The 57671-nt window shown below is 45.8% G+C and carries 55 protein-coding genes (2 of these 55 cut by a window edge); 49 read left to right on the top strand and 6 right to left on the bottom strand.

The genetic code is table 11. The annotated features are described in order from the left end of the window. The 38 genes from AB4185_RS07400 to AB4185_RS07215 all read left to right on the top strand — a co-directional run. Window positions 1-184, top strand: partial view of a sigma-54 dependent transcriptional regulator gene (locus tag AB4185_RS07400; RefSeq protein WP_017060685.1) — the end only. Its footprint begins 1226 nt before the window's first position; the window shows 184 of its 1410 coding nt (coding positions 1227-1410); its start codon lies off the left edge, out of view; it ends in the stop codon at window positions 182-184. Window positions 185-316: 132 nt separating this feature from the next. Further along, window positions 317-628: a flagellar hook-basal body complex protein FliE gene (fliE, locus tag AB4185_RS07395; RefSeq protein WP_372135256.1), complete on the top strand. Its 312-nt coding sequence runs from the start codon at window positions 317-319 to the stop codon at window positions 626-628. A gap of 16 nt (window positions 629-644) precedes the next feature. Continuing rightward, window positions 645-2387 carry a flagellar basal-body MS-ring/collar protein FliF gene (gene fliF, locus AB4185_RS07390; protein WP_229647688.1) on the top strand — a complete coding sequence of 581 codons (1743 nt, stop codon included), beginning with the start codon at window positions 645-647 and terminating at the stop codon, window positions 2385-2387. Continuing rightward, window positions 2380-3441, top strand: coding sequence for a flagellar motor switch protein FliG (fliG, locus tag AB4185_RS07385; protein WP_017060682.1), 1062 nt, complete (start codon window positions 2380-2382; stop codon window positions 3439-3441). Before fliF ends, fliG begins: the two co-directional genes overlap by 8 nt. 124 nt (window positions 3442-3565) lie before the next feature. Next, window positions 3566-4366 (top strand): flagellar assembly protein FliH, encoded by an 801-nt coding sequence (gene fliH / locus AB4185_RS07380; protein WP_017060681.1) that lies wholly within the window; start codon window positions 3566-3568, stop codon window positions 4364-4366. After that, the gene (gene fliI, locus AB4185_RS07375; RefSeq protein ID WP_017060680.1) at window positions 4366-5685 is read left to right on the top strand and encodes a flagellar protein export ATPase FliI; all 1320 of its coding nucleotides are present in this window, start codon (window positions 4366-4368) and stop codon (window positions 5683-5685) included. Before fliH ends, fliI begins: the two co-directional genes overlap by 1 nt. Window positions 5686-5704: 19 nt before the next feature. Beyond that, window positions 5705-6142: a flagellar export protein FliJ gene (gene fliJ, locus AB4185_RS07370; RefSeq protein ID WP_017060679.1), complete on the top strand. Its 438-nt coding sequence runs from the start codon at window positions 5705-5707 to the stop codon at window positions 6140-6142. A gap of 182 nt (window positions 6143-6324) precedes the next feature. Next, window positions 6325-8454 (top strand): flagellar hook-length control protein FliK, encoded by a 2130-nt coding sequence (locus AB4185_RS07365; protein WP_372135254.1) that lies wholly within the window; start codon window positions 6325-6327, stop codon window positions 8452-8454. 90 nt (window positions 8455-8544) lie between these two features. Beyond that, window positions 8545-9033 carry a flagellar basal body-associated protein FliL gene (gene fliL / locus AB4185_RS07360; protein ID WP_017064118.1) on the top strand — a complete coding sequence of 163 codons (489 nt, stop codon included), beginning with the start codon at window positions 8545-8547 and terminating at the stop codon, window positions 9031-9033. 7 nt (window positions 9034-9040) lie between these two features. Further along, on the top strand, window positions 9041-10087 hold the full coding sequence (gene fliM / locus AB4185_RS07355; protein WP_017060676.1) for a flagellar motor switch protein FliM: 1047 nt from the start codon (window positions 9041-9043) through the stop codon (window positions 10085-10087). 29 nt (window positions 10088-10116) lie between these two features. Then, the gene (gene fliN, locus AB4185_RS07350) at window positions 10117-10527 is read left to right on the top strand and encodes a flagellar motor switch protein FliN (protein ID WP_004739851.1); all 411 of its coding nucleotides are present in this window, start codon (window positions 10117-10119) and stop codon (window positions 10525-10527) included. Then, window positions 10527-10967: a flagellar biosynthetic protein FliO gene (fliO, locus tag AB4185_RS07345; RefSeq protein WP_017060675.1), complete on the top strand. Its 441-nt coding sequence runs from the start codon at window positions 10527-10529 to the stop codon at window positions 10965-10967. Before fliN ends, fliO begins: the two co-directional genes overlap by 1 nt. Next, window positions 10954-11883, top strand: a complete 930-nt coding sequence (gene fliP, locus AB4185_RS07340; protein ID WP_017064117.1) for a flagellar type III secretion system pore protein FliP — start codon at window positions 10954-10956, stop codon at window positions 11881-11883. The genes fliO and fliP overlap by 14 nt, the downstream gene beginning before the upstream one ends. Window positions 11884-11894: 11 nt before the next feature. Further along, a complete protein-coding gene (gene fliQ / locus AB4185_RS07335; RefSeq protein WP_029235191.1) occupies window positions 11895-12164 on the top strand; it encodes a flagellar biosynthesis protein FliQ in 270 nt (89 codons plus the stop codon). A gap of 6 nt (window positions 12165-12170) precedes the next feature. Beyond that, window positions 12171-12953: a flagellar biosynthetic protein FliR gene (fliR, locus tag AB4185_RS07330; RefSeq protein WP_372135251.1), complete on the top strand. Its 783-nt coding sequence runs from the start codon at window positions 12171-12173 to the stop codon at window positions 12951-12953. 9 nt (window positions 12954-12962) lie between these two features. After that, the gene (gene flhB, locus AB4185_RS07325; protein WP_017060671.1) at window positions 12963-14093 is read left to right on the top strand and encodes a flagellar biosynthesis protein FlhB; all 1131 of its coding nucleotides are present in this window, start codon (window positions 12963-12965) and stop codon (window positions 14091-14093) included. Window positions 14094-14304: 211 nt separating this feature from the next. After that, window positions 14305-16404 carry a flagellar biosynthesis protein FlhA gene (gene flhA / locus AB4185_RS07320; RefSeq protein ID WP_017064115.1) on the top strand — a complete coding sequence of 700 codons (2100 nt, stop codon included), beginning with the start codon at window positions 14305-14307 and terminating at the stop codon, window positions 16402-16404. A gap of 27 nt (window positions 16405-16431) precedes the next feature. Then, window positions 16432-17994 (top strand): flagellar biosynthesis protein FlhF, encoded by a 1563-nt coding sequence (gene flhF / locus AB4185_RS07315; protein ID WP_029235190.1) that lies wholly within the window; start codon window positions 16432-16434, stop codon window positions 17992-17994. Between the two features lie 13 nt (window positions 17995-18007). Next, on the top strand, window positions 18008-18895 hold the full coding sequence (locus AB4185_RS07310; protein ID WP_017060668.1) for a MinD/ParA family protein: 888 nt from the start codon (window positions 18008-18010) through the stop codon (window positions 18893-18895). After that, window positions 18888-19622: an RNA polymerase sigma factor FliA gene (locus AB4185_RS07305; RefSeq protein ID WP_017060667.1), complete on the top strand. Its 735-nt coding sequence runs from the start codon at window positions 18888-18890 to the stop codon at window positions 19620-19622. Before AB4185_RS07310 ends, AB4185_RS07305 begins: the two co-directional genes overlap by 8 nt. A gap of 42 nt (window positions 19623-19664) precedes the next feature. After that, window positions 19665-20033: a chemotaxis response regulator CheY gene (gene cheY, locus AB4185_RS07300; protein WP_016767062.1), complete on the top strand. Its 369-nt coding sequence runs from the start codon at window positions 19665-19667 to the stop codon at window positions 20031-20033. A gap of 105 nt (window positions 20034-20138) precedes the next feature. Next, entirely contained in the window at window positions 20139-20870 is a 732-nt protein-coding gene (locus tag AB4185_RS07295; RefSeq protein WP_017064113.1) for a protein phosphatase CheZ, read from the top strand. A gap of 9 nt (window positions 20871-20879) precedes the next feature. Continuing rightward, the gene (locus AB4185_RS07290; protein WP_017064112.1) at window positions 20880-23072 is read left to right on the top strand and encodes a chemotaxis protein CheA; all 2193 of its coding nucleotides are present in this window, start codon (window positions 20880-20882) and stop codon (window positions 23070-23072) included. 13 nt (window positions 23073-23085) lie between these two features. Then, entirely contained in the window at window positions 23086-24210 is a 1125-nt protein-coding gene (locus AB4185_RS07285; RefSeq protein WP_372135249.1) for a chemotaxis response regulator protein-glutamate methylesterase, read from the top strand. Window positions 24211-24220: 10 nt separating this feature from the next. Continuing rightward, complete coding sequence (locus tag AB4185_RS07280) at window positions 24221-25003, top strand: ParA family protein (protein WP_017071206.1); 783 nt, start codon at window positions 24221-24223, stop codon at window positions 25001-25003. Then, window positions 24990-26072: a chemotaxis protein CheW gene (locus tag AB4185_RS07275; RefSeq protein WP_372135247.1), complete on the top strand. Its 1083-nt coding sequence runs from the start codon at window positions 24990-24992 to the stop codon at window positions 26070-26072. The genes AB4185_RS07280 and AB4185_RS07275 overlap by 14 nt, the downstream gene beginning before the upstream one ends. A 72-nt stretch (window positions 26073-26144) precedes the next feature. Further along, window positions 26145-26639 carry a chemotaxis protein CheW gene (locus AB4185_RS07270; protein WP_017064109.1) on the top strand — a complete coding sequence of 165 codons (495 nt, stop codon included), beginning with the start codon at window positions 26145-26147 and terminating at the stop codon, window positions 26637-26639. Continuing rightward, on the top strand, window positions 26639-27151 hold the full coding sequence (locus AB4185_RS07265; protein WP_372135245.1) for a DUF2802 domain-containing protein: 513 nt from the start codon (window positions 26639-26641) through the stop codon (window positions 27149-27151). The genes AB4185_RS07270 and AB4185_RS07265 overlap by 1 nt, the downstream gene beginning before the upstream one ends. A 278-nt stretch (window positions 27152-27429) precedes the next feature. After that, window positions 27430-28047, top strand: a complete 618-nt coding sequence (gene ccmA, locus AB4185_RS07260) for a cytochrome c biogenesis heme-transporting ATPase CcmA (protein WP_017060659.1) — start codon at window positions 27430-27432, stop codon at window positions 28045-28047. A gap of 1 nt (window position 28048) precedes the next feature. After that, on the top strand, window positions 28049-28717 hold the full coding sequence (gene ccmB / locus AB4185_RS07255) for a heme exporter protein CcmB (RefSeq protein WP_017060658.1): 669 nt from the start codon (window positions 28049-28051) through the stop codon (window positions 28715-28717). 148 nt (window positions 28718-28865) lie between these two features. After that, complete coding sequence (locus AB4185_RS07250; RefSeq protein ID WP_017068974.1) at window positions 28866-29606, top strand: heme ABC transporter permease; 741 nt, start codon at window positions 28866-28868, stop codon at window positions 29604-29606. A 14-nt stretch (window positions 29607-29620) separates the two neighbouring features. Beyond that, window positions 29621-29827, top strand: coding sequence for a heme exporter protein CcmD (gene ccmD / locus AB4185_RS07245; protein WP_017060656.1), 207 nt, complete (start codon window positions 29621-29623; stop codon window positions 29825-29827). Beyond that, entirely contained in the window at window positions 29824-30306 is a 483-nt protein-coding gene (gene ccmE, locus AB4185_RS07240; protein WP_017064106.1) for a cytochrome c maturation protein CcmE, read from the top strand. The genes ccmD and ccmE overlap by 4 nt, the downstream gene beginning before the upstream one ends. Then, on the top strand, window positions 30303-32273 hold the full coding sequence (locus AB4185_RS07235; protein ID WP_136979573.1) for a heme lyase CcmF/NrfE family subunit: 1971 nt from the start codon (window positions 30303-30305) through the stop codon (window positions 32271-32273). Before ccmE ends, AB4185_RS07235 begins: the two co-directional genes overlap by 4 nt. A 5-nt stretch (window positions 32274-32278) precedes the next feature. After that, window positions 32279-32830, top strand: a complete 552-nt coding sequence (locus AB4185_RS07230) for a DsbE family thiol:disulfide interchange protein (protein ID WP_017060653.1) — start codon at window positions 32279-32281, stop codon at window positions 32828-32830. Continuing rightward, window positions 32827-33318 (top strand): cytochrome c-type biogenesis protein, encoded by a 492-nt coding sequence (locus AB4185_RS07225; protein WP_065583667.1) that lies wholly within the window; start codon window positions 32827-32829, stop codon window positions 33316-33318. Before AB4185_RS07230 ends, AB4185_RS07225 begins: the two co-directional genes overlap by 4 nt. Continuing rightward, on the top strand, window positions 33318-34538 hold the full coding sequence (gene ccmI / locus AB4185_RS07220; protein WP_372135243.1) for a c-type cytochrome biogenesis protein CcmI: 1221 nt from the start codon (window positions 33318-33320) through the stop codon (window positions 34536-34538). Before AB4185_RS07225 ends, ccmI begins: the two co-directional genes overlap by 1 nt. Window positions 34539-34662: 124 nt before the next feature. After that, entirely contained in the window at window positions 34663-35448 is a 786-nt protein-coding gene (locus AB4185_RS07215; RefSeq protein ID WP_372135241.1) for a VacJ family lipoprotein, read from the top strand. A 95-nt stretch (window positions 35449-35543) separates the two neighbouring features. On the opposite strand, the gene AB4185_RS07210 is transcribed toward AB4185_RS07215, so the two are convergent. From AB4185_RS07210 to AB4185_RS07195, 4 genes are all read right to left on the bottom strand, one after another. Then, the gene (locus AB4185_RS07210) at window positions 35544-36866 is read right to left on the bottom strand and encodes an outer membrane protein transport protein (RefSeq protein ID WP_372135239.1); all 1323 of its coding nucleotides are present in this window, start codon (window positions 36864-36866) and stop codon (window positions 35544-35546) included. A gap of 295 nt (window positions 36867-37161) precedes the next feature. Continuing rightward, the gene (locus tag AB4185_RS07205) at window positions 37162-38457 is read right to left on the bottom strand and encodes an outer membrane protein transport protein (RefSeq protein ID WP_017060648.1); all 1296 of its coding nucleotides are present in this window, start codon (window positions 38455-38457) and stop codon (window positions 37162-37164) included. Between the two features lie 297 nt (window positions 38458-38754). After that, window positions 38755-39483, bottom strand: coding sequence for a DUF3379 domain-containing protein (locus AB4185_RS07200; RefSeq protein ID WP_017060647.1), 729 nt, complete (start codon window positions 39481-39483; stop codon window positions 38755-38757). Further along, a complete protein-coding gene (locus AB4185_RS07195) occupies window positions 39476-40024 on the bottom strand; it encodes a sigma-70 family RNA polymerase sigma factor (RefSeq protein WP_017060646.1) in 549 nt (182 codons plus the stop codon). Before AB4185_RS07195 ends, AB4185_RS07200 begins: the two co-directional genes overlap by 8 nt. A gap of 552 nt (window positions 40025-40576) precedes the next feature. Between AB4185_RS07195 and fadI the strand changes: the two genes are divergently transcribed. Both fadI and fadJ read left to right on the top strand, forming a co-directional pair. Next, entirely contained in the window at window positions 40577-41884 is a 1308-nt protein-coding gene (gene fadI, locus AB4185_RS07190; RefSeq protein ID WP_371721004.1) for an acetyl-CoA C-acyltransferase FadI, read from the top strand. Then, on the top strand, window positions 41884-44100 hold the full coding sequence (gene fadJ, locus AB4185_RS07185) for a fatty acid oxidation complex subunit alpha FadJ (RefSeq protein WP_102332825.1): 2217 nt from the start codon (window positions 41884-41886) through the stop codon (window positions 44098-44100). The genes fadI and fadJ overlap by 1 nt, the downstream gene beginning before the upstream one ends. Window positions 44101-44403: 303 nt before the next feature. Here the strand turns inward: fadJ and AB4185_RS07180 are convergent, their stop codons facing one another. Then, window positions 44404-47181, bottom strand: a complete 2778-nt coding sequence (locus AB4185_RS07180) for an insulinase family protein (RefSeq protein ID WP_017064099.1) — start codon at window positions 47179-47181, stop codon at window positions 44404-44406. Window positions 47182-47486: 305 nt separating this feature from the next. Between AB4185_RS07180 and sixA the strand changes: the two genes are divergently transcribed. After that, window positions 47487-47951, top strand: coding sequence for a phosphohistidine phosphatase SixA (sixA, locus tag AB4185_RS07175; RefSeq protein ID WP_017064097.1), 465 nt, complete (start codon window positions 47487-47489; stop codon window positions 47949-47951). A gap of 111 nt (window positions 47952-48062) precedes the next feature. On the opposite strand, the gene smrB is transcribed toward sixA, so the two are convergent. Then, the gene (smrB, locus tag AB4185_RS07170) at window positions 48063-48593 is read right to left on the bottom strand and encodes an endonuclease SmrB (protein WP_017064096.1); all 531 of its coding nucleotides are present in this window, start codon (window positions 48591-48593) and stop codon (window positions 48063-48065) included. Between the two features lie 62 nt (window positions 48594-48655). Between smrB and prmB the strand changes: the two genes are divergently transcribed. From prmB to AB4185_RS07130, 8 genes are all read left to right on the top strand, one after another. Then, the gene (gene prmB, locus AB4185_RS07165) at window positions 48656-49588 is read left to right on the top strand and encodes a 50S ribosomal protein L3 N(5)-glutamine methyltransferase (protein ID WP_372135237.1); all 933 of its coding nucleotides are present in this window, start codon (window positions 48656-48658) and stop codon (window positions 49586-49588) included. Between the two features lie 239 nt (window positions 49589-49827). Beyond that, window positions 49828-50469, top strand: a complete 642-nt coding sequence (locus AB4185_RS07160; protein ID WP_017060639.1) for a LysE family translocator — start codon at window positions 49828-49830, stop codon at window positions 50467-50469. 535 nt (window positions 50470-51004) lie between these two features. Then, window positions 51005-52462, top strand: a complete 1458-nt coding sequence (locus AB4185_RS07155; protein WP_372135235.1) for a protein adenylyltransferase SelO — start codon at window positions 51005-51007, stop codon at window positions 52460-52462. Window positions 52463-52621: 159 nt separating this feature from the next. Continuing rightward, complete coding sequence (locus AB4185_RS07150; protein ID WP_017060637.1) at window positions 52622-53350, top strand: response regulator; 729 nt, start codon at window positions 52622-52624, stop codon at window positions 53348-53350. Window positions 53351-53395: 45 nt separating this feature from the next. Beyond that, on the top strand, window positions 53396-54841 hold the full coding sequence (locus tag AB4185_RS07145) for an ATP-binding protein (RefSeq protein ID WP_372135233.1): 1446 nt from the start codon (window positions 53396-53398) through the stop codon (window positions 54839-54841). A 111-nt stretch (window positions 54842-54952) separates the two neighbouring features. Continuing rightward, entirely contained in the window at window positions 54953-56200 is a 1248-nt protein-coding gene (locus AB4185_RS07140) for an ABC transporter substrate-binding protein (protein ID WP_372135231.1), read from the top strand. Window positions 56201-56381: 181 nt separating this feature from the next. After that, window positions 56382-57320 (top strand): carbohydrate ABC transporter permease, encoded by a 939-nt coding sequence (locus tag AB4185_RS07135; RefSeq protein WP_372135229.1) that lies wholly within the window; start codon window positions 56382-56384, stop codon window positions 57318-57320. Then, a protein-coding gene (locus tag AB4185_RS07130; RefSeq protein ID WP_009848502.1) for a carbohydrate ABC transporter permease crosses the window boundary here: on the top strand, window positions 57317-57671 show its 5' portion. Its footprint extends 503 nt past the window's final position; 355 of the gene's 858 nt are visible here — the first part of the coding sequence; its start codon is at window positions 57317-57319; its stop codon lies beyond the right edge, outside the window. The genes AB4185_RS07135 and AB4185_RS07130 overlap by 4 nt, the downstream gene beginning before the upstream one ends.

Here is a 57671-nt window from a genome sequence, read left to right as displayed (position 1 = left end):
CGCGGCTAGCAGCGAAGGGTTAGGTAATGAGCTTAGAGATCAAGAGTATGCGATCATTCTTGAAACCCTGATTGCATGTAATGGCCGACGCAAAGATATGGCTGAAAAACTGGGCATTAGCCCTCGTACACTGCGTTACAAGTTGGCTAAAATGCGCGATGCTGGAATAGATATCCCAAACTGAGGATAGATTAGTAGTGTCAGCTTTCTGACTAGTGTAATACGATATCTAGTCAATTAAATGTGTGGCACGCTAATTGCTCTGTCAATAATATAGCTAAATAGATGGTCATAATTTTGACTCCTGAGGTAGTAGATGAGAATAGATGGTTTACAAGGCGAAATGCAGGCAATGATGGTCGAAGCTGCCAGCGTGCGTCCCGCAGCAACGGGGCAAGCGGTCGGTGCAGATTTTGGCAACATGCTGACTAATGCCATCAATAATGTGAACTCATTACAAAAGACCTCAGGTGATCTTCAAGCTCGTTTTGATAGTGGCGACCAAAGCGTATCCCTATCGGACGTGATGATTGCTCGTAATAAATCTAGTGTGGCTTTTGAGGCGACGATCCAAATTAGAAATAAATTGGTCGAATCGTACAAAGAGCTGATGAATATGCCGGTATAAGTTGGGTAGTTAAATAGTGGCAGATAATAGTCAAACAACAGATTTAACCGTAAGCGATAGCAACGACCACGCACTGATTGCAGGCTCTGAGCTAGACGGAGAAGGGCAAAATCCCGATCTAGGTGAACGCAGTTCATCGAAGTTCGATATGGCTGTCGGTGATCTTGATTTACTTCGTCAGGTCGTCTTAGTCCTTTCTATCTCTATCTGTGTAGCGCTGATTGTGATGCTGTTTTTCTGGGTAAAAGAGCCAGAAATGCGTCCATTAGGGGCTTACGAAACAGAAGAATTGATCCCCGTTCTTGATTACTTAGATCTGCAAAAGATCGATTACACGCTTGAAGGCAATACCATCTCAGTACCGGCGAGTGAGTACAACTCATTAAAGCTTAATATGGTACGAGCGGGTTTGAATCAAGAGCGAAACGCGGGTGATGACATCCTCATGCAAGACATGGGTTTTGGTGTATCACAACGTTTAGAACAAGAACGCCTTAAATTAAGCCGCGAAAGACAACTTGCCAAAGCCATTGAGCAGATGAAACAGGTGCGTAAAGCTCAGGTTTTATTGGCCCTGCCGAAGCAGAGTGTTTTTGTACGTCATAATCAAGAAGCCTCTGCTTCTGTATTCCTAACTCTAAAAACAGGTACTAACCTCAAGCAGCAAGAAATTGATTCTGTTGTGGATATGGTGGCAAGTGCCGTTCCGGGAATGAAAACCTCACGTATTACGGTGACCGATCAGCATGGCCGATTGTTGAGCTCAGGCTCTCAAGACCCTATGTCAGCGGCGCGTCGTAAAGAACACGAGTTAGAGCGCAATCAAGAACAAGCGCTGCGTGAAAAAATTGACTCCATCCTGATTCCTATTCTTGGGTTTGGTAACTACACCGCTCAGGTTGATATCCAGCTCGATTTCAGTGCTGTGGAGCAAACCAGAAAACGTTTTGATCCGAATACACCGGCGACTCGAAGTGAATACACCTTAGAAGATTACAACAATGGAAATACGGTGGCGGGTATTCCGGGTGCGTTGAGTAACCAGCCTCCAGCGGATGCCTCAATTCCACAAGATGTGGCTCAGATGAAAGACGGCGCGATGACAGGTCAAGGCTCTGTTCACAAAGAAGCGACTCGAAACTTTGAGCTAGACACCACCATCAGTCATGAACGTAAACAGAGCGGCACGGTTAATCGTCAGACGGTTTCTGTTGCGATCAAAGACCGCCAATCCTTGAACCCAGATACGGGTGAAGTGGTTCATACGCCAATCCCGGCGAGCGAAATCAATGCGATTCGCCAAGTACTGATTGGTACGGTGGGCTTTGATGAAACTCGTGGTGATTTGCTCAACGTATTAAGCATGCAGTTTGCACCTCAAGTAACAGATGTTGTTGCTGATGTGCCAATCTGGGAGCATCCAAACTTCAATGATTGGGTTCGTTGGTTTGCAAGTGCCTTGGTTATCATTGTGGTGGTGTTGGTACTTGTTCGCCCTGCAATGAAGAAACTGCTTAACCCAGCAGCAGACAACGATGAACAGATGTACGGACCTGATGGCATGCCAATTGGTGCCGACGGCGAAACCAGCTTAATTGGTGGTGATATTGAAGGTGGTGAGCTGTTTGAATTTGGTTCAAGTATCGACTTACCAAACCTTCATAAAGACGAGGACGTGCTGAAAGCAGTACGTGCACTTGTAGCGAATGAACCAGAGCTAGCAGCTCAAGTAGTTAAGAATTGGATGGTAGATGGCTAACGAAATAGTTCCACAACAAACTGAAGGCGGTGAAGTGCTTGATGTCTCTAGCGTGGATATCGGCTCTATCTCAGGCGATGAGCGCGCTGCGATCTTGTTGCTCAGTTTAAATGAAGAAGATGCTGCTGGTATTATTCGTCACCTAGAGCCAAAGCAGGTTCAGCGTGTGGGTAGTGCGATGGCGCGAGCTACAGACCTATCCCAAGAGAAAGTAGGCGCTGTGCACCGTGCTTTCTTAGATGATATTCAGAAGTACACCAACATTGGTATGGGCAGCGAAGACTTCATGCGTAATGCGTTAGTTGCTGCTCTGGGTGAAGACAAGGCGAATAACCTTGTTGACCAAATCCTTCTCGGCACAGGTTCGAAAGGTTTGGATTCGCTTAAGTGGATGGATCCTCGTCAGGTGGCGAGCATTATCATCAACGAGCACCCTCAAATTCAAACTATTGTGTTGTCGTACCTCGATGCCGATCAATCGGCTGAGATCCTGTCTCAGTTCCCAGAGCGAGTTCGTCTGGATCTGATGATGCGTATTGCCAACCTTGAAGAAGTTCAACCTTCGGCGCTTGCTGAACTGAATGAAATCATGGAGAAACAGTTCGCGGGTCAAGCGGGTGCTCAAGCAGCCAAAATTGGTGGCCTGAAAGCCGCGGCTGAGATCATGAACTACATGGACAACAACGTGGAAGGCGTCTTGATGGATCAAATCCGTGACCAAGACGAAGACATGGCAACACAGATTCAAGATCTGATGTTTGTTTTTGAAAACCTTATTGAAGTTGATGACCAAGGTGTTCAACGACTACTACGTGATGTTCCACAAGATATTCTACAGAAAGCACTTAAAGGTGCAGATGAAGGTCTACGTGAGAAGATCTTCAAGAACATGTCTAAACGTGCTGCCGATATGATGAGAGACGATATTGAGGCGATGCCGCCAGTCAAAGTCTCTGATGTTGAAGCGGCTCAGAAAGAGATTTTGGGTATCGCGAGGAAGATGGCAGACAGTGGCGAAATTATGCTGTCTGGTGGCGCCGACGAGTTCCTTTAATACAGAAATCTCAAAAGCCCCACACTGTTGGGGCTTTTCTTTATCCAATCTCGAACCACAGATTAACTCAGTTTAACTGCTTGAATTCACAATACAGTTAAGCCACTCATAGATAGGTACTGATATGTCAGGTGATAGAAAACGCGGCTTCCTTCGCCCTGAAGAAGATAATACGGTTGCCCAACCTCAGAAATGGGGGCTGCCTGACTACACCTCTGACGTGAGCAAACAAGCCAAAGAAACCGCTTTTAACTACGACCCTAGTTGGATGCCAACGGTTGAAGAAGCCATTGAAGATGAAGAGCTGGTTCTGACTGAAGAGCAAATCGAGCTGATTAAACAAGGCGCTTATCAGGAAGGGCTGCATCAAGGCCAAGAGGCGGGCTTTAAGCAAGGCTATGAAAAAGGCAAAGAAGAAGGTTTTGCTGCCGGTCACGAAGAAGGCAACGAAGCCGGCAAGCTTGAAGGCGTAACCGCGGGTCAAGAGTACATTCAACAGCAGGTGGCCGTCTTCATGGGGCTGGCAAACCAGTTCGCTCAACCATTAGAGTTGATGAACGCTCAGGTGGAGAAGCAATTGGTCGACATGGTGCTTACCATGGTCAAAGAAGTGGTTCATGTTGAAGTGCAAACCAACCCACAAATCATATTAGATACCGTTAAAGAATCGGTAGAGTCGTTGCCGATTTCTGGTCACGCAATCACATTGAAACTCAATCCGGAAGATGTGGCGATCATTCGCTCTGCGTATGGCGAGACTGAATTGGACTGCCGTAATTGGACGCTGGTCGCAGAGCCAGCACTCAACCGTGGTGATGTACAAATTGAAGCGGGTGAGTCGAGCGTTAACTACCGCATGGAAGATCGTGTAAAGAACGTTATTCAAAATTTCTGCGGCGCAAATCGTCACCAAGGTCATGAGTAATGCTTGAGTTAGCGAATCGTCTCAGTCAGTACAAAGTCGAGGGGCTAAAATCGCGACCAATTGCCTCTGGTAAATTAGTACGCGTTGTTGGCTTAACGCTTGAAGCGACCGGCTGTAAAGCGCCAATCGGCAGTTTGTGTTTAGTCGAAACCATGTCTGGTCAGATGGAAGCCGAAGTCGTCGGTTTCTCTGGCGATAACCTATTTTTGATGCCGAGTGAGCAAATCACCGGGATCTTACCTGGCGCTCGCGTCACGCCAATGACTACCGAAAGTGGTATCCCTGTTGGAATGGAACTGCTCGGTCGAGTGATCGACGGCGTAGGTAATCCACTCGACGGTTTAGGTCCAATCTATACAGAGCAACGCGCTTCATTTAATGCGGAGCCAATCAACCCGTTAGCTCGTAAACCGATTTCTGAACCACTCGATGTCGGCTTGAAAGCCATTAATGGTTTGCTAACCGTGGGTAAAGGGCAACGTATCGGTCTGTTTGCTGGCTCTGGTGTCGGTAAATCCGTAACTCTGGGCATGATGACTCGAGGCACAACTGCGCAAGTAGTGGTCGTAGGCCTAATCGGTGAGCGTGGACGAGAAGTTAAAGAATTTATTGAAGAGATTCTTGGTGAAGATGGCCGTAAGCGTTCGGTTGTTGTTGCCGCTCCTGCCGACTCATCACCATTGATGCGCTTAAAAGGCTGTCAAACCGCGTTGGCTGTCGCCGAGTACTTCCGCGACCAAGGCTTAGATGTTCTGCTACTCATGGATTCATTGACCCGTTTTGCTCAAGCTCAGCGTGAAATTGCTCTGTCTGTGGGTGAGCCGCCAGCAACCAAGGGCTATCCGCCATCAGTCTTCGCTAAGCTTCCTGCGCTGGTGGAACGAGCAGGTAACGGCAATGATGAACAAGGTTCTATCACGGCTTTCTTTACCGTGTTAACCGAAGGCGATGACTTACAAGATCCGATTGCGGATGCGTCGCGAGCAATTCTCGATGGTCACGTTGTGTTATCTCGTGAGATGGCCGATGCCGGTCACTACCCAGCGATTGACGTTGAGAAATCCGTCAGTCGTGTTATGCCGCAAATCACCACTGAAGAACATGTCTTGATGTCGAAAGCGGTAAGGCAAGTGCTGTCTATCTGCCGTAAAAACCAAGATTTGGTGTCGATTGGTGCTTACAAGCCAGGAACGGATCCAGCAATCGATAGTGCCTTCACGTTGAAACCAAAACTGGATGAGTACTTGCAGCAGAAGATGAAAGAGACCGTCCCATACGACATGTGCGTCAACATGTTGAAACATGTATTGGGTGGCTAACGGGTGAATAAGGTTAGTCATGGATAACGCATTAGAATTTTTGCTCGATCAAGCCAAAGATCAAGAGAACCAAGCGGTACTTGCGCTCAACAAAGCGAACTCTGAGCTGCAAGGCTACTATGAGCAGGTTGCGCAGATTGAAAAGTATCGACTGGATTACTGTCAGCAGCTCGTTGACCGCGGCAAGGCAGGCTTAACGGCGAGCCAATATGGTCACTTGAACCGCTTCTTAACTCAGTTGGATGAAACATTATCCAAACAGAGAGAAGCCGAGCACCACTTTAAAAATCAAGTCGACAACTGCCAAAGCTACTGGATGGAGTTACGCAAAAAACGTAAATCCTACGAGTGGTTGATGGAGAAAAAGCAGAAAGAGAAAGCAAAGCTGCAAGATCGAAGAGAACAAAAGCAAATGGATGAGTTTTCGACTCTGTTATACAGCCGAAAGAAGATGTGATCCTAAGCCACGAATGACGTCAGTGCTGTTCTCTATATTGTGAAAACCGAACTTATAGGCATGTTTCTTGCTCCGTTTTATATAAAATTGCGCGTTATGCCCACCAAAGGCATGAAAAGCATCCGACTTTCTTTTTGTTGCCTGATTCATGGCAGCAAAGCTAGTAGATAGAGCTTGTATATATGAATGTTAGTCTTTCCTCAAATTCAGCGACCAACAAAATGTCATCGTTGTTGGACACCGGTTCTGCCTCTTCCAAGGTAGAAGAAACCGGCGACTCTAAAGGTTTCTTTGAGTCCTTTAAAGAAGCGCTCGGCTTTGAAGAAAGTGACAGTAAAGTCGCAGCAAAAGACACAGAAAGCACTGCGAAACCTGATACTAAACAGACATCTACCGAAGGTGAAGCGTCAGCCGAAGCGAACAAAGGTGATTCCGCTGAATCAAAGGCTACTGACGAAGTGAGCGAAGCGCAAAGCAAGCAAGCAGCTTCAGAAGTAGAAGGCGAGAAAGCTGCTGATAAAACATCAGCAGAGGCTGCGTCTGGATCTGAGGCTCAGCTCAAAGCCAATTCGGGCACTGATAGCACTGTCGCTGATAAGACTGTTGCAGATAAGGCAGATGGTAAAGATGCGCAGGATACGACTAACGAATCTAAAGAACATATTGCTCAATCCCAAACTCAGGGTCCATCAGCGGTAGATGGTGCTACGCAGGCATCGCAAGCCAATGCAGCGATGAGCGAAGGCAATAAATTGCTTGGTCAATTGGATGAGGCAAACAAAACCCTAAATCAAGCGCCAAACGGCAAAGGCTTGCCTCAGCAAGGTCAGGTAGAACAAGCCCAAGGTAATATCACCGGTGCTTCTGTTGCAGGAGTTTCCGTTACGGATAAGGCGACACAACAAGCTAAGGCTGCAAATCAGGAGAAGAGCCTTGAAGTCGATTCTGAAATCGCTGTACTTACCGGAGGTAAGGGTGTTTCTCAGCTAACTGATACTGAAATTCGACAGTTGATGGATAAAGGCGTCACTCCAGAACAAATTGAAGCCAGTATGAGCCGAGAGCTGAGCCAAAAGAATGCAGCTAGTGCGGTTGCTGCCGAGCAGAGCCAAGCATTGTCAGCCGTGGATATTGAACTGGCAAAGCAAGTAGATGCCCATACCAAAGCGCTAAACCAATTGAATGGACAAATCGAATCAGAGCAGTCTGTTGTCGATAGCTTGCTTGATAAGCAACAAAGTGGCGCTAAGTTGACGGTTGATGAGCAAGCCGCTTTGGCTAAAGCGACCTCTAACCTAGACCTGTTGAATCAACAGCTCGCTAACGTTCAACAACAAGTAACAGCTTTGCTAAGTCAAGCTCCGGCTGCGAACAGTGCGTCTGGTGAACCCACTGCTATCGATTGGGATAATACGGATTCAAGCGAAACTAAAGCCTTAGCTGCGGCAGCATCAACAGCAGCTGTAGCGACGGCTACACAACAAGTGTCAGCGCAGGCCGCTTCTCAATCAGCAAACAATGCTCTTACGGACAAGGCGGCAATGCTGCACGCCAATAATGCACATGCAGCCCAACAGGCCGCAGCTCAACAAGCTAATGTGGCTTCACCTCAGCAGCAAGCAACGTTGGATCCAGCTTTAACCGCGCAAGGAATGGCGATGAATGCAACGCCAGCTGCCACAAAAGCAGGCTCGACTGATACGCTTCTTAAAGCGGGCGCCGGTGCAGCAGCACTGTCTGGTTTGGGTAAAGCGGGTGATAAAGAAGATTCTAAAGATTCGACCTTTGCTCAGCAGATCGCTTCTGCGGCTGGTGCACAAGGTACGGCAACGGTGGGTTCAGCACCTACGCGAGCTGAAATTCAAGCTGCTCAACAAGCGCCCTTACAGCTCACCAAAGAGCTAGCCAATGAGCAAGTGGCTGAAAAAGTACAAATGATGATGTCTAAGAACCTTAAGAACTTGGACATTCGTCTCGACCCACCAGAATTGGGCCAAATGAAAATCCGCATGACCATGAATAATGACGTGGCAAACGTGCACTTTACGGTGAGTAATCAGCAAGCGAGAGATGTGATTGAACAAACCTTACCTCGCTTGAGAGAGATGCTTGCTCAGCAAGGTCTGCAGCTTGCCGATTCGTCTGTTCAACAACAGAACTCCGGTCAGGGACAAGATAGATACAACAATGGTGAGCAACAATCCGGCGCTAACCGCACAAATGATACGCAAGGTGATGAAAACCTTGATAGTGGCAGCAATCTTGAATTGAATGTCGCATCAAAGCGTGATGGAATTAGTTATTATGCCTAATATCAGGCTAAGAACGCTTGGTTAATAGAAAAAACCAGTTAATAAAAAGAACCATCAGTTAATCGCAAGAACAGGAAGTTAGAGTAAGATATGGCCGCAGAACAAGATGCACCTAAAGGGAAGAGCAAGCTCCTTATAATTATTATTGCCGTAGTTGTGTTACTGCTTGGTATAGGTGGTGCGCTGTACTTTTTCTTAGGTTCTGACGATAGCGCCTCTGAATCTCAGTCTCAGCCAGCAACGGCTGTGGTCGCTGCAGAGCCGGTTATGTATGTTAATATTCCTCAGCCCTTCTTGTTTAATGTGACAGGTGACAAAAAAGATCGCCTAGTTCAGATAAAAGCACAGCTCATGGTACGTGGCAGTAAGAATGAAGACCTGGCTCGTTACCACTCTCCACTTGTAGAAAGTACGCTACTGGCCACGTTCGCTTCGGCAACGGTTGATCAATTGCGCTCACCAACAGGCCGCGTGGAACTGCGTAATAAGGCAACAGAAGATATTAAAGCAAGCCTGGCTCAAGCTGTTGGCCAGCCTGTGATTGAAAAAGTGTTATTCACTGACTTCGTAATTCAATAGGTAATTTGTGACCGATTTATTAAGCCAAGACGAAATTGATGCGCTGTTACATGGCGTTGATGATGTTGAAGAAGTTGAAGATGTCTTAGAAACCGAAAATGACAATGCAGTCAATTTCGACTTCTCATCTCAAGATCGAATCGTCCGTGGTCGAATGCCGACCCTTGAACTTATTAACGAGCGCTTCGCACGCCATATGCGTATCAGCTTGTTTAATATGTTACGTAAAACGGCTGAAGTGTCGATCAACGGCGTACAGATGATGAAGTTTGGTGAGTACCAAAACACATTGTATGTACCCACCAGTTTAAACATGGTTCGTTTCCGTCCATTGAAAGGTACGGCACTCATCACCATGGAAGCTCGTCTGGTTTTCATTCTCGTAGAGAACTTTTTTGGCGGTGATGGTCGTTTCCACGCCAAGATTGAAGGTCGTGAATTCACGCCTACTGAAAGACGAATCATTCAGTTACTGCTGAAAATTGTTTTTGAAGATTACAAAGAAGCTTGGTCGCCAGTGATGGGGGTTGAGTTTGAATACTTGGATTCCGAAGTGAACCCAAGTATGGCGAACATTGTGAGCCCAACCGAAGTGATTGTTGTGAGTTCGTTCCACATTGAAGTGGATGGCGGTGGTGGTGACTTCCACGTTGTCATGCCTTACTCCATGGTTGAGCCGATCCGTGAACTGCTTGATGCGGGTGTTCAATCAGACAAGATGGAAACCGATGTTCGTTGGAGTACCGCACTGCGTGATGAGATCATGGATGTGCCCGTCAATTTCCGCGTGAATTTGCTAGAGCAAGATATTTCCCTTCGTGATCTGATGGAGCTGCGCCCTGGTGATGTTATCCCAATGAACATGCCTGAGCACGCAACCATGTTTGTCGAAGAACTGCCGACTTATCGTGTGAAAATGGGCCGTTCTGGTGAGAAGCTTGCAGTACAGATTTCGGAAAAAATTCAAAGACCACATGTGGTTAAAACTGATCTCGCTTTTCTAGGTAAAGACTTATTGTCTGAGCTCGAAAACAGTGATGATGACGACGAATAGTAAAATAGATAAAAGTATAGGAATTGGTAATGGAACCTAGTGAAGATCAAAAGCTAGCAGACGAATGGGCTGCAGCACTTGGTGAAGATCCTTCAGCGCCGTCAATTGATGTTGATGATGTGCTTGCGGCACCACTTGATGAGCTAACCGATTCATCATCTCCGATTTCTGAAGATGAGCGTCGTAAGCTGGATACCATTATGGATATTCCAGTGACTATTTCGATGGAAGTTGGTCGCTCTCAGATCAGTATCCGTAATTTACTTCAGTTGAACCAAGGTTCGGTTGTTGAGCTAGATAGAATTGCTGGTGAGTCACTGGATGTGATGGTAAACGGTACCTTGATTGCTCATGGTGAAGTGGTTGTGGTGAACGACAAGTTTGGTATTCGTTTGACTGACGTTATTAGCCAAACAGAACGAATTAAGAAGCTGCGTTAATGAGCTTTTTGTCTCAAAGACTTGCGGGCTCTTTTCTCGGAATGACAGGTTTGTTACGAGGAATCTTGGGAGTAGGGCTATTAACGGCTCCTTCCATTGCCTTTGCAGCAACACCGCCTTCTCTCGATTTAGCGACCACCTTTGGGTCGCTAATTTTCGTTATAGCCTTCATTTTATTTATTGCTTGGCTACTCAAGCGAATGCAAGTACCTGCGATGTCGAATCAACAAGGTTTGGCGATTGTTAGGCAAATCCCTGTTGGTACTAAAGAGCGTATCGCTATTGTGCAAGCGGGTGATGAACAGTTCTTGGTAGGGATTACCACACAATCGATTCAGCTGATCTCTAAGCTCGATAAACCTCTTACTCAGGAGATGCTGGAAAAAAGTACATTTTCAAGTCAGCTTTCCCAGCTAATAAAAAAAGATGCAAACAAGTAACGGACTTTTGAACTCCTCTTACTTTCACCAAGCCGGAGCTTTCCGAGCGGTGAAAGTGTGGTTGGTTCAGCTTATTCTCCTATGCTCAATCGTATTCAGTGTGTCGGTATTTGCACAAGCTGAAGACGGCACCGTCATTCCTGCGAATACCGCTGGCTCGGAATCGGTCACTATCAGCACGATGGAACAAGACCAAGCCAAATCGACAACCATGACCACGGGCAGCTTGACTGGCAATGGTGGCGGCATACCTGCCTTTACCATGACAACCAATGCCAATGGCGGTGAAGACTACTCGATTAACCTGCAAATTCTCGCGTTAATGACCATGCTTGGCTTCTTGCCGGCGATGGTGATTTTGATGACATCGTTCACTCGTATTGTGGTTGTGATGTCTATCTTGCGTCAGGCGATGGGTCTACAACAAACACCGTCTAACCAAGTCATTATTGGTATCGCGATATTCTTGACCTTCTTCATCATGTCGCCAGTGATTAATCAAGTTAACGAACAAGCAGTTCAGCCTTATCTTAATGAACAGATATCGGCACGACAGGCATTTGATGTTGCCCAAAAACCGATTAAATCCTTCATGCTCAAGCAGACTCGAATCAAAGATCTTGAAACCTTTGTTGAGATTTCTGGCGCGGAAGTGACTAACCCTGAAGATGTTTCGATGGCGGTTCTGATTCCAGCATTTATCACATCGGAATTAAAAACGGCTTTCCAAATCGGATTTATGCTGTTCTTGCCTTTCCTAATCATCGACTTGGTGGTGGCATCGGTATTGATGGCTATGGGTATGATGATGTTGTCACCGATGATTGTATCGCTGCCGTTTAAGTTGATGCTGTTTGTTCTTGTTGATGGCTGGAACTTGATACTCTCCACACTCGCCGGCAGTTTTGCCTTGTAGCTGGGGGAATAATGAATCCTGAAATATTCGTAGAGTTGTTCCGAGATGCCCTTTGGATGGTATTAATCATGGTTTGCGCCATCATTATTCCTAGCCTGCTGATCGGTTTGGTTGTGGCTGTTTTCCAAGCTGCGACCTCAATCAACGAACAAACCCTGAGTTTCCTGCCGCGTTTGATCGTAACTTTGTTGGCGTTGATGCTATTCGCACACTGGATGACCCAGATGATGATGGAGTTCTTTTTTGAGCTCATCGAACGCTTGCCGCAAGTTCTGTATTAAACCGATATGGAATACCCAACGAGCCTTGTACTAGAGTGGTTAGCCAATTATTTTTGGCCATACACTCGCATCTCAGCGATGCTGATGGTGATGACGGTAACAGGGGCACGCTTCGTGTCGCCGCGTATTCGTCTGTATTTAGGCTTGGCGATCACTTTTGCGGTGATGCCTGCGATTCCGGCCGTTCCCAAAGAGATTGAACTTCTGTCCTTTCAAGGCTTCCTGACTGTCTTCGAGCAAATTGTGATTGGCGTGGCCATGGGTTTTGTTACCCAGTTCATGATTCAAACCTTTGTTATGCTGGGTCAGATCCTCGGTATGCAATCGAGCTTGGGTTTTGCATCAATGGTCGACCCGGCTAACGGGCAAAATACGCCGGTACTTGGTCAGCTGTTCATGCTGCTAGCGACCATGTTTTTTTTGGCGACCGATGGTCACTTGAAAATGCTGCAGCTGGTGGTGTTTAGTTTTAAGACCTTGCCGATTGGCAGTGGCTCTCTAACCTCTGTGGATTTTCGAGAGCTCGCGTTGTGGCTCGGCATCATGTTCAAAACGGCATTAGCGATGTCATTGTCGGGGATTATTGCGCTGCTAACGATTAACCTTTCTTTTGGTGTAATGACGCGTGCGGCACCTCAATTAAACATCTTTTCTTTGGGTTTTGCATTTGCGCTACTTGTGGGTCTGTTACTTTGTTGGTATACCCTTGGCGGCTTGTATAGTCACTATGAGCTATTCTGGATGCAGGGCGAACAACAGATATGTCGTCTAATCCGGTTAGATTGCTAGGAGACTGAAATGGCAGAGTCAGACGGTCAAGAACGCACAGAAGACGCCACGCCCAAACGCTTGCAACAGGCCAAAGAGAAAGGGCAGGTTGCAAGGTCAAAAGAGCTAGCGTCAGCATCGGTATTAATTGTCGGTGCGATTGCTTTAATGTGGTTTGGCGAATCGATGGCGAAGGCTTTGTTCGAGGCGATGCAACGCCTGTTCTCTTTGAGTCGCGACGAGATCTTTGACACTAACAAACTCCTAGAAATCGCTGGTGGTGCACTGGTGAACCTGCTGTTCCCGCTGTTTTTGATACTGATAACTTTATTTGTTGCTGCCGTCATCGGCGCTGCGGGTGTCGGTGGGATTAACTTCTCAATGCAAGCGGCGATGCCAAAGGCGTCTAAGCTCAACCCACTCAGTGGTATCAAGCGTATGTTTGGCCTGCAAAGTTGGGTTGAACTGCTCAAGTCTATTCTTAAAGTAGCGCTCGTATCGGGGATGGCGATTTATCTGATTCAAGCCTCTCAGCATGATTTAATGCAGCTGAGTATGGATGTGTACCCGCAGAACATCTTTCATGCCTTGGATATCTTGCTCAATTTCATCCTGTTGATCAGCTGCTCACTGCTGATTGTGGTGGCGATTGATATCCCGTTCCAGATCTGGCAACACGCCGATCAATTGAAGATGACCAAACAAGAAGTCAAAGACGAATTCAAAGACACTGAAGGTAAGCCGGAAGTGAAAGGCCGAATTCGCATGCTTCAAAGGGAAGCGGCTCAGCGTCGCATGATGGCTGATGTCCCTCAAGCGGATGTGATTGTGACCAACCCGGAACACTTTTCAGTGGCGCTGCGCTATAAGCAGAATCAAGACAAAGCACCAATTGTGGTTGCTAAAGGTGTCGACCACATGGCGATGAAGATCCGAGAGATTGCGCGTGCAAACGACATCTATATAGTTCCAGCGCCGCCATTGGCGAGGGCGCTTTATCACACCACTGAGCTAGAACAACAAATTCCTGACGGTCTGTTTACGGCAGTTGCGCAAGTGCTTGCATATGTTTTCCAGCTTAAACAGTACCGAAAACGAGGTGGTGAGCGACCAAAACTGCAAGATTCTAATATGCCGATCCCACCTGATTTACGTCATTAGATCAATTGCTTGAGCTCTGCGTGATGAACCCTGATAATAGTGAGCTAGCTAATCTTCCTTTTATAGAGGTGATGGCGATAATTTGACGTGAGATGTTGGTACAGTGTTTGCTGTAGTAGCCTGAACATTATAAGCCCATAGCAAAACAGCCCTGACTAAGATCTAATCCACTTGTTCAGAGAGCTACAACATAGCGAAACTGTCTAGATTTATGAAATTCTCCCTGCCTTTTGTGGACAAGCTACCTAAAATCCCTAACCGTGCCATGCCTGCGATTGGTGCACCTGTTATGGTACTTGCAACGCTTGCTATGGTGGTGTTGCCCATTCCAGCTTTCTTGTTGGATATGTTCTTCACCTTCAATATTGCACTGTCTATGGTTGTGCTATTGGTATCGGTTTATACCCGCAGGCCTTTAGATTTCGCTGCATTCCCGACCGTCCTGCTGATTGCGACTCTACTTCGATTGGCCTTGAACGTTGCTTCGACACGTGTGGTATTGCTCCATGGTCACGAAGGTGGCGACGCGGCAGGTAACGTGATTGAAGCCTTCGGTAACGTGGTTATCGGTGGTAACTACGCGGTTGGTTTAGTGGTGTTCTTGATTCTTATGATCATCAACTTCATGGTTGTAACCAAAGGTGCGGGTCGTATCTCGGAAGTAAGCGCGCGTTTCACGTTAGACGCCTTACCGGGTAAACAGATGGCAATCGATGCCGACTTGAACGCAGGTTTGATCGACCAAGACCAAGCGCGTCTGAGACGTTTTGAAGTCACCAAAGAAGCTGACTTCTACGGTTCGATGGACGGTGCTTCTAAGTTTGTTAAAGGCGATGCGATCGCTGGTATCTTAATCTTATTCATCAACATCATTGGTGGCTTGAGCATTGGTATGGCTCAGTTTGATCTTGGTTTTGGTGAAGCAATCGAAATCTACACGCTACTGACTATCGGTGATGGTCTGGTTGCACAAATTCCATCTCTATTACTGTCTATTGCAGCTGCGATGATGGTAACGCGCCAAAATACTGATGAAGATATGGGTGAGCAACTTGTCTTCCAGATGTTCGACAATCCAAAAGCCTTGATGATCACCGCCGCCATCCTTGGCATCATGGGTATTGTTCCGGGTATGCCACATTTCTCGTTCTTGAGCCTTGCCATCGTTGCAGGCGCGGGGGCGTATTACATCGATAAAAAGAACAAGAAGAAGGCGGAAGAGCCTAACCTTCCGGCGACAGTTGAAGCGAATGGAGAAGTAGGCTCTCAGAAGGAGCTCTCTTGGGATGATGTTCAACCTGTCGATATTATTGGTTTAGAAGTGGGTTACCGTTTAATTCCTTTGGTTGATAGAGACCAAGGTGGTGAATTGCTTGAACGCGTTAAAGGTGTGCGTAAAAAGCTGTCTCAAGACTTTGGTTTCTTGATCCCAGCGGTACACATTCGCGATAACCTAGAACTGACACCAAACAGCTACCGTATTACCCTGATGGGTGTTGCTGTGGGTGAAGCTGAGATTAAGCCAGACATGGAGCTCGCGATTAACCCGGGCCAAGTCTATGGCATGATCGATGGCGAGCCGACGATTGACCCTGCCTTTGGCCTTGAAGCGGTTTGGATTCGTGAAGAGCAGCGTGAACACGCACAAGCTCTAGGTTATACCGTTGTAGATTCTTCTACAGTACTGGCGACACACCTTAGCCAGCTGCTAACCAACAACGCATCGCAGCTCATTGGCCACGAAGAAGTTCAGAACTTACTTGAGATGCTCAGCCGCTCAACACCTAAGCTGGTGGAAGGTTTTGTACCGGATCAATTGCAGTTGGGTGTGGTTGTGAAAGTGCTACAGAACCTGCTGAATGAAGCGATTCCAATTCGTGACATTCGAACCATAGTCCAAACTTTGTCGGAGTATTCAGGTAAGAGTCAAGAACCTGACATACTTACTGCGGCGGTTCGCATCTCATTGAAACGATTAATTGTTCAGGAAATCAATGGTATAGAGCCCGAGTTACCAGTGATAACCTTGATTCCTGAGCTGGAACAAATCTTGCATCAAACCATGCAGGCATCCGGCGGAGAATCTGCTGGTATTGAACCTGGTTTAGCCGAACGTTTACAGACCTCTCTCAGCCACGCTACACAAGAGCAAGAGCTGAAAGGTGAGCCCGCGGTACTATTGACCTCTGGCGTGTTGCGTTCGACTCTGGCTAAGTTCGTGAAGAACACGATTCCAAGCTTGCGAGTCTTGTCTTACCAAGAAATACCGGACGAAAAGCAGATACGTATAGTACAAGCTGTTGGTAATTAAGCCGCCTAATTAGAACGGACAATCGAATTGAAAATTAAACGATTTTTTGCAAAAGATATGCGAACGGCTCTGCTCCAAGTTAAAGAAGAACTTGGTTCAGAAGCGGTGATCATGTCTAACAAAAAGGTCGCAGGTGGCGTGGAAATTGTTGCCGCTATTGATGGCGAATCCAGCCCGTCGACAGCGAGCCAGAGATTAAATAAACCTCAGCAGCCTGCACAAAGCCAATATACGCAAATGGCCGCGCCCGCAGCTCCTGCTGGGCGACGTCAACTAGACGATGACAAGGTTAGCCTACAGTCGAATGTTGAAGGTGGACGTTCAATGACTAAGCGCTTTGCGAATATGCTTAAGCAATACAGTCATGGCGCCGATGATGAGCCACAGCATCGTGCAGAAAATGAAGATTCATTGTCAGCATTGCTCAATCGCCAATCAAGCACGGGCCATAAGCCTCATAGTCATCAGACTCAAAGCAATTTGCAGTCTCATGGCCATCAGCAATCTCACGGTAACCAACAGTCTCACGGAAATCTTGATTCTGCATTTGCTCGTGAAACGGGTTTGTCTAAGTTGATTGCTGAAGACCGCAGAGTAGAGCGCCCGACACCTCGCTTGGATCCTACCCGTTATGATCGTGGTCGAGAGAACACTCAGTCCAAAGGTTCTGATACTGAAATGGAAACGATGCGCGAAGAGATGACCTCAATTCGTCGTCTGTTAGAGCATCAAGTTTCTGGGTTGATGTGGCAAGAAGTTGAGCGCCGTGAACCACTGAGAGCCATGCTTATTAAGCGCCTTGAACGTATGGGTGTATCTGCAGAGCTTGCCGATCAAATGGCTTGCTACATTCCTGAAGATACTAAACCTGCACGTGCATGGAAGGCTCTGTTAGCTCTGGTTGCTGACCAAATCTCCGTTACACAAAAAGATATTTTAAAACGCGGCGGTATTGTGGCTCTACTTGGCCCAACCGGCGTGGGTAAAACAACGACTGTTGCAAAGCTAGCTGCACGTGCTGCCATGGAATATGGCGCTGATAACGTCGCACTAGTGACAACTGACACATATCGTATAGGTGCACATGAGCAGTTATCGATCTACGGCCGAATTATGGGTTGTCCTGTAAGAGTTGCTAAAGATTCTAGCGAACTGGCCGATGTAATATATCAGTTACGTAATCGTCGCCTGATTCTGGTCGATACTGCAGGCATGGGACAACGAGATGTTCGCCTATCTGAGCAGTTAGACACATTGATGCAAGAGAGTGGTTCCGTTATCAATAGCTACCTTGTGTTGCCTGCAACCGCGCAACGCAAAGTGCTGCAAGAAACAATTGAACACTTTAGAAGAATCCCGTTGTCGGGATGCATCATGACTAAGCTGGATGAATCCCTAAGTCTAGGTGAATTCATCAGTGTCGTAATACAAAATGCATTACCAGTTGCTTACATAGCAAATGGTCAACGAGTTCCTGAAGATATCGTTATAGCTCAGCCAAAGTACATGATTGCTAAGGCTAATGAGCTATTAGAAAAATCTACAGAGAATGAACCTCATTACTGGAATAGCGATTCTGAAGGGCTCTAGGCGGCGGATAAATATGAATGAAAATATGATACATGACCAAGCTAGCGGCCTCCGTCGCTTAACCAAGCCTTCACTCACAAAAGTTATCGCTGTAACCGGTGGTAAGGGAGGCGTTGGTAAATCTAATGTGACGTTAGGTATGGCTATTTGCATGGCGCGCCAAGGCAAAAAAGTCATGGTGCTAGATGCCGATTTAGGACTAGCGAACGTCGATATCATGCTAGGTATTCGTTCTAAACGAAACCTTGGGCATGTGTTGGCTGGCGAATGTGAACTTAAGGATGCGATTGTCGAAGGGCCGCACGGAATTAAAATTATTCCAGCGACATCGGGCACTCAAAGCATGACTGAACTTTCACACGCACAGCATGCTGGTTTGATTCGCGCATTCGGTTCGCTTGAAGACGAGATGGATATCTTGTTGGTTGATACCGCAGCCGGTATTTCGGACATGGTGATCAGCTTCTCAAGAGCGGCGCAAGACGTGGTTGTCGTGGTATGTGATGAACCTACCTCGATCACGGATGCATATGCTTTGATTAAGCTTTTAAGCAGAGAACACCAAGTTCAGCGATTCAAAGTTGTTGCAAATATGGTCAGAAGCTACCGCGAAGGCCGAGAATTATTTGCAAAGTTGACTTTGGTCACAGAGCGCTTCTTGAATGTGAGCCTCGAACTCGTAGCATGTATTCCTTTAGATGATAAAGTACGTCAATCAGTCAAGAGACAGAAAATCGTAGTCGATGCGTTTCCTCGCTCTCCAGCTGCATTGGCAATCAGCTCTTTGGCTAACAAAGCCTTGACCTGGCCAATACCAAAAACACCGAGCGGACACTTGGAGTTCTTTGTTGAAAGGCTGCTGAATCGTACTGAATTTATAGAGGAACCATTTGGTGAATAAAGCGCTTACTTACGACCAACACGCTAATCACAATAGCCAACAGGCTTTTTTTGAGAAGTACTCTGTGTTGGTTAAACGTATCGCTCATCACTTGTTGGGGCGATTACCGCCTAATGTATTGGTTGATGACTTAATTCAAGCTGGCATGATCGGCTTGATTGAAGCGCAACAAAACTATGATGGTACCAAAGGCGCAAGCTTTGAGACGTATGCTGGTATTCGGATTCGCGGGGCAATGTTGGATGACATTCGCCGTGGGGACTGGGTGCCGAGATCGGTTCATAAGAACAATCGAGAAATCAGCAGTGCAATTGCGGAATTAGAGGGTATCCTCAACCGCGACCCGAGTGATGCCGAAGTGGCAAAACACATGGGGCTCAGTTTAGAGCAGTATCACAGTGCTTTAACTGACATTAATTGCTCAAGACTGGTTGGAATTGAAGATTTAGGCGTCTCAGATGATGTAATATCTCCGAATGAAGACTCTCAAGATAATACGCCTTTTCAAGGGGTTGCTGATGAGTCATTCCGCCAAGCTTTGATCGATTCGATAAAACAACTTCCGGAAAGGGAAGGCCTTGTGCTTTCGCTTTATTACGACGAAGAACTCAATTTAAAAGAGATTGGGGAAGTGTTAGGTGTCAGCGAATCTCGTGTCAGCCAAATACTGAGCCAATCTATGCAGCGTTTACGCACTAAGTTAAGTGCTTGGACACAGAACGACTAACAACACTGATCCTATTCAGTGGAGGCTAATTTGAACAAAAACATGAAAATTCTCATTGTTGATGATTTTTCAACGATGCGCCGAATTGTTAAAAACCTACTTCGCGATTTAGGTTTCAACAACACTCAAGAAGCAGATGATGGCTTGACCGCGTTACCTATGCTGAAAAAAGGCGAATTTGATTTCGTGGTAACTGACTGGAACATGCCAGGCATGCAAGGGATTGACCTGCTTAAACACATTCGCGCAGACGCAGAACTTAAGCACCTTCCAGTGCTTATGATCACAGCTGAAGCGAAGCGTGAGCAGATCATCGAAGCTGCGCAAGCGGGTGTTAATGGTTACATTGTGAAGCCTTTCACTGCTGCAACGCTGAAAGAGAAACTTGATAAGATTTTTGATCGCTTATAAGCATCAATAAATTTAGGCACTTCTAGGTAAACACTGACTGATAAGTTATCTGTTTATCTCGATAGCCTAAGCGCACAAAGTATGCGGAGTAAGGCCGAATTCAGGATGATTTCATTAGAACAAGCAAAAAAATTAGTAGAGCTGCTTGAGAACGATGAGCAGCAAAATGCTGATTCTCTTGTGAGAAGCATTTATGAAGATAACTTTAGTCTTCAAGACAATCCAATGCTTCAAGAAATAGGAAGTCTGACACGCGACCTCCACGACTCTTTGACTCAATTCAATTTCGATGAACGCATCAGCGTTATCGCAAATGACGAAATCCCTGATGCAAGGGATCGCCTTCAGTATGTCATTGATAAAACGGAAGTTGCGGCAAATAAGACGATGGACGCTGTCGATCGCTGTATGCCAATCGCAGACAACCTACACGAGTGTTTACTTCAAGTAAGGCCTCAATGGAATGAACTGATGCATGGCCGCATTGAGCTGGCACAATTTAAAGCTTTATGTCACCGCATTGATGGATTGCTTGTCCAAGTAGAAGGCGACAGTACTGAACTACGCGGACAATTGACTGAAATCTTGATGGCTCAGGATTTCCAAGATTTAACTGGGCAGATAATCAGCAAAGTTATTACCTTGGTGAATGAGGTGGAAGGACGTTTGGTCGAGATTCTCACGGTATTCGGTGCGAATCAAAAAGAGCCAACTCCAGAGTCAGAGAAGAAAGCATCGATTGCGCCTGAAGGTCCAATTATGAACCCAGAAGAGCGCGAAGACGCTGTCGCATCTCAAGATGAAGTCGACGATTTGTTATCCAGTCTTGGATTTTAAAGGTAACGTATGAGCTACGATTTAGACGAAGATATTCTTCAGGACTTTTTAGTCGAAGCAGGAGAGATCCTTGAACTCCTATCAGAACAACTGGTAGAGCTTGAGAATAACCCTGACGACAAAGACCTATTAAATGCTATTTTCCGTGGTTTCCATACAGTAAAAGGTGGTGCTGGTTTCCTAGCATTAACTGAGCTGGTGGATACTTGTCATGGTGCTGAGAATGTGTTCGACATTCTGCGAAACGGCCAACGCAGCGTAACATCAGGTTTGATGGATACCATGCTGCAGGCGCTAGATACAGTCAATGTACAGTTTCGCGCCGTGCAAGATCAGGAACCTTTAGTGCCAGCCGACCAATCTTTATTGGATGAACTTCACCGTCTCTGTAAACCAGAGTCTGCGGATGAAGTGGCACCAGTAGAAGCGCCTGCACCTATTATCCCTGAACCTGTTGTTGCAGCGCCTGAGCCTGTTATTGCTCCGGAACCTACTGCTGAAAGCTCAAACATCAATGCATCTTCAGTCGATGATATCTCTGAAGATGAGTTTGAACGCTTGCTTGATGAGCTTCACGGTAAAGGTGGTTCACCAACAGCGCCTTCTGCACCAACACCGCCGCCAGCACCCGCTGCACCTCAGTCTGTTGCTGACAGTGGTGATATTACTGATGACGAATTTGAAAAGTTATTAGATGAATTGCACGGTGCGGGTAAGAGCCCGACAGCGGCAAGTTCAACGCCTCCTCCACCGCCAACGCCGCCAGCAGCACCTGTTTCGGCGATGTCTGAAGGCGATGATCTGATGACTGACGAAGAGTTCGAGAAGTTACTTGACCAACTACATGGCTCAGGTAATGGACCTTCGATTGAAGAATTGGATGCCGCGACTAAGCCAGCAGAAGTTAAGGCAGTAGCACCTCAAGCTGCGCCTAAACCTGCTGCGCCAGTTGCCGTTAAAGCTGAGCCAAAACCGAGCGCTCCAGCAAAAGCTGAAGTTAAAGTGCCGGCTAAGAAGCAACAAGCTGAAGCGACAGTTCGTGTTGATACATCAACACTGGACACCATCATGAACATGGTGGGTGAACTGGTATTGGTGCGTAACCGACTAGTCAGCCTAGGCCTCAACAGCAACGACGAAGAAATGTCGAAAGCTGTCTCTAACTTAGATGTTGTTACTGCAGACCTTCAAGGTGCGGTAATGAAGACTCGTATGCAGCCGATCAAGAAAGTATTTGGTCGCTTCCCACGAGTTGTCCGTGACCTTGCTCGTAGCTTGAAGAAAGACATCGTTCTTGAAATGCGTGGCGAAGAAACGGACCTTGATAAAAACTTAGTAGAAGCACTTGCTGATCCCCTGATTCACTTGGTGAGAAACTCTGTCGATCATGGTATTGAAATGCCAAACGACCGTGTTGCTGCGGGTAAATCACAAACGGGTAAAGTGATTCTGTCTGCCTCTCAAGAAGGTGACCACATTGAACTGGCTATCGTTGATGACGGTGGCGGTATGGACCCTGATAAGCTTCGTGCTATCGCGGTTAAACGTGGCCTGATGGATGAAGATGCAGCGTCTCGCTTATCAAATAAAGAGTGTTTTAACCTGATTTTTGCTCCTGGCTTCTCAAGCAAAGAGCAGATCTCGGATATCTCTGGTCGTGGTGTGGGTATGGACGTTGTGAAAACAGCGATCAACACACTGAACGGCTCTATTGATATTGATTCAGAAATGGGACAGGGCACCAAGATCACCATCAAGGTTCCACTAACCCTAGCGATTCTACCAACCTTGATGGTCGGTGTTGCAGGTCACCCATTTGCATTGCCATTGGCATCGGTTAACGAGATTTTCCACCTAGATTTAAGCCGCACAAACGTGGTTGATGGTCAGCTGACGATCATCGTTCGCGATAAGTCTATTCCGTTGTTCTACTTGCAAAACTGGCTTGCACCTAAAGCGGGTATTGTTGAACTGCGCAAAGGACACGGCCATGTTGTTATCGTGCAACTTGGTAGCCAACGTGTTGGTTTTGTTGTCGATACGCTGATCGGTCAAGAAGAAGTAGTCATCAAGCCGCTTGATAAGCTTCTGCAAGGCACGCCAGGAATGGCAGGCGCGACAATTACAAGTGACGGACACATTGCATTGATTCTAGATGTGCCGGACTTGTTGAAGCAGTACGCAGCAGCGTCAAGAATTTAATTTAAGGATAAATATGGCGATTAAAGTATTAGTCGTTGATGATTCGAGTTTTTTTCGTCGTCGCGTTAGCGAGATCATCAACTCAGAGGCTCGCCTAGAAGTCATTGATGTTGCAGTAAACGGTAAAGAAGCCGTTGAGAAAGCGAAACAGCTAAGACCTGACGTAATCACTATGGACATTGAAATGCCTGTCATGGACGGTATCACTGCCGTTCGTGAGATCATGGCCGCGTCTCCAACGCCTATTTTGATGTTTTCATCGTTAACGCATGATGGAGCGAGAGCAACGTTAGATGCGTTAGATGCAGGTGCTCTCGACTTCTTACCTAAGAAGTTTGAAGATATTGCACGTAACCGCGACGATGCAGTTGCATTGCTTCAACAGCGAGTGATTAAGATTGCTGCAAAGCGTGCATTTATGCGTCGTGCTCCTATTGTGCCGAGAGCGACAGCAACGACTTCAACATCTACGCCATTACGCCAACCAATTTCAACAACAGCTGCGACTTCCACAGCGAAGCCTGCGGTTGCATCAACGGCGAAATTTAGAGCGTCAGGTAAGAAGTATCAATTAACAGCAATTGGTACGTCGACTGGCGGCCCTGTTGCTCTACAGAAGATTTTGACTCGCATCCCTGCACACTACCCACATCCAATTGTGTTAGTTCAGCATATGCCAGCAACATTCACAGCGGCTTTTGCTAGTCGCTTGAACACCTTGTGTAAGATTGAAGTTCGCGAAGCGCAAGACGGTGATGTGTTAAAACCTGGCGTGGCGTATCTTGCTCCAGGTGGTAAACAGATGATGGTTGATGGCCGCGCAGGGTCTGCACGTCTAAGAATTATCGATGGCGGCGACCGCATGAACTACAAGCCTTGTGTGGATGTCACATTCGGCTCAGCAGCGAAGATCTACGGCGACAAAGTGTTGTCTATGATCCTGACTGGTATGGGCGCAGATGGTCGAGAAGGTTCGCGTATGTTGAAAACTGCGGGCTCGACAATTTGGGCACAAGACGAAGATAGCTGTGTTGTATATGGTATGCCTCAAGCTGTAGCAAAAGCTGGCATTTCTACTGAAGACCTCCCTCTAGACCGTATCGCGGAAAGGATCTTGGTCGAAGTTGGGTTAGCTTAGGTAAATCGAAATGATTGTTTGGAGTGTTGCAAACCAAAAAGGTGGTGTTGGTAAAACGACCACGACCGTGACTCTAGCAGGTTTACTTGCGTTGAAGGGGCACCGTGTTCTGTTGGTTGATACTGACCCACATGCATCACTGACCACCTATCTGGGTTACGATTCAGATACGGTGGAATCGAGCCTGTTTGATCTGTTCCAGTTGCGTGAGTTTAACGTGCAGACGGTAAGACCTTTGCTTTTACAAACAGAAGTCGAAGGTATCGATATTATCCCTGCGCACATGTCTTTGGCGACATTAGACCGTGTAATGGGAAATCGAAGCGGCATGGGGTTGATCTTGAAGCGTGCTTTAGCCGCTTTGAAAGACGACTATGACTATGTATTGATCGATTGCCCGCCAATTCTGGGTGTGATGATGGTCAATGCATTGGCTGCTAGCGATCGTATATTAATTCCGGTACAGACTGAGTTTTTGGCGATGAAGGGCTTAGAGCGCATGATTCGCACTTTGACCATCATGCAGAAGTCTCGCAAAACACCGTTTAAGGTTACGATTGTCCCAACGATGTACGACAAGCGAACCAAAGCCTCACTGCAAACATTAACGCAGCTCAAAGATGATTACCCAAACCAAGTTTGGACGTCTGCTGTGCCGATTGATACCAAGTTTCGAGATGCGAGCCTAAAGCGCTTGCCAGCCTCTCATTTTGCATCGGGTAGCCGTGGTGTATTTGCTTATAAACAGTTGCTTATTTATCTCGAAAGGTTGGCGATAAATGAGCGCGAATAAAGAATCAACAATGGCGCAGCCAAGTCTCTCTAGTGAACAAGCACTGGATGATTACTTTACTGCGTTATTAGGCGATGAAAGCTTTGAATCTGACGATTTTTTTGTTGACGAGTCGAGCGACGAATCACAATCTGAAGAGCCAGAGCCAGAGCCAGAGCCAGAGCGACAATTTTCGAGTCACCACTCAAGCTACGCAGAAATACGCGCGGCTGAGTTTGAGGTTCCTAACCTTGAGGATGTTCAGAAACTACTGAGTCGTTTAGAGGCGACCAATGTTGTTGATGAACTGAACCTTGATGAGTTGATGGATCAGAACACCCAGAAAATTGCCGAGCAAGCTGACATGCAAATGTTTGATGCCGCGGTTGAGTCTGTTCAAGTGTTCGAAGAGCCAGAGATTCAGGATTGGAATCTTCCAGAACCCGATTTATCAATTGTTGTAGAGCCACCTGTTGAATCGCAGCAAATTGAAGAGTTACAAGCTGAACCGTTAGCGACGGAACAAGCAGAAGTTAAGGCTGTTGAGCCTGAACTTGACGTTCCTGAGCCCGAGACAGTTATTGAACCAGAAACTCAAGCCGGAGGTGCTGACCAGTTTACCTCTTGGGAAAGTACGGTTCGCAAAGAAGACTTTCAAGTCTTGTATTTTGATGTAAACGGCGTGACCTTTGCGGTGCCACTTGATGAGCTTGGCGGCATCCATCGCCTTGAAGAGTTAAGTCATATCATTGGTAAGCCAGCTTGGTATTTGGGTTTACAAACCAACCGTGATAGTCAGCTAGATGTGGTCGACACCGCAAAATGGGTGATGTCTGAGAAACTATCAGGTGACGAATACAAAGAAAACTATCAATATATAGTGATGCTTGGAGAGAGCTTGTGGGGCCTGGCGGGCACAGAGCTCAAAGGCACCGAGCTACTTAATACAGACAAAGTACGTTGGCGAGAAATGGCAGGGAAACGCCCATGGCTCGCTGGTATGGTAAAAGAAAAAATGTGTGCTTTGATTCATGTTGAAGCATTAATCGCCATGCTAAACGCAGGGCTAGATGTAAAAGCATTAAGCTAGTAATAAGCATTGGGCTAACAATAAGCATCAAGTTAATAATAGTGGTCGGTAACGACGGCAAGAGGATTATCTATGTCTCATATGAGTGAAGTTGAAGTAAGAAAAGAGCAAACGAATGATGAAGTACTTCAATGGGTGACTTTCCAGCTAGAAGAAGAAACTTACGGCATCAACGTAATGCAAGTACGTGAAGTACTACGTTACAGCGAAATTGCTCCAGTACCGGGTGCTCCAGATTACGTTCTAGGTATTATTAACCTACGTGGTAACGTTGTTACTGTTATCGACACTCGTTCTCGCTTTGGTTTGATGCAAGGTGAAATCACAGACAACACTCGTATCATCGTTATTGAATCTGAGCGTCAAGTAATTGGCATTCTAGTAGATAGCGTTGCTGAAGTGGTTTACCTGCGTTCTTCTGAAATCGACACAACGCCAAGTGTTGGTACTGATGAAAGTGCTAAGTTCATCCAAGGTGTAAGTAACCGAGATGGCAAGCTACTTATCTTAGTAGATCTAAACAAACTACTAAGCGAAGACGAATGGGATGAGATGGCTCACCTGTAATGTTTGAAGCGCTTCCTTTAAGCCCTGTCACTCTGATATCAGGCGTTGGGGTTTTTACGTTATTTATCCTGATTTTGATTAGCAAAGTAAAACGTGCGATTCAAAAGCAGCTCGATCAGTCACGCCTGCAAGTTCGTAACTTGGACAAAGAGCTTCAAAAATCGAGTAAGCAATTACTTGAGGTTCGCTCTGTTGTGGTTGGCCTTGGCCAGAAAGTGACTGAACAACAAGATCTTATCAAACATTTGAATGAACGTATTGTTGAGCTGGAACATGCGGATACCGATGGACGTTTGTACACACGTGCAACGAAAATGGTTCAGCTTGGCGCTGGGATTAACGAGTTAATTGAAGAATGTGAATTACCCAAAGCAGAAGCTGAGCTGATGATGTCTCTGCAGAACAAGCTTGCTGGTAAAGAGAAAATTCCTTCATTACGAAGCGACCCTTCATCGTACGATCAGCAACCCGATGCCTCTCGCGATCGCAGAGACCCGCCTCGACGTCGTTAAATTGAGCGCTTAATTCGTATTGAGCAATTGATGTTTATTACGTATTCCTCTTAAAAGAAGCTTCGGCTTCTTTTTTTATGCCTGTCCGATCTATATAGAACGATGTTTATAAGTGCTTGTATCTACGATAATATCTTGTTTGTTGATGAAAATGTGTAAATTGTGATGAGGTGGTAACAGTTTCTTACCGACTTTGTTCTATCGAAAACGCCTAGTCCTGTTTTGTCACCATGTTGGTGTGCTACTATAGCGCTCTCATTACTCGACTAAATTTACCTATGCTAGAAGTCTCAAATTTAACTGCTATTCGTGACGACAGGATTCTGTTTGAATCGTTGTCTTTTCAATTGAAACCAGGTGAGCTGGTTCAAGTTGAAGGTCGTAACGGTACCGGGAAAACGACACTCCTTAGGATTATTACTGGCTTAGGCGATCGCGATGACGGCACTATCTCTTGGGACGGTGAGTCTATTGAATCGAGTCGAGATGTTTATCATCAAAATTTACTTTTTCTTGGTCACCAAACAGGCGTAAAGCGCGAGCTTAGTGCTTATGAGAATCTGAGCTTTTATCAGTCGATTCACAGTGGCGGTACCAGCAAAGAAGAGCTTTATCACGCGCTGGCTCAAGTCGGGCTTGCGGGCAGAGAAGACGTACCTGCGGGGCAACTTTCAGCAGGCCAACAACGCCGAGTTGCGTTGGCTCGCCTTTGGTTGAGCAAGCAAATGTTGTGGATTCTTGATGAGCCGCTGACTGCCATTGATAAGCAGGGCGTGAAAGTTCTCGAATCTCTTTTTTCTCAGCATGCAGACAACGGTGGCATTGTGTTGTTAACCACACACCAAGATATGTTTGCTGATAGCCCGAAACTAAGAAAAATAAAGTTGGGTGAGTAATATGATCTCTTCAATGACCACGATTATCCGACGCGAACTGCTTATCGCGTTTCGACGTCAAGCGGATATCTTTAACCCTTTGTGGTTCTTCATCATTGTTATCACGCTTTTCCCTTTGAGTATTGGCCCAGAGCCAAACCTACTTGCGCGTATTGCTGCGGGTATTGTTTGGGTGGCCGCTTTGCTCTCTGCATTGCTCTCTTTAGAGCGTCTTTTCCGTGATGATTTTCAAGATGGCGCCCTTGAACAGATGATGCTGATGCCAATCCCGTTGCAGTTGGTAGTATTGTCCAAAGTCATAGCACACTGGTTGTTGACCGGGTTACCATTGATTTTAATCAGCCCATTATTGGCTGTTTTGTTGTCTTTAGATTTTGATACATGGCTCTCAGTTGTGTTGACCTTGCTGGTAGGAACACCCGCATTGAGTTTTATTGGTGCGATTGGTGTTGCGTTAACCGTTGGGTTACAGAAGGGCGGAGTCCTGTTAAGCCTGTTAATCTTGCCGCTTTACATCCCCATTTTAATCTTCGCGACGTCAGCAATTGACGCTGCGGCTTTGGGCGTTGCATACAACGGTCAATTGGCGGTGCTTGGGGCAATGTTAATGGGTGCGATGACTATGACGCCTTTTGCGATCAGTGCCGCACTTAGAGTAAGTGTGAACTGATTGGGGTTCCGTTATCGTATAGCCAATGTGAACCAAATGTGTCGATTGGACTCATAGAGTCAATAAAACTGAAAGCAAGACAAATAAAATTATTATAATTATAGCTTTAATAGCTGTAAGCAATATGAAGTAAGAGTGAGATTACAACATGTGGAAATGGCTCCATCCCTATGCCAAAGCAGAAACCTCTTATCAGCTTGCTGGTAAACTTTTGCCATGGTTTTCGATCCTAGCGCTATTGTGTCTATCCGTCGGTACCGTGTGGGGGCTTGCATTTGCGCCTTCTGATTACCAACAAGGCGATAGCTTCCGTATCATCTACATCCATGTTCCGTCTGCAATCTGGTCGATGGGCGTTTACATGTCGATGGCGATTGCTGCCTTTATCGGTTTGGTATGGCAGGTAAGGCTATCAGACATGGCCGCACTGGCGATGGCACCGATTGGCGCTGTGTTTACCTTCATTGCGTTACTAACTGGCGCAGTTTGGGGTAAACCAATGTGGGGTGCTTGGTGGGTTTGGGATGCGCGTTTAACCTCAGAGCTGATTCTTCTATTCCTATACTTGGGTGTGATCGCACTACACCACGCTTTTGACGACCAAAAAACAGCAGCGAAAGCGGCAGGCATTTTGGCTATCGTTGGTGTCATCAACCTCCCTATCATTCACTTCTCTGTAGAGTGGTGGAATACACTTCATCAAGGCGCGACCATTACTAAGTTCGCAAAACCTTCGATCTCAAGTGACATGCTATGGCCGCTTCTTCTTAACATCTTCGGCTTCGCTTTCTTCTTTGGCGCTTTAACCATGATTCGTTTCCGTAACGAAATCATCAGTAAAGAAAGTCACCGTCCATGGGTTCGCAAGCTTGCGGCTGAAAAAGCGTAGTAGGGTAGGTAATTATGTATTTTGAATCTTTGAGTGATTTCTTAGCCATGGGAGGTTATGCCTCGTATGTCTGGAGTGCATTTGGAATCACATTCCTCGCGATGATCATTTTACTGGTCGTAAGCGTTCGTCGTGGTAAGCAATTACTAAATGAAGTACAAGCTAAGATTGATCGTCAAGCTCGTATCGATGCAGCAAAAAATATGGAGAACACTCTATGAACCCAAGACGTAAAAAGAGGCTGGGCATTGTCTTAGCGATCTTTTTTGGTATCAGTGCGACTGTTGGATTGATGGTTTACGCACTTAACCAGAACATGGATCTGTTCTACACACCAACTGAGCTGGTCAACGGCAAAGATGGTAAAAAACCTGAAGTTGGTCAACGCCTACGTATTGGTGGCATGGTCGTAGTCGGCTCTGTAAGCCGTGACAATGAATCACTACGTGTAAGCTTTGATTTGCAAGATGTAGGCCCTAAAGTAACAATTCTATACGATGGCATCCTTCCTGATCTTTTCCGCGAAGGCCAAGGTATTGTCGCTCAGGGTGTTCTTAAAAATGCAACGACAATCGAAGCGTTTGAGGTGTTGGCGAAGCACGATGAAGAGTACATGCCTTCTGAAGTTGCGGAAGCAATGAAGAAAACCCATGAGCCTTTGCAATACACGACTGAACAAAAAGAAGGAAATGCTCAATGATAGCCGAGATCGGCCATTTTGCGATGATCCTGTCCTTGGGACTTGCATTGCTGCTGAGCGTGCTCCCACTGTATGGAGCCGCTCGAAATAACACATTACTGATGAACAGCGCACGACCGTTGTCGTGGGGTATGTTCGGATTCTTAGCGATTTCGTTCTTTATCTTGTGTTACGCGTTCTACACCAATGATTTTACGATTCAATACGTAGCAAGTAACTCGAATAGCCAACTGCCTTGGTACTACCGAATTACGGCGGTTTGGGGCGCTCACGAAGGTTCATTACTGCTTTGGGTTCTCATCCAAGCAGGTTGGACTGTAGCAGTAGCGACATTCAGTCGTGGTATGCCTCAAGAGTCTGTGGCTCGCGTTTTGGCTATCATGGGTCTGATTACTGTCGGCTTCTTGCTGTTCATTATCGTGACGTCTAACCCGTTCTTACGTACATTGCCTTTCTTCCCTGTTGATGGCCGTGACCTGAACCCACTACTGCAAGATCCGGGTTTGATTATTCACCCGCCAATGCTTTACATGGGTTATGTAGGTTTCTCTGTTGCGTTCTCTTTCGCAATCGCTTCTCTAATGAGTGGTCGTCTTGATACGGCATGGGCTCGTTGGTCGCGTCCTTGGACAATCGCAGCTTGGTTATTCCTAACAGTAGGTATCGCACTAGGCTCTTGGTGGGCTTACTACGAACTTGGCTGGGGTGGCTGGTGGTTCTGGGATCCAGTAGAAAACGCTTCATTCATGCCTTGGTTGGCTGGTACTGCGCTGATGCACTCACTAGCGGTAACAGAAAAGCGTGGCACATTTAAAGCTTGGACAGTATTGCTGGCTATCTCTGCATTCTCGCTAAGCTTACTAGGTACATTCTTAGTTCGTTCAGGCATCTTGGTATCGGTTCACGCGTTTGCGTCGGATCCTGCTCGCGGTATGTTTATCCTAGGTTTCCTAGTCTTCGTTATCGGTGGTTCACTGCTGTTGTTTGCTATTAAAGGCGCATCGGTTCGTGTTCGCGGTAACTTCGATCTGGTTTCTCGTGAAAACGCACTGCTTGGTAACAACATCTTACTGATTGCAGCGCTTGTCGTTGTGTTAGTAGGTACGCTACTGCCATTAGTTCACAAACAGTTAGGCTTGGGCTCGGTATCTATCGGTGCACCATTCTTTGATATGTTGTTCTTCTGGTTAATGATCCCGTTCTCGTTCCTGCTTGGTATCGGTCCTCTGATCCGATGGAAACGTGACAACCTGTCTAAGCTTGTTAAACCAATGCTGATTTCAGGTGCACTCTCACTTGGCTTGAGTGCGCTAATGGTTGCTCTACTGGCTGACCGCTTCAGTGGTACTGCGTTTGCTGGTTGGGTAATGGCGTTCTGGATCATCTTCATGCACGGCTTTGAGCTGCATGAGCGTGCGACTCACCGTCATACATTCTTGAAAGGTCTAACTAAGCTACCTCGTAGCCACTGGGCAATGATGTGTGGTCACATAGGTTTAGCCGTGACAGTGATTGGTATCGCGATGGTGCAAAACTACAGCATCGAACGTGATGTACGTCTGGCGCCAGGTGAAAGCTACCAGCTTGAAGAATACAGCTTCCTGTTTACAGGGGTTCGTGACAAAGATGGTCCTAACTACGATGGTTACATTGCTGACTTTGAAATTACTAAAGAAGGCAAATACATCAACACGCTTCACGCTGAAAAACGTTTCTACACCACAGCTAAGTCTATGATGACAGAAGCAGCGATTGACCGTGGCGTAACGCGCGACCTTTACATTGCAATGGGTGAACGTTTAGACGACAACAAATCTTGGGCTGTACGTATCTACTACAAACCATTTGTACGTTGGATCTGGGCAGGTTCTTTGATTATGTCGATTGGTGGCGCTATTGCTATCAGTGACCGTCGTTACCGTTTCCGTAAGCCAATCAAAAAGTCGGCTGAAGAGCAGGAGGCTTAATTCGAATGAACAAGAAGATTTTATTCATTCCATTGATTGCGTTCATGGTTCTAGCTGGAATCTTTGCAACGCAATTAATGCGCAACCAGTCGGGCGATGACCCAACTAAGCTAGAATCCGTATTGATTGGTAAGCCTGTTCCTGAGTTTGGTCTAGAAGACTTAGAACAACCAGGTAAGTTTCATGATCAAGCGATCTTTAAAGGCGAGCCACTGCTTCTTAACGTGTGGGCGACTTGGTGTCCTACTTGTTATGCAGAGCACTCTTACCTGAACAAGCTTGCGGATCAAGGCGTTAAGATCATTGGTCTTAACTACAAAGATGATCGCAACAAAGCGGTTGGTTGGCTAAAAGAGTTGGGTAACCCGTACCTAATTAGCCTGTTTGATGGTAATGGCATGCTAGGTCTTGACCTTGGCGTGTATGGCGCGCCTGAAACTTTCCTAATCGATGCTAACGGCGTAGTTCGCTACCGCCATGTTGGTGACGTGAACCCAACCAACTGGGCATCGACGCTTGAGCCGATGTATCAAGAGTTGTTGGAGGAATCGAAATGATTAGAAAGGCACTGATTACTCTATTCGCTACGTTCGCAATTTCAGCGACTGTTTCTGCTGCGCCTATCGAGTTCCATGAATTTGATACCGTAGATCAAGAACAGCAGTTCAAAGAGTTGAGTAATACGCTACGTTGCCCTAAATGTCAGAACAACACGATTGGTGATTCGAATGCTGAGCTAGCGGTCGACTTACGCCAAAAAGTGTACGAGATGACAAAAGACGGCAAGTCTGAGCAAGAAATTATTGATTACATGATTGCTCGTTACGGTAACTTTGTAACGTACAACCCGCCACTGACCTTAGCTACATCGATCCTTTGGATTGGTCCGTTTGCGGTTGTTGTGTTTGGATTTGGTTTGATTATTTTACGAAGCAGAAAGTCAAAATCAAAAGCAGCAGTAGAGTCAGATAAAGACTGGGATGCAGACAAAGAAGCTCGCTTAAAAGCGTTACTCGATGAAGAGAACGACGGAGATAAGAAGTAATGACTCTATTTTGGATTTCTACCATTATCCTTTCGCTAGCGGCAATTTTCTTAATTGTTCTGCCTTTCATTAACAAGAAGGCAAACAATGACGAGATGCTTCGCGACGAGTTGAATAAAGCGTTCTATAAAGACCGTCTTGTCGAGTTAGAAGTAGAAGCAGAGGAAGGTCTTGTTGATAACCAACAAGAACTGATCGATGATTTGAAACAGTCTCTGCTTGATGATGTTCCTGCACAAGAAGAGATGAAGAAGACTCAAATCTCTACGCTTGGTGTGGTTGTACCGTCGATCATCCTTGTCGTCGTTGTGACTTATGGTATGTACTTTAAGTTCGGTGCGTTGGACAAAGTTCAACACTGGCAAGAAGTGAGCTCGAACCTTCCTGAATTGTCTAAAAAGCTAATGTCATCGGAAGGTGGTGCACTAACGGATGATGAGTTGGAAGATTTGACTCTAGCGCTTCGTACTCGTCTGCATTACCAACCAAAAGATTCAACAGGTTGGTTGCTACTCGGTCGTATTGCACTGGCTAACCGCGACGCTGAAACAGCAAAAGATTCTATGGAACGAGCTTACAAGCTTGAACCTAAGAATGAAGATGTTCAGTTAGGTTTCGCACAAGCACTGATGCTTTCTCCTGATGAAGCTGATCAAAACCAAGCTCGTTTGATTTTGAGCCGTTTGATTCAAAACGATTACGTTGACCTTCGTGTGTTCTCACTGCTTGCGTTTGATGCGTTTGAGCGTCAAGACTACCCAGGTGCGGTGAAGTACTGGAGCATCATGCAGCAGATGATTGGTCCACAAGACAGTCGCTATGAAATGCTTTCGCGCAGTATTGAAAGTGCTCAGAAGAAAATGGGCGACAATATGGGTGTCGACCAAGGTAAGACTGTTGCTGTAACGCTCGATCTATCTGCAGACGTGAATGCTGACCCTAACTCAGTGTTAATTGTTTCAGTACACAGAGCAGATGGTTCTTCAATGCCTATCGCAGCCGCTCGTTACCCACTAGGGACTTTCCCTCGTACTGTTGTTCTAGATGACGGCAACAGCATGCTGGAAGGACAAGAGCTGTCTAGCCTTGAAACTCTGATGGTTAGAGCTAGGCTTGATACAGACGGCAACGTTTCAACTCGCGAAGGCGATTGGTACGGTGAAAGTGAAGTGGTTGAACTGGGTGCTCCAGTTACCATTGATATCAATAAGCAATATTAATCACCACTTTGCATAGGTGTTAGCTATTCCGATTTGCAGATAAACGGTATAGACTTAGCCAAACAATTGAGGCCAGCGATTGCTGGCCTTTTTTATTATTTGAATTCCTTATGGAAAAGGTGATATGTCTGTCAGTGTTTTAAGACTCTCGAGTTTACTTTTTATCGCAAGCTTAACGGTTGGGTGTTCAAGTGCGCCGGACGAAAGTGTTGACGATGATAACCTCGAAACCTCTGAATACGTCGAAGAGTCCCACCCGAATGATCCTTTTGAAGGCTTCAACCGAGCGATGTGGGATATCAACTACGAATATCTAGATCCTTATTTAGTTCGCCCTGTTTCCCTCGCTTATGTTGACTACACCCCTGTGCCAGTACGTTCTGGTATATCCAATTTTCTAGCCAACTTAGACGAACCATCAAGCATGGTGAATAACCTTATTATGGGCAATGGTGAAAAAGCACTCGACCATTTCAATCGTTTTTGGATTAACTCAACGATTGGTTTGTTAGGCTTAATCGATATTGCCAGCGAAGCGGGGATCACCAAATACGATGATAAGTCGTTCTCTGATGCGATTGGTCATTACGGGGTAGGGAATGGTCCCTACTTCATGGTGCCGGGTTATGGCCCAATAACAACGCGTGAAGTAACTGAAACCGTTGATGGTATGTATGTGCCTCTGTCTTTCTTGAACTTCTGGGCTAGCTTAGGTAAGTGGGCATTTGAAGGTATGGAGACTCGCGCTCAGTTAGTGTCACAAGAATCACTATTGGACGACTCGCCAGATCCATATGCTCTGACTCGTGAAGTTTACATTCAACGTCGTGACTTTAAAGCCGAAATCGAACCGGAAGAAGTCGATCTTGAAGAAGAAGATTTCATTGACGGATACCTAGAAGATTACTAGATATAAGATTTTGAATAACTGATAAAAGAAAGGCTCGATGTTGAAAATAACATCGAGCCTTTTTTATATTTGCTACTTTAGATTAAGTAACCAGATTAGAAACGGTAGTTAGCTTGTACACCAACTAGCCAAACATTACCCGTTGTTGTACCAATAAATTGGCCGCCAACAGCTTCGGCTGCATCGTCAGATGCGTAACCGCGAGATTCTGTGATGGGAGCATCTTTAGCAATGATGTAAGTAAAGCCAGCATCCAATGAAAGCTGTTCAGACCATTGGTAACCAGCACCAACACTTAACCATGTGCGGTCAGTTTCTGGAATAGTGATAGTACGGTTTTTATCGCTAACTGCAGAAGTATCGTAAGCCACACCTGTACGTAGTGCCAGTTTAGGGTCAATTTGGTAAGTTGCGCCTACAGCAAAGCGATAGTTATCTTCCCAATTCTCAACCTTAACTGTATGGCTACCATATGTATCTAGCTCAGCTTGCAATTTTTCGAAAGAACTCCAGTCAGTCCAATTAAAACTAGCATGGATTGCAAGTGCTTTAGTGAGTTGATGGAAACTTGCAAGCTCTGCTGTTGCAGGAAGTGCTAACATCATATGTCCATTGTCACGTTGACCAGGTGTCATGCCAAAGCCGATGCCTTCTGCGTGACCTTCTAACTTCAGCTCAACCTCAGACTTGTAGGCAAAACCGATACGGTGGTCTTCGTTGATCTGCCACGCTGTACCTACTTGCCAACCCCAAGCGGTGTCTTCACCTTCCATATATTTCAGTGTAGTGCCTTCTGGAGCTGAGATCGGCATTTGGTTTGAATCTAGACCAATTGCATTTTTCGCTGGTGCTGTTGCACCGAAGCTGCCTTCACCCATAACGTAACGGATACCGCCACCAATGCTTACTTGCTCAACAACTTGATAAGCGAAGTTTAAGTTAGCTTCTTTAGTGATTACGCTTGCTTCGTTACCGAAATGAGATGCGTTGAAGTCGTCACCTAAATTCGTTTCCATTCCGTAATTCGTGCCAAATGCAAAACCGATAGCAAACTTTTCGTTGTAACGGTGAGAAATGTAAAGATTCGGGATAATAGCGTCATCTGCGAAATCGTTTGAAGATGCTTGGCTTGTACCTAACGCTGGGTGAGCGTGGTTTACTTCACCTTTAACATCAATGTTAGGGTTAACGTAAATACCACCAACAGAAACTTGTGTACCTTCTAGGTAAGTCAGCATTGCAGGGTTACGCCATTGAGCATCTGCACCGTCTGCCATTGCTGCTTCACCAGCGTATGCGCGGCCTAGGCCTGTTGCCGAGTATTCTGCTAGTTGAAAACCAGCCGCTTGAGTGACGGTAGAAGTCGAAAGTAGTCCAACTGCCACTGCAGCAGATAGAAGAGTCTTATTCATTTTCATTATTATGTTCGCTGAACCATAAGTATTTAGTGTCGTGATTCTACGTTTAGAGTTATTACTTTAAAAATGAAATTCGAATAAAACAGTGTTTTAGGGATTAAATGAGTAAATGTGTTTAATTATTAGAGAAATAATCTAAATGTTTCGGCTGTGTTGCGAAGTTTGAGCGTACACTTGTAGGCATATTTTGCCTCTGCAGGCTACAGATGTAAGCTTAAATTGATGTGGGTCAGTAGTTTAGGCAATAAAAAAGGGTCGCATAATGCGACCCTTTGGGATTACTTATTAGCTTATATTAGAAGCTACGGCTGTATTGAAGACCAACTAAGATAGCATCAGCATGAGTTGTTGCTTCTATTGATGAAATTGTAGTTCCTGATATTTCAGTAGTTTCATTGACTTTTACATCATCACCCAGTAGGTAAGTGAAGCCGAAATCTACGTTTGAAGCTGTATCAATGTGGTATGTGAAGCCAGCAGAGAACCATTGACGATCAGAATCTGGTACCGAAACTGATGTAATACTATCTTGGGCACTTGTGTCGTACATGTAACCGGCACGTAATGTCCAATCTTTATTCATGTAGTAAGTTGTACCAAGAGCGTAATGCATCCCATCTTGCCATTTATACTCATTTAACTCACCGGCTTTGTCAGCCTCTAGTACGTCAAATGCGCTCCAACCAATCCATTGAACGCTGTAGTGAACAGCAAACTTAGAGTCTGGTAGCATATGGTAACCAGAGAACTCAATCATGCTAGGTAACGGCATGTTTAATGTATCGTTTTTGTATGTTGCGTTAACAACATCTCCTGTTGCTGGGTTCACTCCAATACCAGTAATATCACCTTCAGCTTCTAGAGTTGGGCTGTAACGATATGCTAAGCCAAATCTATTATCTTTATCTAGCTCGAAAACTGTACCCAAGTTAAAGCCTACAGCCCAACCGTCAGCGTCTGCATCTAGAGCTGTGTATTCTTGAACACCTGTAGGGTTTGCTACATTATTAGGCAGCGTAATTTTACGCTCAAGCTTACCTTGTCCATAGATGAAGTCTAAACCTGCACCAAAGCTCCACTGTTCATTCAAACGGTATGAGCCAGCTACCCCTAAGTTCATACTTTTAACGTCAGTTAGGCCACCATATTCAGAACCTGCAAACGAATCGTCAAACTCAGTTTTAGTACCAAAGTTAGTGTAGGCATTGACGCCCCATGCAAATTGGTCATTAACAGGTACAATTAAGTGGATGTTAGGTGCGATAGAAGTATCACCCGCATCATCATAGTTTGAAGGTGTTGAACCAGTTAATGCGCTAGTGTAAGTGGCATCTTTGACTTCAATTTTCGAAGTGATCGAAGTGAAACCTAAAGATAGTTCAACTTTATCAAACAGTGCCATTGCCGCTGGGTTACGAGCCATTACTGACGCGTTATCTGCGATTACTGCATCACCAGCAAAAGCACGGCCAAGGCCGGTAGCTGATTGTGCGTTAAGTTGGAAACCTGCTGCCATCGCTTGCGAAGACGCCAGTGTAATTGTTACTGCTAAAAGAGACTTTTTAAACAGACGCGTGTTGTTGGTAGTCATTCATTTATTCCTTTATATATCCGCCTCTACAGGGCGATTAATTTGAGCAATTGCTCAATGGTGGCTGATCCTATTCGCAAGTATACGATATACAAATCCGACCATTGGGAATTTTGAGTGGAAAATTATGGAAATGACGCCTATCTGGCACGAAAATGGTGTGAAATGCTGTTTTTTAGAGTTTTAACTCTAGAGGTATTGGTGGTGTGAATGGTTTTGTGGTTTATTTATAAATAAAGCCCAGCAATATCAGTAATATAATTGCTGGGCCTTTTGTGACGGGGCTTTAAGAGCGAATCAGCTCATTGGTTTGATCATTTTTGTCAGCTTTTCGGCGATTTTGGAAACATCCTCACCATTTTCACCCACAAGGATTAAGCTGCTGCCATCTACGGGTGTTACCGAGCCGGACATGCCTTTTTCATCAAAATCGATAGGTTTGTCTGTTGGAATACCGGTTAAAAACAGTGTTACTTTGCCTTTTGCGCCTTGGAAGACCATATGTACTGCGTTGGATTTACCAAAGCCACAGTGGTTTAGGTAATAAACATGGTAAGGGAAAGCGTCATCAAACTGAAAAGCAAATGGGTTCATTTTTGCGTTGATCTGCTGCGATGTAACCTGTTCATCGATGCTACTAACAAAGCTCTTCTCATCAACAACATGCTTCATCGCTGTATCAACTAAACTAGCTTGCGCAGGTGAAACGAATGCATTTCCCCAATTCACTTGGCCAACTAATAAACCTGCAACGAATGCTACTGAGGCGGCCATTGCCATTGCTCGTCTCGCAAACGTTGGCCTTACTACTTTGCTTTCTTCGCTTGAGGTCTGATTGAACAGAATACGATCAGCAAGATCGTCTGGCACATCCACATTCATCGCAGAGTGGATCTGTTTATCAAGCGCTAGTACATCGTCTAAGAAGTTACTATTGGCTTCGCTATTCGCGGTCGCATCAACAATATCTTGTGTACGTTGTTTAGGTTCCGACAATACACGACGACGAAATTCCAAATCATCCATTATGTTGCCCCCTTTCTGCCTCTTCTGTATCCAACAGCTCTTTCAACTGATTTCGAGCTCTGAATAAACGTGTCATCACCGTGTTTTTGTTGAGATCGAGAATATCGGCAATCTCATCACCACTAAAACCACCAATCACTTGCAAGAAGAGAGGTTCACGGTAATCAATTTCAAGTTTCATGATCTGGGCTTGCAACCACTGATGCTGATGGTGCGGGTCATCACTGACACTAGCATCGTTACCGTGATCGTCGATATCAACCAGATCAAACTGTTTGCGTTCAAAACGTCGAGCGTTCTCGCGTCTCAAGATGGTAATCAGCCAAGATTTGGCGGCTTTTTCATCTTGAAGGCTATCGAGTGACTTCCATGCACGAAGGCAAGTTTCTTGAACTAAGTCTTCGGCAATGCTTTTGTCTTTGCATAACCAATAGGCGTAGCGAAAGAGGTCACGATGATAGGCGCGCACAAGTGCTTCGTATTTTCTTTGTTTGTCCATATCAGAGTTGACCGGACGCTTGGCTGTTTTCTTTCCAAACATTTTTATTATTGACACACGAGCCTCCATAATTGCTCTGCGTATAGCTGTCCTCTATACGTTGTGCTTCGTTTTTATATTTTTAGAGCTAACGATCGGCAGGAAATCGTAAAATCACATTAAAATTGATCTACTTCAAAATCTAAGGCCTCGAACTCGTTATAGTACACCTTGTCGTCTAGTTAGTCATTCGTGGCTAGCATGTTGAGCAAGACGACACTTCCTTTTGAAGGCTGACTTTACTTTCTCCTAATCAGGAAACTGATTATTTCAATTGGCGCTAAGTTAATTGCTTTATATACATTCCGACCACACAGCTTTGTGTGGTTTTTTTTTGCCTCAAGAAAACCATTCCCTACACAGCGATAACAGTCTTTGCTTACAATAGTTTAGTCTCTTACGGCAACCTTTCCCCCAAAAAGGTTCGCCTGAATGCGCAGTTATATTTTCAAACAGTGAGATACTCGTATCACGTTTATTTAAACGCTCGTTTGATTTAATTAACAACTTCTTTACAATGCTTCAGGTCAGACCTCTTAACTTTAAGGAGAAACCATGGGCAAACAGGAAGTCAAAACGCGTTCTGGAGAACGTGTTGCCGTTGTCGCTGGATTACGAACCCCATTTGCTCGTCAGAGCACAGAATTTAGCCAAGTGCCTGCGGTTGACCTAGGCAAAATGGTTGTGAGCGAAATGCTTGCAAGAACGGATGTCGATCCTGCGCTTATCGAACAAGTTGTGTTCGGCCAAGTAGTGCAAATGCCAGAAGCGCCGAACATTGCGCGTGAAATCGTGTTGGGCACAGGCATGAACATTAATACCGATGCCTACAGTGTCACACGAGCATGTGCGACCAGCTTCCAAGCGGCAGTTAACGTGACCGAAAGCATTATGGCTGGCACGATTGATGTCGGTATTGCGGGCGGTGCGGACTCTTCTTCTGTATTGCCTATCGGTGTTTCGAAAAAGTTAGCGGCAAATCTATTAGCGCTGAGTAAAACGAAAACTATGGGTCAAAAGCTGAAGATTCTTAAAACGCTTTCCGTAAAAGATTTGATGCCAGTACCACCTGCAGTTGCAGAGTACTCGACCGGTTTATCCATGGGACAAACGGCTGAGCAAATGGCTAAGACGCATGGTATTACTCGCGAAGCTCAAGACGCACTTGCTCACCGTTCTCACTCTTTGGCTTCTCAGGCATGGAAAGAAGGCAAGATTAAAGACGAAGTGATGACGGCATTCCCGGCGCCTTACAAAAAGTATCTAGCGGAAGACAACAACATTCGCCACGACTCAACGGTTGAAGGTTACGCTAAGCTGCGTCCTGCTTTTGATAGAAAGTACGGCAGTGTAACGGCAGCCAATGCTACGCCTCTTACCGATGGCGGTGCAGCAGTGATGTTGATGCGCGAAGGTAAAGCGAAAGAACTAGGCTTAGAAGTGCTTGGTTATATTCGTGGTTATGCGTTCTCAGCGATTGGTGTTGAAACAGATATGCTGATGGGCCCGACTTACGCGACCTCACAAGTATTAAAGAACACCGGTTTAGAGTTGTCAGACCTAACACTGATCGAAATGCACGAAGCATTCGCTGCCCAAGTTTTGGCTAACGTGAAAATGTTCGCAAGCGATGAGTTTGCACAGAAGAATCTTGGCCGCGATAAAGCGATCGGTGAGATTGATATGGAGAAGTTCAACGTGCTGGGTAGCTCGATTGCTTACGGACATCCGTTTGCAGCGACTGGCGCACGCATGATGACTCAAACATTACGTGAACTGAAACGTCGCGGTGGCGGCTTGGCACTGAACACAGCGTGTGCGGCTGGTGGTTTAGGTGCAGCAATGATCTTGGAGGTAGAATAATGTCTACGACTCTTGATGCAACAACAGAAAAAGAAACAGTCGCTCAACCAGATTCAACCTCTGCGACTGAATCAACCAAAAAGAAAGCGACAGCATTTACTCTCAATATCGATGAGCAAGATATTGCTTGGTTAGCGATTGATGTACCAAACGAGAAAATGAACACGCTGCAAGCGGCTTTTGCTGAAGAAATGAAGGCCATCTTCGAGCAACTCAAAGAAAAGCAAAGCCGAGTTAAGGGCCTAATCGTTCATTCTCTTAAGCCAGATAACTTTATCGCTGGTGCTGATGTAAGAATGCTTGATGCGTGTAAAACGGCTGACGAAGCACAGTCTCTGGCTCGCCAAGGGCAGGAGATGTTCCAAACGCTTTCTGAACTACCGTACCCAGTAGTCGCAGCGATTCACGGCCCATGTTTAGGTGGTGGTTTAGAGCTTGCACTGGCGTGTGATTACCGTGTATGTACCGATTCAGATAAGACTCGCGTTGGTCTGCCAGAAGTACAGTTAGGTCTGTTACCAGGCTCTGGCGGTACACAGCGTCTGCCTCGCCTTATCGGTTTGCTGCCATCTCTTGACCTAATCCTAACGGGCAAGCAACTGCGCGCTAAGAAAGCGAAATCGCTCGGTGTTGTGGATGCTTGTGTGCCTGAAACTATCCTGCTTGAAGTCGCTAAAAGCTTTGTCGAAAAGAATACGGGCAGTAAAAAAGGGAAGCGTCTTGCGTCGAAAAGCCAAGCGTCGACCAAAGAAAAGCTGATTTCACGTAACGGCCTTGGTCGTAAAGTGATTTTTGAACAAGCTTCTAAGAAGACTAATCAGAAAACACGCGGCAATTACCCAGCAGCGGATGCGATTCTAGACGTGATTCGTTATGGCCTTGAGAACGGCTTTGACAAAGGTCTTCAGTATGAAGCGAAGCGTTTCTCTGAACTGGTAATGACTTCAGAATCTAAAGCCCTTCGTTCGATTTTCTTTGCTACTACGGAAATGAAAAAAGAACACGGCGCAGACGCAGAACCAAAAGCGGTTAAGCGTGTTGGTGTGCTGGGCGGTGGTCTTATGGGCGCAGGCATCAGCCATGTCAGTGTTGCTAAGGCGAAAGTGCCTGTACGCATTAAAGACGTATCAAATGAAGGTGTACTGAACGCGCTTAACTACAACTTCAAGTTGTTCGATAAGCAGCGTAAGCGTCGCATTCTGAGCCGAGCGGGCCTTGAAAGTAAGATGCTTCAACTGTCTGGCGGTATCGACTTTACGAGCTTTAATCACACCGATGTGGTGATTGAAGCGGTATTTGAAGACCTCGACCTTAAGCAGTCAATGGTTGCGGACATCGAAGCCAATGCCAAGCCAGAGACTATTTTCGCGACGAATACGTCTTCATTGCCGATCCATAAGATTGCGGAGAAGGCGCAGCGACCAGAAAACGTGGTCGGTCTTCACTACTTCAGCCCAGCCGAAAAAATGCCGCTAGTAGAAGTTATCCCTCATGAAACTACGTCAGAAGAGACGATTTCTACGGTTGTTGCATTAGCGAAGAAGCAAGGTAAAACGCCGATTGTTGTGAAAGACACGGCTGGTTTTTATGTGAACCGTATTCTTGCTCCGTACATGAACGAAGCAGCGCATTTACTGCTAGCGAACGAGCCGATTGAAAAGCTCGACAGCACGTTATTGGACTTCGGTTTCCCGGTTGGTCCTATCACTTTATTAGATGAGGTGGGTGTTGATATCGGTGCGAAGATCATTCCGATTTTAGTGAATGAGCTTGGCGATCGTTTCCAAGGTCCTGATGTGTTCGATATTCTTTTGAATGACAATCGTAAAGGCCGTAAGAGTGGTAAAGGTTTCTACACTTACAAAGGCAAGAAGAAGGAAGTGGATAAGTCAGTTTACAAGCTGCTTAAGCTGCAACCAGATCCTAAGTTGAGCGATAACGATATCGCGATGCGCTGTGTGTTACCTATGCTAAACGAAGCGGTTCGTTGTCTAGACGACGGCATTATCCGCAGCCCTCGTGATGGTGATATCGGTGCGATTTTCGGTATCGGTTTCCCGCCATTCCTAGGTGGTCCGTTCCGTTATATGGATCAAATCGGCATTAAGTCACTGGTTGAGATGATGAACGATTTCGCTAAGAAGTACGGTGATCGTTTCGCGCCATGTGATGGCCTACTGACACGTGCTGGATTGGGTGAGTCTTTCTACAAGTAACTCTCTAACTCATTGATTAAGAAGCCCGTATCAAGCAATTGATGCGGGCTTTTCTGTTTTATGAACGAGTGTGAAAGGAATGAGATTCCCGACTCAGTCGTTCCTCCTTCTCGGGAATGATGATTGAGAGATAAAAAGTAAGTTATTGCGTTGATTAGAAAGGTGGTCAAACACACGTCAATCAAAACTACCGTCATCTCCTAAAGCGACGAAGGAGCGTAATAGGAGATCTGCTTTTGGGCTGCATCCAATAAAAAAGGTTGATGCTTTCACATCAACCTTATGATTTTCATTCCAGCTTTATCAGCCTAGCTCAGTATCTTTCGGGCGTAACTGAAACTCATCAATAGAGCCAATTTCAACACCTGCTGACAGCTTCTCTTCCTCATTATGAGCATTACCGTGAGCATGCATAATCAGGCGATTTGCCGTGCGTGGTTTTAGCTGGCTAACCACAAAACGCATCATGTCTGAGCGAGTTAACCCCTTAAGGTCTTCCAATACGCGCTCTCTCTGGTTGAACTCAACATCCTTATTGCCTATCGCAACCCATAAGCGCTGAGCTCGCCCTCGCAAAGTCGTATCTGGTGTCGAAATCTGATTCCAGAGACCGCGCTTACTGCTGTGCCATTGATAGTCGTTAAGCTCCAACAGCACCATGTAAAAGGCATTGAGGAACTCATCTATTGAAGCTAACAAGTCAGCAGGGGCGGCATTCGGTGATTGCACATACAACACAATACCAGGGTGTCGGTTGAGCGGCATATTGCCAGTACCGACCATGTAACCTAGCTGCTGCTTGGTTCGTATCTCATGGAAGAAAGTGGCCGACATCAAATGGTTTGCCAATGAATACAGCGCGATATTTTTAGGTGAAATATCAGGGCATTGGTAATAAACCACAATTGCTGAATCATCTTGGTTACACACCACTTCACGTTGGAAGCTGCCGTTTTCACCGAGCATGATGAGCGGACGCAGTGATTCTTCGTAAGCCTGATCTTGAACACGCAGTGCATCTTTTAGCGTTTCAGCCATCTTGTGTGCATCGGCTTTTTTCCAGTCGCCATACACAAACATCTCAACATGAAGTTCCGCCAAGATTGCTTGAACAAAAGAGGAGAGCTCATCGACCTCTATCGTTTCTAGGGCTTCAATTAACACGGAATAAGGCGGGTTATTTGGTTGAAGTATCCCAGTCATTGCATTAAACAACTGCGAAATAGGGCGATCTTGCGACGCGTTGTTCCAGTTTCTGAGCAATTGATGCTTGATGGTTTCGAAGCGTGTTGGACTAAAGTCGCGTGCTTGGAAACGTTCAAGAATCATATTGAGCAGTTGTGGCTGTTTCTCGCTAAACCCGGACAGAGTGAGCGTTACACCGCCCTGATGGGTGTACATGTTGTAGCCCATTCCGGCGATTTCAGCCTGATACGTATCTTTTTCGAGTGAGTCTAAGAACATCTCTACGCACAAGCGTGTTTTAACGATATTTCTTGGGCTAGCAACTGAGTGCGGGCTATCGATAGCGACATACACCACACCTTTAGGAACTCGAAATTGATGGTCTTGCAGGTGCCACAGCTTAAAGCCGTCGAGCTCTTCTAACAGTTGTGGGAACTTAGCGTCACCTTCCAGTTCAGTCGGGTCTAGATCGTAGCAAATAAACGGGTTTTTGCTTGGGAGTTCAAACTGCCAACCGGGGTTAATGCACGTAAAGCATTGAACTTGTTCAGCGCTAAAAGGTGTGACCGAGTAGGGAGTAAAGTACCACTTCGCTTCCCTGTCATACTCGAATCCCTGAGCAACAATGGTCGCTCGCATGTTGTCTACGGTTAAGTAAGGCAGCAAAGAACGCTGTAATTCGTCATCGAAATGCGACATTTTGTAATCGCCATACACCACATCTTGCTCTTGGTAGTGCTGCATGTTGATGACGAGGTGGCTGACGACATCAAGCGGTCTTGCTGGCTCTTGAAAGCGGAAAGCAGACTCTAAAACGGCGCGTTTTTCTAGGTAGCGCCACTCTTCTATGCCTTGTTGTTCGACTAACTTGATGTACTGAAATATCGCTTGGATGATGTTATCGGTTTTGGTTAAACCTTCTATGGTCAATGAGCAACTGACTGTGAAATCACGGTAGTTACTGCCACTCGCGCCACCACCTGCAGAGAGAGATGTTATCCAGCCTTTCTCTTTGAGTTGCATCATCAAACTGCCTTCACCTTCGTAACCTAAAAGATGGGCAAAGAACGACAATGGCTTAACGCCGTAGTGTTCGTCCATACTGGGCATAGGGAAGGTTAAGATCAGTTTGCGCACTTCTTTAATCGGCTCAACGCGGACTTGTACACCCGTACTTAACTCGCCGACAATCGGAACTTCAACCTTTTTGCCTTGTAGGTTGTGATTGGTGATTGAGCTAAAGCGATCCTCAACCCAGCTTTGCATCTCATCTAACGACTGATTGCCAGACAGTGTCAGTGTCATCAAGTCAGCAGAGTATTGTTGCTGGTGGAAAGCCAAGATCTCTTGTCGAATCGTCTCGCCGTTTCTGTCACCCAACGTATCGATATTACCGACAGAAAACTTCGAGAATGGGTGATTGTGATTCACCAGTTCTTTGGTAACTTGGTACAAGCGTCGTGAGTCGTCGTTGAGTTTCATCTTGTATTCGGAGTCAACGGCTTGGCGTTCTTTGTCTAACGCTTCTTCGTTGAAAAGGGGAGCGGTAAAAAATTGGCTGAAGCGATCGAGTGCGGTTTCAAAGGCATTCAATTCAACATCAAAAAAGAAGCAGGTGTGCTCTGTTCCTGTCCAAGCGTTGTTGCTACCGCCATGCTGGCTGATAAAACTTTGGAACTCTCCGACCTTTGGATACTTTTCAGTTCCCAAAAATAGCATATGCTCTAAGTAGTGAGCTAAACCCTCTCGGTCTGTAGGGTCATCAAAATGCCCCACATTGACGGCTAATGCGGCTGCTGCTTTTTGAGCATTTTGATCCTGAACTAACAGTACACGTAACCCGTTATTTAAGGTTATGTAGCGGTATTGATGTTCATCATTTGGGCTTAAGTGCACAGGAGCATCTCCAGAGAAGGTGGTTTTTAAATTATGTACCCGATGATTCGGCGTGCAAACCTTGTGATCATATTTTGGGATATGAAGTGCTTTTTGGCGATTTCTAAATCACTTTTATCGATTTTTATCAGTAATTTATTTTCTTTTAACAAGATTGTTAAGAAAGTCGAACTCTTTGGCAAGTGACTTGATATAATTATTTATATTGACTGCGGTTTCTCTGGATTGAGAGCCAAACCTAAGTAGCGTTTCGCTGATATATGGGATATATCGACTTTCGACATGTTACGAAGACAGGATTGAACATGAAAATATTCATTATGCGCCACGGTGAAGCAGAACATTTTGCCAACTCGGATGCAGAAAGAGCGTTGACCAAGCGCGGGAAAATGGCTTCTCTTGCCGTGGCACAAGCTGCAAATGAGCAGGGGATTAGTCAATTCGATAAAGTGCTGGTGAGCCCATATTTAAGGGCACAAGAAACGTGGTTAGAGATCTCTCAGGCGTTTTCTGGAAAGAAAGTAGAAACCTGTGATGATATTACGCCTTATGGAATGTCCGACGATGTGTTTGATTTGACCTTAGCAATGGCTGAAGTAGAAAAACTAGAGACCATTTTATTTGTTTCTCATTTACCTCTAGTTGGCTACCTAACTGCAGAGTTTGCAACAGGCATGGCGCCGCCTATGTTTCCCACTTCGGGCCTAGCGTGTATCGACTTCAACCTTGAGACACAAAAAGGTGAGTTGCTTTGGAACATCAATCCATAAGCTCGTTGAGCTCTGTTTGATGACAAAGTTGCAGACAATTAGAAAGGGCATCTCAATATGATTGGGATGCCCTTTGTTGTTTTTTGGTGAGAGAGAGTTTGTTAACCAGAATTACTTCTCAGGAACCGAAAGCAAGACTAACAGCGCGCCATTGCCGCCAAACTCTAACGGTGCTTGGTGGAAAGCCATCACGTCTGGGTGCTGTGCTAACCACAAAGGCACCTTCTGTTTAAGGATGTGTTTACCGATACCGTGTTGAACACAGGCACACGCCACGCTCTCTTTCACGCAGTGCGCAATCATCGCGCCAAGCTCACGTTTGGCTTCTTGTTGAGTCATACCATGCATATCGAGATACACGTCAGGCACGTAGACACCACGACGGAGGCGCTTGACCTCATATTTAGAGACATCATCACGCGCATAACGCGTCGGACCGTCTTCGCTAAGATGCGGAATGAACTCATCCGAGAAATAAAACTCGCTATCACTGGCTTGTCTTGCCGTTCGAGTAATTTCTTTTTGCTTGGCATTTCTTTTTGGCTGCTGGACTATGGTATCCTGTTGCAACTTTTTAACGCCCTTTACTGCATCGTTGAACAGGGCGAAATCGTCATCGAAGTCGGTGTCTTTTTTGCTCATCAGGTTATGAATTCTAATTAGAAACGTAATTAGCAGTATTGTAGCGCTTTTCGGAGACAATTTTGGATAAGATTTTTGTAGAAGAAGCGGTATCAGAACTACACACGCTTCAAGATGTGATTCGTTGGACTGTTAGCCGCTTTAACGCAGCGGGCCTATTTTATGGTCACGGCACTGATAACGCGTGGGATGAGGCAGTACAACTTATCTTACCTACTCTTTATCTGCCGATTGATGTTCCTTCGCATGTCATGAACTCTCGTCTAACGAGCAGCGAACGTCTACGTATTGTTGAGCGCGTAATCAAGCGTATTAATGATCGTACACCAACGGCTTACCTAACCAACAAAGCTTGGTTCTGTGGTCTTGAGTTCTTCGTTGATGAGCGCGTTCTTGTGCCTCGTTCTCCAATTGGTGAGCTGATCGAAGCTCAATTCCAACCTTGGTTAACTGAAGAGCCAACTCGCATCATGGATATGTGTACGGGTAGTGGTTGTATCGCTATTGCTTGTGCTCACGCATTCCCAGACGCTGAAGTAGATGCGATTGATATCTCTACTGACGCATTGCAAGTTGCAGAGCAGAACGTTCAAGATCACGGCATGGAGCAGCAAGTGTTCCCAATCCGTTCAGATCTTTTCCGTGATTTGCCAAAAGAGAAATACAACCTGATCGTATCTAACCCACCTTACGTGGACGAAGAAGATATGAACAGCCTGCCAGATGAGTTTACTCACGAGCCAGAACTTGGCCTAGCAGCGGGTACAGACGGTCTGAAATTGGTTCGTCGCATCTTAGCTAATGCACCAGACTACCTAACTGACGACGGTATTCTTATCTGTGAAGTTGGTAACTCAATGGTTCATATGATGGATCAGTACCCAGAGATTCCATTCACTTGGATTGAATTCTCTAACGGTGGTCATGGCGTATTCATGATCACTCGTGAGCAGCTAGTGGCTTGCGCAGATGAGTTCTCTCTCTACAAAGACTAAGCTTTGTATCGAAAAAGCTTCTTTGATTAGATTCGGGTTACCTTCGTTATTAGAGAAACCCTCTCTGTATTAATTTAAACGCCATGCAGCAATGCATGGCGTTTTTTATTGCCTACATTTTGGATATCGGGACTTAGCGTTGAGGATTCGTTGCATATTATTTAGTTGCTTAATATGAATAACTATCACATATTGATGGTCAATGTTTAGTCGTTTTAGTGAGTTAAGGAGAATTCGCGATGAGCTTTGATACATGGATTTATTATTTATTAGCGGTGCTGATTTTGACAGCTTCGCCCGGGCCAAGCTCTTTATTGTGCATGACCAAAGGTGTGCAATCTGGCTTTAAATTATCGATATTTACTGCCTTGGGGAGCTTAACTGCGATTACTGGTATTTTAACTTTATCGTTTACCGGGCTAGGGGTAATTATTGCTTCGTCTGAAGTGGTATTTAATGTCATAAAATGGACTGGTGCAGCTTATCTGATCTTCCTCGGTTGGAAGTCTCTGCGCTCTAGCCAACAAGATTATGACAAGTTATCGGATCAACAAGGCGGTGCTCAATCTGTCAAAGAAAGCGCTGCGCAGCATTACTTAAGTGGCTTTATTGTTGGCGCGAGTAACCCCAAAGCTATCTTGTTTTTTACTGCACTTTTCCCACAGTTTATTGATCCCTCAATTGCGCTATTACCACAGTTTACCGTGTTTGCTTTTACCTTCGCAGTGATGGAATTGTCTTGGTTATTGGTGTATGCCTACTTGGGGGCGAAGTCGTCAAATTGGTTGTTTGCGAAAGGTCGAGCCAAGGTCTTTAATCGTGTCACTGGAGGTGTCTTTATTGGGGCTGGCGCACTGCTTTCGACGACCAGTCGAGCATAACTTTCTGTTTTATCAGAGAGGTGAATGGTTACAGAATATTCTTGATGCTGTCATAAAAGGTTAATATTAATGTGCTTGCTGCTTTTGGCGAAAAGCCGATATATTGTAGTTACACCATCACGTTCTCAAGGAGAGACATATGCAGCATCAAGAAATGATTCAACACAGTAACTTTGGCGTAATCAGTCGTACTTGGATTTTCTCTACCCTTTCTCTAGTGGGTATTCTTGCTCTAATGTAGTCAGCTTCATGGCTCTATAGTTTTAGTTTTTATTATGAAATCACTTGTTAAAAAGTCTTCAAAGTCAGAACTCTTTCTCTTATAAATGTGGCTTTTCTCATCAGGCTAGCCACTTAACTTTTTCTTAGTCATCTTCTTCTAGCAAGCATCCCCCAGTAATTTACTCCTAGTCACCACTTTCTTCTTGTGGAATGGTTTATCACCTTACCTCTATAAACAAGCGCCATCGCACTTCTGAAGTTGTTACGAAACTGTGATAATCTTAAGTTATCTTTTATCTACAGTGTATCTCTCATGTCTGTCTGGGATTCTATTTCATTTAACAATCGATTTACTGCATTACCTCGACTGTTCTATACCCCAATTCAACCTACACCGCTCAGCAATGTCCAATGGCTCGCATGGAATCATAAGCTTGCGGATGAACTCGGTTTTTTGTCATTTGATGATGCTTCCGAGGAATTGCTTGAAACGTTATCTGGCAATGTTGAACCTGAGCAGTTTTCGCCTGTAGCAATGAAATACGCAGGCCACCAGTTTGGTTCTTATAACCCGGATTTAGGTGATGGAAGAGGGCTGTTATTAGCTCAAATTGTCGCGAAAAGTGGCGAAACGTTCGATTTACACCTTAAAGGTGCCGGTAAAACGCCCTATTCACGTATGGGCGATGGACGCGCTGTTATTCGATCAACCGTTCGTGAGTACTTATGTAGCGAAGCGATGGCAGGGCTCAATATCCCAACCACTCGCGCGTTGGCTATGATGACCAGCGACACACCGGTATATCGAGAGAAGCAAGAGTGGGGCGCATTGTTGGTGCGTGCTGCCGAATCACACATCCGTTTCGGTCACTTTGAACATCTGTTTTATACCAATCAGTTGGCTGAGCATAAGTTGCTGGCCGATAAAGTCATTGAATGGCACTTCCCTGAGTGTCTCGATGAAGAGAAACCCTACGCTGCTATGTTTAATCAGATTGTTGACCGTACCGCGGAGATGATTGCGTTGTGGCAAGCGAATGGTTTTGCTCATGGCGTGATGAACACCGATAACATGTCGATCATCGGGCAAACTTTCGATTATGGTCCGTTCGCGTTTCTTGATGAATATGACCCAAGATTGATCTGTAATCACTCGGATTACCAAGGTCGTTATGCTTTTAACCAGCAGCCAAGAATAGGGCTTTGGAACCTGTCGGCACTGGCTCACTCACTTTCTCCGCTGGTGGATAAGGCCGACTTAGAGGCGGCTTTAGAGCAGTACGAACCGCAAATGAACGGTTACTTTAGTCAGATGATGCGTCGTAAGTTGGGGCTACTTTCGAAACAAGAAGGCGACAGTCGTTTGTTTGAATCTATGTTCGAGCTGATGTCGCAAAACAAAGTCGACTACCCAAGGTTCTTTAGAACGCTATCGAACCTAGACACCTTGTCGCCACAAGAAGTGATTGATCTGATAATTGATCGAGAGGCAGCAAAACTGTGGGTAGATAACTACTCACAACGCTGCGAATTGGAAGATAGCTCAGTGGTCGAGCGCTGCGAAAATATGAGACAGGTAAACCCGAAATACATCCTCAGAAACTACCTAGCTCAGCTAGCGATAGACAAAGCAGAGCGCGGTGATAGCAGCGATATTGACGCTTTGATGGTGGTACTGGCAGACCCTTATGCGGAACACCCGGATTATGAATACCTTGCGGCTCTACCTCCTGAGTGGGGTAAAGCCATGGAGATCAGCTGCTCTTCATAACCAACCAATAGCGGATTAAGCCCTAAAGATTCAGATAGAGGTCACTAAGTTGTGATCTTTATCTGTTTGTTCTTCTAACTTTACAAACATGTCAATAATCAAACAATCGGCCAGCCTATACACTATGTGAATAAGTTGTAAATTTAATAGGTTTGGGCGATGCCAACAAATACTCGAATTCTCGTGGTGGATGATGATCAAGAAATCCGCGAGCTGCTGGAAGAGTACCTCACAAAATCTGGTTTCGATGTTTCTTCTGTGGGAGACGGTGTTGAACTAGAAGCTCATCTGCAAAACCAAGGTTATCCAGATCTGATTCTGCTTGATGTGATGCTACCCGGTGACGATGGTTTTACCTTGTGTCAACGCGTCCGTAAGCAATCGAATGTGCCTATCATCATGCTGACTGCCGTATCGGATGAAACCGACCAAATTATCGGCTTAGAAATTGGTGCTGATGATTACATTGCCAAGCCGTTTAGCCCTCGTCAGTTAATGGCGCGTATCAAAGCGTTGTTGCGCCGCGTTCAAGTGGTGGATGACAAGACAAGTGATGCATTGCCAAAACAGATTGTTTTTGGTGATTGGACGCTTGATACGTTAGCGCATCGAATTTCCCACAATGAAAACTCGGAAGAGATGGATTTGTCGGGTAGTGATTTTTCTCTGTTGATGTTGTTCTTAACTCGCCCTAACGAAGTTCTCGACCGTGACACTATCTCATTCGCGACCAGAGGCCGTGAAGCGTTGCCTTTTGAGCGAGGCATTGATGTGCAGCTTAGTCGTCTGAGAAGCCGATTGGGCGACAGTGGCAAGTATCCTCACTACATCAAAACCATGCGCGGTAATGGCTATATCCTCGCTGTGCCTGTTCAGTATGAACACTGATAATCAAGTGATGTTAATGAGCACCTCGGCAATGAAGTATTTCCTATGAACGGGTTGAGTCGGTTAAAGCCAAACTCTTTGGTTGCCAGGACATTGTTACTGACCTTGTTAGCTGTGGTGATAGCTCAAGGTATCGCAACGTCTATTTGGTATAGCGAATCCAAACACAAAGAACTGGAGGGGATTCGTTCTGCCTCTTCAAGCATGGCCAATATGTTTGCCTCGACGGTGACTTTCTTCCAGTCTCTGCCCGTTAAATATCGCCATATCGTGTTGGATCAAATCCGCAATATGGGCGGTACGCGCTTCTTCGTTTCTTTCAATAAAGAGGCGTTGATTGTCGAACCGATCCCTGATACCCGTTTAAAAACCGCCTCGATTGAAGCGATAGAAAGTGTTTTGAGTAGCAAGCTCAATAAAGTCGAATCAGTGCGGGTTGATTTCTCTCGCCCTGAACATCTTCGTTTGCTTAAAAATGACATCTACTTGAGCGATCTCCCACGATCGTGGGCACATCATACTTTAACCTTAGAACCTCTTACCCCTCCTATTCTGGTTGTTCAGATAGAATTAGCCAGTCATGAATGGGTGTATATCGCCGCGTTGTTGCCTGCGCCTTACGTCAAACTCGACGATACGATTCTCGGCAGAGAACAGGTGATCTTCTTAGTTTCCTCGACCCTCATTCTTTTGGTTTTGACTTACTTGATGATTCGTCGGCAAGTACGCCCTCTTAAAAAATTAGCAAGAGCGGCCAATGAGATGAGTATGGATATTCAGCAGCCGCCACTTAACGAAGAGGGGGCTACTGAGCTGGTGACGGCGACCCGAGCGTTTAATCGAATGCAGCAACGGATTCGTCGCTATGTTGCCGACCGTGAGCACCTTTTCTCTGCAATCTCACATGATTTAAAGACACCAATAACACGGCTTAGATTGCGTGCAGAGTTGTTGGAGAGTGAAGTAAAGAAAGACAAATTCAACAAAGATCTCGATGAGCTTGAGATGATGGTTAAAGGTGCTTTGCAAGCGGTAAGAGACACCGACCTTCATGAGAACAATGCCATTATCGATCTCAATGAGATGATGCTATCCGTGATTGAACTGCACAACCAATACCAAACTAAGGTCGAGTTTGAACCTGCTGTGATTGAACCGTTAGTCGCTAAACCTTTAGCGATTAAACGCGTGCTCACCAATCTTATCGACAATGCTGTGAAATATGGACAATCCGCCGAGGTAGATATCAGCAGTGATTCGGTGTGGGTTATCGTGACTATTCAAGATCACGGAAAAGGTATTCCTGAAGACAAGTTAGAGTTGGTGTTTGAACCTTACTTCAGGCTCGCCACTGACGACCAAGGACACGGTTTAGGGCTTGGAATCTGTCGAAACATCCTACACGGACACGGCGGAGATCTCATTATTCGTAACTCCCCTCAAGGCGGCTTAGAAGCTAAAGTCTATATTCCACGCGGCCTAGAAGTTTAATGTAACAATTGTGTTACATTGAGCTTACCTTTTGTTTCAATCTTACAAATCAGAATAAGTAGACTCTGTATTGAACCGGACGTCGAGTCCGCTAAAACATGGAAGATAATAATGAAAATCAATAAAACCCTACTTACTCTATCTCTTCTTGCTGCCTCAACATTTTCTCAAGCTGGTGAAGTGGAAGTGCTTCACTGGTGGACTGCCGGTGGCGAAGCGAAATCCGCAGCTGTACTGAAAGAGATGATTGAAGAACAAGGCCATACTTGGAAAGATTTCGCTGTTGCTGGTGGCGGCGGTGAAAGTGCGATGACTGTTTTGAAAACTCGAGCAGTGTCGGGCAATCCTCCATCTGCGGCGCAGATTAAAGGTCATGATATTCAAGAGTGGGGTGGTTTAGGTTTTCTAACGTCTCTCGATGCAACGGCAAAACAAGAAAAATGGGATGAGCTACTGCCAGAAGTGGTCACTAAAGTGATGAAGTGGGACGGAGAATATGTGGCGGTTCCTGTCAACGTTCATCGTGTTAACTGGCTATGGGCGAACCCTGTTGTTTTAGAAAAATCAGGCGTGACGGTTCCAACTACGTTAGATGAGTTCTTCGTTGCCGCAGACAAGATCAAAGCGGCTGGCTTCATTCCACTGGCTCACGGTGGTCAACCTTGGCAAGACGCGACAGTCTTCGAAGCTGTAGCACTTGATGTACTAGGCAGTGAAGATTACAACAAAGCGTTCGTTGATCTGGATATGGACGTGTTATCTGGCGACAAAATGGTGGAAGTGTTCACCAAGTTCAAAAAGATGCGTGATTACATCGACAGCAACTCTCCAGGTCGTGATTGGAACGTCGCAACTTCAATGGTTATCAATGGCGAAGCCGCGATGCAAATCATGGGCGATTGGGCGAAAGGTGAGTTTACTGCGGCAGGCAAAGTGCCGGGTAAAGATTACATCTGTGCACCAGCTCCAGGTACTGATGGCCAGTTCACTTTCAACATCGATAGCTTTGCGTTCTTTGAGTTAAGCGACAAAGAGAACCAAAAAGCGCAGCAAGACCTAGCGAAAACCATTCTTACCAAAGATTTCCAAGAAGTCTTCAACCTTAACAAGGGTTCTATCCCTGTCCGTCTAGATATGGACATGTCTAAGTTTGACCAATGTGCGTTGGACTCAATGGCAACCTTCAAAGCGAGTGCGAAATCTGGCGATCTTGTTCCGAGTATGGCTCACGGCCTAGCGACAACAAGCTACGCTCAAGGCGCGATTTACGACGTGATAACCAACTTCTTCAACGAAAAAGATGCCGATCCAAAACAAGCGGCAGCTAAGTTAGCAAAAGCAGTGAAAGCGGCTATCTAATCTAACTTGATAAGCGACACACAACGCACGTGAGTGACGGGTTGTGTTGCTTTATCAAACCCCCAGGGTGGGTAGGCTCGTAGGGAGCCTATCTACTCTTCACTCCCAATTCTGATATGCGTGATGCTGATGTGGTGCCGAAAGGTAAGCCATTGGCTCGATTGTGCAACAAGGATAAGTTATGGAGCATGTTTTGACTGAGTCGACTCCAAAACCCACAAGGAGCCAGCCTGCACCGAAACCGAGTTTTGCTGACAGGTTACAACATTGGTTACCTAAAATTGTACTGGCGCCGACCGCGTTAGTGACCGTGGTGTGTATCTACGGCTACATTTTTTGGACGGCAGCGCTGTCGTTCACCAACTCTCGATTTCTGCCGAGCTTTAATTTCGTTGGTTTAACCCAATATGAAAAGCTGATGGATAACGATCGTTGGATCACCTCAATCACTAACCTCGGTGTGTTTGGCTTTCTATTCATGGCGATAGCTATCTTGCTTGGTGTTGGTTTAGCGGTATTGCTTGACCAGAACATCCGTCAAGAAGGAGCGATTCGTACTATCTATCTCTACCCAATGGCGTTGTCATTCATCGTGACAGGTACGGCGTGGAAATGGATTCTCAATCCAGGTCTTGGTATTGAAAAGCTGATGCAAGATTGGGGATTCAGTGACTTCAAATTTGATTGGCTAGTCGACTCTGAAATGTCGGTCTATACCTTGGTTATCGCAGCACTTTGGCAGTCGTCAGGCTTCGTGATGGCGATGTTCTTAGCCGGCCTTCGTGGCATTGATTCTTCAATCATCAAAGCGGCTCAAACTGATGGGGCAAGCTTACCCACTATTTATCTGAAAATCATTCTACCTTGCTTGCGCCCTGTGGTTTTCAGCGCGGTGATCATCACCTCACACATTGCGATTAAGAGTTTCGACCTTGTGACCGCGATGACCGCGGGTGGCCCAGGTTATTCATCGGATCTTCCTGCGCTATTCATGTACGCACACTCATTTACGCGTGGACAAATCGGCCTTGGTGCTGCCAGTGCCATGATGATGCTTGCTGGTATCTTAGCGATTCTCGTGCCTTATCTTTACTCTGAACTTAGGGAGAAAAAGTCATGATGAATAACATCAATTTTGCTCGAATCTTTATTTATTCAGCACTGCTTTTCTTCTGCTTGGTGTATCTAATGCCATTGTTTGTCATGGCGCTGACCTCATTCAAAACTCTGCCAGACATCAAGGCAGGTAACTTGATGAGCTTACCGAAAGAGTGGGTGTTTGATGCTTGGTATAAAGCGTGGGACACCGCCTGTACGGGCGTGAAATGTGAAGGCATCAAAGGCTACTTCTGGAACTCGTTCCAAATGGTGATTCCTGCGGTTGCGATTTCAACATTGCTCGGTGCATTCAATGGTTATGTAGTGACGAAATGGCAATTCCGAGGCTCGAATCTGTTCTTCAGCTTACTGT

Source organism: Vibrio sp. 10N.286.48.F5, from assembly GCF_041469785.1.
Classification (GTDB): Bacteria; Pseudomonadota; Gammaproteobacteria; order Enterobacterales; family Vibrionaceae; genus Vibrio; species Vibrio crassostreae_C.
Note: the sequence above shows the minus strand (reverse complement) of the source record. Positions and strands in the feature narration are given on the sequence as shown.

Excerpts from the sequence above, each read along its gene's own strand:
- fliE (WP_372135256.1), top strand. The coding sequence starts at position 317 with ATGAGAATAGATGGTTTACAAGGCGAAATGCAGGCAATGATGGTCGAA.
- fliG (WP_017060682.1), top strand. The coding sequence starts at position 2,380 with ATGGCTAACGAAATAGTTCCACAACAAACTGAAGGCGGTGAAGTGCTT.
- fliH (WP_017060681.1), top strand. The coding sequence starts at position 3,566 with ATGTCAGGTGATAGAAAACGCGGCTTCCTTCGCCCTGAAGAAGATAAT.
- fliI (WP_017060680.1), top strand. The coding sequence starts at position 4,366 with ATGCTTGAGTTAGCGAATCGTCTCAGTCAGTACAAAGTCGAGGGGCTA.
- fliJ (WP_017060679.1), top strand. The coding sequence starts at position 5,705 with ATGGATAACGCATTAGAATTTTTGCTCGATCAAGCCAAAGATCAAGAG.
- AB4185_RS07365 (WP_372135254.1), top strand. The coding sequence starts at position 6,325 with ATGAATGTTAGTCTTTCCTCAAATTCAGCGACCAACAAAATGTCATCG.
- fliL (WP_017064118.1), top strand. The coding sequence starts at position 8,545 with ATGGCCGCAGAACAAGATGCACCTAAAGGGAAGAGCAAGCTCCTTATA.
- fliN (WP_004739851.1), top strand. The coding sequence starts at position 10,117 with ATGGAACCTAGTGAAGATCAAAAGCTAGCAGACGAATGGGCTGCAGCA.
- fliO (WP_017060675.1), top strand. The coding sequence starts at position 10,527 with ATGAGCTTTTTGTCTCAAAGACTTGCGGGCTCTTTTCTCGGAATGACA.
- fliP (WP_017064117.1), top strand. The coding sequence starts at position 10,954 with ATGCAAACAAGTAACGGACTTTTGAACTCCTCTTACTTTCACCAAGCC.
- fliQ (WP_029235191.1), top strand. The coding sequence starts at position 11,895 with ATGAATCCTGAAATATTCGTAGAGTTGTTCCGAGATGCCCTTTGGATG.
- fliR (WP_372135251.1), top strand. The coding sequence starts at position 12,171 with ATGGAATACCCAACGAGCCTTGTACTAGAGTGGTTAGCCAATTATTTT.
- flhB (WP_017060671.1), top strand. The coding sequence starts at position 12,963 with ATGGCAGAGTCAGACGGTCAAGAACGCACAGAAGACGCCACGCCCAAA.
- flhA (WP_017064115.1), top strand. The coding sequence starts at position 14,305 with ATGAAATTCTCCCTGCCTTTTGTGGACAAGCTACCTAAAATCCCTAAC.
- AB4185_RS07310 (WP_017060668.1), top strand. The coding sequence starts at position 18,008 with ATGAATGAAAATATGATACATGACCAAGCTAGCGGCCTCCGTCGCTTA.
- cheY (WP_016767062.1), top strand. The coding sequence starts at position 19,665 with ATGAAAATTCTCATTGTTGATGATTTTTCAACGATGCGCCGAATTGTT.
- AB4185_RS07295 (WP_017064113.1), top strand. The coding sequence starts at position 20,139 with ATGATTTCATTAGAACAAGCAAAAAAATTAGTAGAGCTGCTTGAGAAC.
- AB4185_RS07290 (WP_017064112.1), top strand. The coding sequence starts at position 20,880 with ATGAGCTACGATTTAGACGAAGATATTCTTCAGGACTTTTTAGTCGAA.
- AB4185_RS07285 (WP_372135249.1), top strand. The coding sequence starts at position 23,086 with ATGGCGATTAAAGTATTAGTCGTTGATGATTCGAGTTTTTTTCGTCGT.
- AB4185_RS07280 (WP_017071206.1), top strand. The coding sequence starts at position 24,221 with ATGATTGTTTGGAGTGTTGCAAACCAAAAAGGTGGTGTTGGTAAAACG.
- AB4185_RS07275 (WP_372135247.1), top strand. The coding sequence starts at position 24,990 with ATGAGCGCGAATAAAGAATCAACAATGGCGCAGCCAAGTCTCTCTAGT.
- AB4185_RS07270 (WP_017064109.1), top strand. The coding sequence starts at position 26,145 with ATGTCTCATATGAGTGAAGTTGAAGTAAGAAAAGAGCAAACGAATGAT.
- AB4185_RS07265 (WP_372135245.1), top strand. The coding sequence starts at position 26,639 with ATGTTTGAAGCGCTTCCTTTAAGCCCTGTCACTCTGATATCAGGCGTT.
- ccmA (WP_017060659.1), top strand. The coding sequence starts at position 27,430 with ATGCTAGAAGTCTCAAATTTAACTGCTATTCGTGACGACAGGATTCTG.
- ccmB (WP_017060658.1), top strand. The coding sequence starts at position 28,049 with ATGATCTCTTCAATGACCACGATTATCCGACGCGAACTGCTTATCGCG.
- AB4185_RS07250 (WP_017068974.1), top strand. The coding sequence starts at position 28,866 with ATGTGGAAATGGCTCCATCCCTATGCCAAAGCAGAAACCTCTTATCAG.
- ccmD (WP_017060656.1), top strand. The coding sequence starts at position 29,621 with ATGTATTTTGAATCTTTGAGTGATTTCTTAGCCATGGGAGGTTATGCC.
- ccmE (WP_017064106.1), top strand. The coding sequence starts at position 29,824 with ATGAACCCAAGACGTAAAAAGAGGCTGGGCATTGTCTTAGCGATCTTT.
- AB4185_RS07235 (WP_136979573.1), top strand. The coding sequence starts at position 30,303 with ATGATAGCCGAGATCGGCCATTTTGCGATGATCCTGTCCTTGGGACTT.
- AB4185_RS07230 (WP_017060653.1), top strand. The coding sequence starts at position 32,279 with ATGAACAAGAAGATTTTATTCATTCCATTGATTGCGTTCATGGTTCTA.
- AB4185_RS07225 (WP_065583667.1), top strand. The coding sequence starts at position 32,827 with ATGATTAGAAAGGCACTGATTACTCTATTCGCTACGTTCGCAATTTCA.
- ccmI (WP_372135243.1), top strand. The coding sequence starts at position 33,318 with ATGACTCTATTTTGGATTTCTACCATTATCCTTTCGCTAGCGGCAATT.
- AB4185_RS07215 (WP_372135241.1), top strand. The coding sequence starts at position 34,663 with ATGTCTGTCAGTGTTTTAAGACTCTCGAGTTTACTTTTTATCGCAAGC.
- AB4185_RS07210 (WP_372135239.1), bottom strand. The coding sequence starts at position 36,866 with ATGAAAATGAATAAGACTCTTCTATCTGCTGCAGTGGCAGTTGGACTA.
- AB4185_RS07205 (WP_017060648.1), bottom strand. The coding sequence starts at position 38,457 with ATGACTACCAACAACACGCGTCTGTTTAAAAAGTCTCTTTTAGCAGTA.
- AB4185_RS07200 (WP_017060647.1), bottom strand. The coding sequence starts at position 39,483 with ATGGATGATTTGGAATTTCGTCGTCGTGTATTGTCGGAACCTAAACAA.
- AB4185_RS07195 (WP_017060646.1), bottom strand. The coding sequence starts at position 40,024 with ATGTTTGGAAAGAAAACAGCCAAGCGTCCGGTCAACTCTGATATGGAC.
- fadI (WP_371721004.1), top strand. The coding sequence starts at position 40,577 with ATGGGCAAACAGGAAGTCAAAACGCGTTCTGGAGAACGTGTTGCCGTT.
- fadJ (WP_102332825.1), top strand. The coding sequence starts at position 41,884 with ATGTCTACGACTCTTGATGCAACAACAGAAAAAGAAACAGTCGCTCAA.
- sixA (WP_017064097.1), top strand. The coding sequence starts at position 47,487 with ATGAAAATATTCATTATGCGCCACGGTGAAGCAGAACATTTTGCCAAC.
- smrB (WP_017064096.1), bottom strand. The coding sequence starts at position 48,593 with ATGAGCAAAAAAGACACCGACTTCGATGACGATTTCGCCCTGTTCAAC.
- AB4185_RS07160 (WP_017060639.1), top strand. The coding sequence starts at position 49,828 with ATGAGCTTTGATACATGGATTTATTATTTATTAGCGGTGCTGATTTTG.
- AB4185_RS07155 (WP_372135235.1), top strand. The coding sequence starts at position 51,005 with ATGTCTGTCTGGGATTCTATTTCATTTAACAATCGATTTACTGCATTA.
- AB4185_RS07150 (WP_017060637.1), top strand. The coding sequence starts at position 52,622 with ATGCCAACAAATACTCGAATTCTCGTGGTGGATGATGATCAAGAAATC.
- AB4185_RS07145 (WP_372135233.1), top strand. The coding sequence starts at position 53,396 with ATGAACGGGTTGAGTCGGTTAAAGCCAAACTCTTTGGTTGCCAGGACA.
- AB4185_RS07140 (WP_372135231.1), top strand. The coding sequence starts at position 54,953 with ATGAAAATCAATAAAACCCTACTTACTCTATCTCTTCTTGCTGCCTCA.
- AB4185_RS07135 (WP_372135229.1), top strand. The coding sequence starts at position 56,382 with ATGGAGCATGTTTTGACTGAGTCGACTCCAAAACCCACAAGGAGCCAG.